This is a genomic window from Agarivorans sp. MS3-6, from assembly GCF_054112545.1.
In genome coordinates, this window is record NZ_CM134202.1 from 2,545,343 (window position 1) to 2,603,013 (window position 57,671).

Here is a 57,671-nt window from a genome sequence, read left to right on the forward strand (position 1 = left end):
GTTGGTAACGCTTTGTTCTGACTGCAAATTAACCAGCTTTTTACTGACGCTAAGGTGATAATTAAAAATTCGATTTAGTCGCAATATATCGGTTTTTTGCAGGGTAATAGCGGCTAACAATTGATCGTCGCCATGGCGGCTAATTTTTTCTTCTAATTCGCTTAAATGGTCTTCAAACTCTAACAGCTGGTTTAAATATAAGTTTGAAGCGCTATGCATTATTCGACAGGCTAAACTCAAGGGAGCCTGTAAGTATTTATTAAAACCTTGGTTGATTAAGTTTTCTATGCCTTGTGATTGGCCTTGATGAACAGTGATAAGGTAGTTGTTACCAGCAAACATGGCCAGTTGCATATGGTCGAATTTTAGTTCGCCTAAGCACTGTTGAATGCCCCGATACATGATGAATACTTGCTCATCAAATAGCTCAATTTTAGGCGGGTGACGGCTGCGAAATACGTCGGTTATTGCTAAGGAGTGGCAATTGAAGCGTTTTAACAGTTGTTCGGCATCGAGCTGTGTCATCGTTTGTAAATCAATATCGATCCAAATGCTGTGACTAGCTTGTGATGACCAACTGTCTATCTGGCTTGCATCGCCCAAGCTAGGCGAACCGTCGTCGCGGCTTAACCAAGTTCTAATCATCTATGTGTCCTTATATTTACGCGTGGCTTAGCGAATTAAAAAAAGCGAAGCTAGCCCTAAAAATGCGACGAAACCCACTATGTCGGTGACGGTAGTTAAAATTACAGAGCCTGCTACTGCAGGATCTATTTTCATTTTTTTCAATATAAACGGTATTAAGGTCGCTGAGGCTGCTGCCGCTAAGCTATTTAATACAATTGCTATGAAGATCACTACACCTAATGGCACTGAATCAAACCAAAAACTCACCACTGCTGCAATCACCAAACCGAGCATTAAACCGTTAAAGGCAGCAATCTTAAGTTCTTTATTTAACAGAAGCTTAAGGTTGCTTTGCTGTAAGTGATTAAGGGCAATACCACGCAGTGCTACCGCCAAGGTTTGGCTACCAGCGATGCCACCCATACTGGCGACTACTGGCATTAAAATCGCCAACGCCACCAGTTGCTGTAAGGCACCTTCAAATAAGCCAATGACCCATGAAGCCAAAAAGGCAGTGGCTAAGTTGGTCGTGAGCCAAATAGCACGCATTTTGGCTGCTGTAGGCACCGGTGTGAACAAGTCTTCCTCATCAGAAGGGCCGTCGTTAATCACCACATCTAAACTTTTTTCTTGTAGCCATTGCACCAGATTAGAAAGGGCAATAGCGCCAACAATTTTGCCGTCTTTTTGCACCGGATGCCAAGCATGACCGGGCACAATATTCACCGACATAGCTACGTCACTGAGCATTTGCTGGTGGTCGAACACCTCAATGCTTTGGCAGATTTCCGCTAAACGTGTCGCATCGGCCGCGTTGCTTATGTCAGTCATACTGCAGGCACCGTGAAACTGTCCATTAGCGTCTACCAAATAAATGGCGACGTGTTTGTCGGCTTTGTCAGCTAAGCGCTGTTTAATCCGTTGCACGCTAGAATTGGGGCGGGCACGTAGTATATGGGTATCGACATAACGGCCAATTTGTTCGTCTTCATAGCTTAGTGCATCTTGCAGCTGTGAAGTGGTCAGCTCATCTTGTTGTTCCAGATAAATATCGACCATTTTCTCTGGAAGAAAATCAGCAAATTCAACAATTTCTGCATCACTGATATAGTGTTGCAGATCGTTTAATTGTTGCTCGCCAAGTTGACTAAATAGGTGCTTTACCGTTTCGTATTGCAGTAGGTGCAATATTTCCCAGTTACGCTTTGTTTCAATGTAAGGCCAAACCTGCTGACGATAAGCCTCTGGGAGTGATTCAACCAGGTTAGCCAAGACCGCATTATCGTATTGGCCGACAAAGCTTAAATCTTGCTCATCGGTACTTGAGTTAAGTGTTTCAAGGACTCGACTTAGGGCTTCATCATGGTGACCATCAAATATTTGTTGGTTGGAGCTTGGCGTAACTTCGTTAGTCATGTTGTTGCTCCCTGTCGGTATTTGTTAGTGCGTATACGGTCCTTTCTGCGGCCATTTTAGCCGGCAGAATCAACTAGAAAACTTTGCGAAGGGTCTACTAGTACTTTATCACCCATGCCTTGGCGCCCTAATAACATTAAGTAACTCATATCTTGGCGATTGGTTAAGGTTATCTCAATAGGCCAAGTTTGCTCACCTAACTGGAACGCGGTTTGAATCACATAACGCTGCTCTACTTCGCCATTAGATGATTTTACGCGGCGCGTATCAAAGATAGGCGCCGAACATCGGCAAACTTGCTCCAAGTTATAAATATCTGGGTGCAAATCAAAGCTAATATGTGGCTTACCCTTGATTTTTTTACGTTCAATATTATCCACATGCAACGATGAGGTTTTAGCTCCAGTGTCAATGCGAACGGGTAGTTCGCTAATGCCGAGTTCGGGTAAATGGCAGGTTTCTAGGTTGCCAATGATTAACTTAGCCATTGGCTTTTTCCTCCGTGCTTGTTGGCGTTTCAATCGGTTGGTCTGCATCAAGCTGCGTTTTCTGTTCGGCGCTAATCACCACCGCTTTTTGAAATACCATCGAATTAGGGAAGGTGAGTTTAGCACCGTTCTCGTCGACCAAAATAACGTGAAACAAGGTAATTTCTTCTAGGCGCCCCTCAATGGAGTTGTCACCATCTAAGATTTTAACTTGGTGACCCACCCGATAAGGGAAGAAGAAAAACACAATGATACTGGCAGTTACATTACTCAAAATTGACCATTGGGCAAATAAAGCAACGCCGATAACTGCAAATACCGAGGAGAAAAATACCCCGAAGTCATTAAAGCCAACATCACTAATGATGCTGAGAATCATCAGTAATACTAAGGCCATAATACTACGCAATACCCAAGTTACGTAGTGAATCCGCGCTTTGGCAATACTACGTTCCTGCCCAATTTTTAGCACCAATTGGTTGAGTTTAGTTTGGCCAGCCATGAAGCCGATTAGGGCTAAAGCGCTTAATAACATCTCGTTAATGCTCATTACTTTACCTTATTGTACTAAGCCGTTATCTAGGGGCTTAATTGACTCTTGCAGGGTTTCTATTTGCTCTGCCACTTCGTCTTGGTCGGCGCCAAAATAGGCGAGGTGATACATGGCATCGCCTTCTTGCACCAAGGGGATGTTTTGTTTGCCAATCACAATACCCGAGCGCTTAACCGTTACTTGGTTGATCAGCTTGCCAAAAGGGCTATAAATGTCAGCCAATATATCCCCCTCTTCCACCAGATCCCCTAATTGGGCATATTCACTGACAATGCCACTAGCAGACGCGCGTAACCACGAACTACTGTAGGCAATGTAAGGCGGCGCTTTTTTGCTACTGCGCCGCTTCTTAATCATACCTAAATGCGACAGTACTTTTAAAATGCCTTTTACTCCACTTTGAATCGATAATTCATCAAAGCGTAAGGCTTCTCCGGCTTCATAAAGCAAGATTTTGGTTCCGTTATTTACCGCGGATTCACGTAACGAACCATCACGTAAATCGGCGTTTAATAAAACCGGTACACCAAAGGCCTCGGCTAAGAGCTTAGTCTCAGGATCTTTCAAATTAGCCCTGATTTGTGGCAAATTTGAGCGATGAATCGCGCCGGTGTGTAAATCAATGCCGTAGTCACATTGCGCCACTATTTCGCTTAAAAAAATGTGTGCCAAACGGCCCGCTAACGATCCTTTTTCAGAGCCTGGAAAGCAGCGGTTTAAGTCACGCCGATCAGGCATATAGCGGCTTTGGTTAAGTACCCCATAAATATTTACCATGGGCACAGCAATTAAGCAGCCCTTGGTCAGCTTAAAACTAGGGGAGCGCGTTAAGCGACGAATAATTTCGATGCCATTTAGCTCATCACCATGCACTGCCGCGCTGATAAATACCGTTGGGCCCGCCCGTTTTGCGCGGGTGATATGCACTGGAATAGAAATATTGGTATCGGTATATAGTTTCGCTACCGGAATTTCTATTTGTTTATGTTCACCCGGTTTTACTTCTATTCCAGCAATGATCATCGTTAGCCTCTTAACGCTTTAGTCCTAATGCTATTAGCCTTTACCACGAGTTTTAGTGGCGAAGGGTTTGGCATTTTTTTCAATAAACTCAAATACCATGCCTGCTACATCTTTTTTGGTGGATGTTTCTATGCCTTCTAAACCTGGCGAAGAGTTCACTTCCATCACCACTGGACCATTATTAGATTGCAAAATATCTACACCACATAAGTTTAAACCCATGGCTTTTGCCGCATTAACAGCAGTGGCTCGCTCTTCTTTGCTCAAGCGGACCAACTGTGCTGCGCCGCCGCGGTGTAAGTTAGAACGAAACTCACCCTCTGCCGCTTGGCGCTTCATAGCGGCGACGACTTTGCCTCCGACTACTAAGCAGCGAATATCGGCCCCCCCGGCTTCTTTAATAAACTCTTGTACCAAAATGTTGGCTTTTAAGCCCATAAAGGCTTCAATCACACTTTCGGCGGCTTTATTGGTTTCGGCCAGTACAACACCAATGCCTTGCGTGCCTTCAAGCAACTTAATCACTAGCGGCGCTCCACCTACATTTTTAATTAGATCTTGAATCTTGTCAGGCTTGCTGGCAAAGCCGGTGCGTGGCAAACCAATGCCTTTACGTGACAATAATTGTAGTGATCGCAACTTATCGCGTGAACGGCTAATGGCAACCGATTCATTGACACAAAAGGTACCCATCATTTCAAACTGACGAACCACCGCTGTACCATAAAAAGTAATTGATGAACCAATCCGTGGGATGACCGCATCGTAGTTAGGCAGTACCTCACCGTTGTAGCGAACCGTGGGTTTACTGCTAGTTATGTCCATATAGCAGTGTAAGGTATCTATGATATCTACTTGATGGCCACGGGCTTCACCAGCCTCTTTTAAGCGACGAGTGGAGTAGAGGTTTTCTCCGCGAGATAAAATGGCTATACGCATGGTAATTCCTTAATGGTATGAGCTGATGCCGTGTTTAGTTTAGTCGTCATCATCAATAAATATTTCTTCAGCGATGTGATGTTTACCGCCGGGCGATTTTGCGTTGCTATTTAAGGTATGAAAGCGACGCCTTGAATAAGCCAATGTCTTATATTTCATCCATAGTTTTTCTAGTTTGCTACTCGGCTCTAGCTGTAAGCTGGTGACCAGCAAGAACCGTTGTTCTTGGTTGCCTTCAGGCAGCAGTTCACCGGTTTCAAGGGCCTTCATGGTTTCACCAAATAAGCTTAGTAACTCAGACTCTAGCAGGGTGAAATCACCGGATTTACTAAAACCGCGTTTAAATTTCAGATCATCGTAGAAACGTTTTTTTCCAAAGCGAAAATCAGTCGTCATTACCGTTACTCCAACTTATTCAGGAAAAAGGCTGGCTAAGCAGCGCAGCTAAGTTGGCTGCAAGGTAGAGACTATTGGGCAAATATGAAAACGAATAGTTTTTGTCGTAAGAACAATTTTTGTTTGTTAATCTCGCAAGCACTAGAGCAAAGAGATAACCCTATGGATGTAAAAGTATTTCGCACCTTTCTAGAAGTGGCTAAAGAAAAACACTTTGGGCGAGCGGCAGAAAATTTATATATCACTCAGGCTGCGGTAAGCGCCCGAATTAAGCAGCTTGAAATTTTTTTTGATGCGCCTTTATTTATCCGTGATCGTAATGCCATTAAATTAACCAGCTCTGGGGAGCGCTTGATTGCCTATGCGGAAAACATGGTGCGAACTCTTGAGCAATCTAAAGCGGAACTATTACTCACTCAAGCCCACGCTATTCAGCTTACTCTTGCCGGTACACCTAATGTATGGGATGCCTATTTGCAAAACGGCCTAAGTGTGGTTACCGAGCATTTTGAGGGCTATGCATTTACCGCAGAAACTCTAGGTAGGGAGCATATGAATCGCGCCTTAATAGAACGAACCTTAGATATAGGGGTCGGGGTTGATCCTTTAAAATCAGATGAATTAGCCTGTAAGAAAGTCGCCGATTTGGAGTTGATGTTGGTATCGACCCAGCCCAAAAATCAGCAGCAGGCTTTAGAGCAGGGCTATGTATATGTTGATTGGGGGACCCGCTTTGCCTCTGAACATGCGACTCGCCATAGTAAAATGCCACCCCCCTTTTTACGTACCTCAACCGGACGAATAGCCTTAGATTTTATATTGGAAAAAGGCGGAGCTTGTTATTTACCCGCATCCATTGTGGAGCCTTTTCTCGAGTCCCAGCAGTTGTTCACGGTAGCGCACTCAGAGGCTTGGTTGCGGCCAGTGTATTTAAGCTACCGTAAAGATTCTGCCGCTTTGGAACAAATTAAAAAAGTAGAGAAGTTGTTAGATAAAACAGAGCCAGCTACTGCCTTTAGTTTGCAACAGGCAGGAGAGTTACCTCCCGCCGAGTAGCTTAGTTTAGCCAACTAGAGGGGCTGCTAGGGTAAACTCAATAAGACTATCTTTTGGCAGTTCTATATCGTTACCTTGAGTAATAAGCGATGCGCCCACCCCTACTTTTGCCCCGTTTTTGGCTCCACTGCTGCCATTTATTAACCCACCAATAGCGGCTGCCCGAGCCGTTTTACCGACGGTGTCTCCGGCGGTGTTTGAGCCATCAGAGCTTAATGAATCGGTTTGAATATCATGCATTTGGTCGTTTATTAACACACTAGTTAGAGTGATGCTCATACTGGCTGAGCCTGCTACTCGGCCCGCTTTTTTTACTTCACTTAGCTCACCATAAACGGTGCTACCACGCTTGGCTACCACCGTATCACCCGACATTAAGTTGGCTTCTAAGGTGCCTGTGAAGCGCTGGCCTGTTTCGTGCTGGCGAGTATTTACACCTTCACTCATGCGCACCGTTATCACGGTGCCAGCGGGGACTTCTGCGGGCTCAATTGGACTCGCGTCTGTGTTAGCGGCTTCTGTTTGGTTGCTGTCGGTAAAGCTGCTGATGGTGTTGTTATCATTTAAGTTGTCACTGAAACTAATATTGGCAATTTGGGCGGTAGGGAGCTTTACCTCAATACCGTTTAAATCTAAGACCAGCGTTTCTGCATTTTGCGACACGATGGCGCCTTGCAAAGAACGGCCATCTTTTAGCTGAACGGTTGCGGCGTGAGCCGAGCTTGAAATAAGACCAGCGAAGATAAGTGCGTACAATGATGATTTGATGTTCATGGTAAGTTCCTGCAGTAAGTCATGTTGATGGAGGCATCATATGAACTTTGCTATTGCAGAATAAGCCTGTTAGCTGGGAATGATTGTTCCACCAATTGGCTTAATCACGGCGTAAAGAGATGGGGTTTAGTCAATACGGGAGATAGCCTCGTAGGTGAGCGCTACGCTCACCGAGTGGAAGTACGGCTATTTGTGTTCCATAAAAGCTTGTAGTTTTTCTATAAATATAGCCACTTTGGCTGGTAAATACTTACGAGAGTGGTAAATAGCATAGAGGTAGCCGCTAAGTTGCTGCGGATGTGCATAAGCTTTAACTAATTTGCCTTGTTGTACTAAACCCTTAGACAGCATATCAGGAACTAGAGCAACTCCCTTGTCTTGTAAACACAAATCTAAGCCTAATTCAGGGTTTTGCACACTAAAAAATGGTGATATGGATTGCAGCACAAGCTCGCCCTGATGCTCAAAGCGCCAAAAGTGAGTGGGTGATTGAGAGACAGAGTTAAAAATAATTCGGTGCTTGTTCACGTCACTAGGATGCTGAAGTAAACCGTGTTGCGCAATATATTTGGGGCTGGCGTAGTAATCGTACTTAATGGTGGTAATACGTCGGGCGATTAAGGATGAATCCTTTGGTTCGTCTACATGAAACATGATGTCGTAACGGGTCGATGTTTGCTCTTCTTGGCGACCTTCGCTGCTAAACGCTTCAAATTTTAATTCTGGGTAGTCATTAATCATGTCTATCACTACCGGCCAGAATATGCGTAGCAGCGTATTGGGGATGAAAATACTTAAGGTGCCACTTGGCTGGTCGTTTTGCTGCTGAGTATCGTGCTCTAACTGTTTAGCTTGTTGAATAAGTTGCTCGCAGCCCTGTAAGTAGTTGTTACCTACTTCGGTTAAGCTCAGGCTGCGAGTCGTTCTTGCTAGCAGTTGCACCCCAAGGTGTTTTTCTAGATTGGTGATTCGGCGACTAATCGTGGATTTAGGGATCCCCGTCGCGTCGGCTGCCTTAGTAAAGCTACCTTGCTCGGCTAGATTAACAAATAGTTCCATATCTTCTAAATTCATATCGCGATCCTTGCGGGCTGTCGTTGTTCCATTATATGCAACAATAAGTTGTATTGTCGTCGGTTTTTCCGCTACTTCCTTCACATTAAGCTAGCTGCAATTGAATGAATGATAGAGCAGAGGTGTTTATGTTTACGAGTTTATTAATCGGAGCGGGCTTAGCGGCGTCCTTATATTTCGCGTTTATTATTTTTATGGAGCTGGGGGATTTTGGCCAGTGGGTGGTTAAGTCTACACGCAGTAAAACCATGCGAGCTTGGCATCAACGAAAACGTTTGAGCCGAAACACCTTGCTAAGCTTGGTGCTTGCTTGGGGATTGTGGCTGGTTTTAGCGAGTCATATCCCGTTAATGATGATGCTGGTAATCAGTGTGGTCATTTTGCTGATGTTTTTCTCTGGCGCAATAAACCCAGATTTTATGATGCGTGCCCGCCAAGACAATGCGGTATTTGTTAATACCGAGCAAGCGCAGCAGTACTATCACGATGATGAAAGTGTGATTGTTTATGAATACGCTGGCCAAGCACGTGCGCATTCTGATAAACAATTGGTTCGTCCCCATGTGGTTGGTGATCGTTCCGACGGCCCGGCAAATGTCGTGATGACCTATTGCGGTTTAACCAATTTAGGTATGGCTGTTGTACCTGAAATTAATGGTCAAGCTTTGTCACTTCGCCCAGTGTTACAGCTAGAAAATAATTTGGTGATGGCTGACGCGAATACCGACCAACCAATCCAGCAGCTGTGGGGCCGTAAAGAATGTGATGTAACGGCCGGTAATGCTGGCGAAATGCAGCAGGTGGCTACCTTTAGAATGCCGTTTGCCAAGTTTAAACAGGCTTACCCTAATGGCTTAGTGTTTGTAAATGATTACCTTGAAAAAGGTTTACGGCCACCATTTTGGCGAAACCCAGTGGTTTATGTTTACGACCGTATGATTGAACTGATTTTTGGCCTGGCCATCAATGCGCAACATAAAATGGAAAAACCCATATTTCCCACGATTAAACATGTAGACGAACGCTTACCCAGTAAGCAATTAGTGTGGGCGTTTAATATAGGGGAGAGTTATTTTGCCTATACCGAAGCGTTTTTACGCAGCCAAGGTGGCTTAGTGAGTATTGAAGCTGAAGGGCAAACCATAGTGGTTAATTACGATCAAGAGATGCAAAGCTTAGGGGTGTTTTATAATCCAAATCAGCAGCCAGTAATAGGTTTAGATTTTGCGGGTAACTTAGAAAATGGCGAACAGCTAAAGCGAGTGGAAACACTTAAAGCGGGTATTTTTTGGATAGTGTGGGCTAACTTTTTCCCACAAACCGAGCTTAATATAAGCCAGTAAACCTCTTTACCCCCGCACTTTGATGGCAAAGGCTGGAACGTCTGTTTCAGCCTTTTTTATGGTTTTTATTCTGATGTTCATCGAGAATTAGTTAATTGTCGTTTTATGCTCAGCAATACTGCGTCTCACTGATAAAGTGCGTTAAAGTAGTAAGCAGTATTTGTAATTTATATCTCCGCGATTTATCGCAAGGATTGCTTGATGTTTAGTTTTTTTGAGCGGCTCACGGTAGCGTTTCCGAAACAAGAGCCTAACCAACCCCCAAAAGGTTTATACCAATTTTGTCGGCACTATTGTCAGGGTATGGTTGCGCCCTTATTACTGATGGCTGTGTTGGCTGCGCTAATTGCAGTATGTGAAGTTGCATTGTTTGGCTTTATGGGCAAGCTGGTTGATTGGTTAAGTACTAAAGACCCCAACACTTTATTAAGTGACGAAGCATCCACCTTGTGGGGCATGGGGTTAATGTTGTTAGTTATCATGCCTCTGCTGACTCTAGCTTACTCTTTATTGATTCACCAAGCGTTGCTTGGCAATTTTCCGATGGCGATTCGCTGGTCAGCTCACCGCTATTTATTGCGCCAAAGTGTCACTTTTTTTGCGAATGATTTCGCGGGAAGAGTCGCCACTAAAGTGATGCAAACGGCTCTGTCAGTGCGTGAAACCGTCATGAAGCTCTTAGACCTCTCGGTCTATGTGATTGTGTATTTCACCTCGATGGTAGTGCTGGTGGCGCAGGCTGATTTAAGGCTGATTTGGCCAATGCTGATTTGGTTGCTGGTTTACATCAGTATTCAGTTAGTGTTTGTGCCTAAATTAAAAAAAATATCTACTGAGCAAGCCAATGCTCGTTCATTGATGAGTGGTCGCATCGTTGATAGTTACACCAACATTGCTACGGTAAAGTTGTTCTCTCATAGCCAGCGTGAAGCCGACTATGCGCAAGAGGGCATGGAAGAATTTTTGCTTACCGTCCATAAACAAATGCGTTTGGTGACCTACTTAAATGTGTCAGTGCAAATGGCTAATTACCTACTCACCTTTAGTATTGCTTTCCTCTCCATATATTTGTGGATGGTGGGTGATATTTCCGTTGGGGCAATCGCTATAGCCATTGCCTTGGTATTGCGTTTAAACGGTATGGCGCAGTGGATCATGTGGGAAATTGGCTCGTTGTTTGAAAATATTGGCACGGTGGCCGATGGCATGGCAACACTAACGGTGGCCCAAACCATTACCGATCAAGTAGATGCTAAGCCATTACGCGTAACTGAAAGCCGGATCCATTATCGCGATATTCGTTTTCACTATGGCGAAAAAACGGGGGTGATTGAGCAGCTTAATCTCAGCATTAAAGCGGGGGAGAAAATTGGTTTGGTAGGGCGTTCGGGCGCAGGCAAAACCACCTTAGTCAACCTGTTGCTCCGTTTTCATGATGTAGAAGGCGGGGCAATCTTAATCGATGACCAAGATATTAGCCAAGTGACCCAAGACAGCTTGCGCGCGCAAATAGGCATGGTCACACAAGACACCTCATTGTTGCATCGGTCGGTGCGCGATAACATCTTGTATGGTCGTCCTGATGCTAGCGAGGCGCAAATGCTCGCCGCAGCAAAACAAGCCAAAGCTCACGATTTTATTTTGGGTTTAACAGACCAAAGTGGCCGCACTGGCTATGATGCCCATGTTGGTGAGCGCGGAGTAAAACTCTCCGGAGGGCAACGCCAGCGGATCGCGATTACTCGGGTATTGCTTAAAGATGCTCCTATTTTGGTGTTGGATGAAGCGACATCGGCCTTAGATTCAGAAGTAGAAGCGGCTATTCAAACCAGTCTAAATCAATTAATGGAAGGTAAAACAGTGATAGCAATAGCTCACCGTTTATCAACTATTGCGGCTATGGACCGCTTAATTGTATTGGACAAGGGTGAGATTATTGAACAAGGCACGCATGCTGAACTGATTCAAGGCAAGGGGATCTATAGCCAGTTATGGGCGCATCAAACCGGTGGTTTTTTGGGTGAGTAGTCCTTAATGCTAAATAAAAACGCTAGCTATTTGGCTAGCGTTTTTATTCATGGCGTTTAATTTTTTGGGCAAAGCTCTGAGGCTTGGTTTTATCTAAGCGCATCAGTAATACTTGATTCTGTGCAGTGGTTTGCTCCACTAATTGCGCGGTAGTTTTTAAGCTGGACGCCAGCTGATTAAGCTGGCTGGTGGCGGTGATAACCGCTCTACTTGTGGGAGCGAGCACACTAAAGTAGATGGCCAGTAGCGCCACGATGATAAGCACGACCAACGCTGCCAATATAATGAGTACCCACAGCTGAATTTTATTGGATAAATCGTCTGCTAATTCTACGATGGGCTGGGTGCTTTGAGAGACGGTATTTGGCAATTGTTGAAGGCTACTGTTTAATTGAGTGCTGAGTTGTGTAACCGCCAACAGCGTGTCTTCAAATTGCTGTTGTTGCTGAGGTGTTAGTTCCGGATTTGTCGCGAGATGGTTGATACTTTCAGCGATACTGTCTAGCGCTTGCGCCGATTGTAAGGCCGCTTGCTCAATCCCTATCACTTCAACATTAAGTTGCATGTTTAACCGAGGGCTGGCGTTTGCTTCGCGAGTGGCATTAATCTCCTGAGCATATACGGAAAAGGCGATTAGTTGGCTAGCGAGGGTTGCTAGCAATATCGGGTAGATGATTTTCAACACATTGATACTCTTGGTTGCCGTCCATAGCTTAACTTTACTTTAACAGTCGTATTGATAAAGTGATAGTCAGTGTGAATATTTGAGTTAGTCAGCCAGCCTGACTACGCTTTAACTTAAATAGATAGGCTAAGGCATTAATGGCAAAAGTACGCGGTCTTCGCAGTTATTATGGTGTCGCAATTCATCGAGACTTTGTTCCCTTATATGTCGATGAAAGTTACGCGCACCTTTTTGGCTATGATAACGCCGAGCAAGTTCTGGCTCTTCCCTCATTGCTATCTTTAATTAGTACTGAAGATCACCAAGAGGCCATCGCCGCGAACCAAGCGATTATGTGTGGTAGCGCAAGACCTAAAGCCAAAGTGTATGAAAATAGAAACCGCCAAGGCAAACGTTTTTCGGTAATGATTATTGATCAGTTGACCGACTGGCAAGGAGAGCCTGCCATACAGGTCACCATTATTGATGTTTCCGAGCAAGTGGCGGCAGAAAAAAGGCTAGAAGAAAGTGAGCAGCGCTATCGTTCATTGTTAGAAACGTCGATCCAAGGAATATTGGTACATCGCGATTTTGAGCCCTTATATGCTAATCAAGCGTTGGTGGATTTAATTGGTTACGACAGCCCTGAAGACATTCTTAACATGCCTTCTTTGTTGTCACTGATCCCCGAGGCAAACCAACAGCAAGCCATGCAATCGCATGAGCAGTTGATTGAAAGGCAAGCGGCCACCAATAGCTTTGTGGTCGAATATGTGCGCCGAGACGGCACATCGGTTTGGTTACAGATAACCGCAGCGCCGGTTAGATGGGGGGATAAACCCGCTGTGCAAGCGGTGATGATGGATGTTTCCCAACAGCATCAACATCAGCGGCGCTTAGAGTTTCAAGCGAATCATGATGCACTAACGGGCTTGATTAATCGTCGCTCAATGAATGCTACTTTAATTGAAGCGTACGCAAGCAGTAAACGCTCACTACGCCCTTTATGTTGCCTGCTTTTAGACATAGATAACTTTAAGTTAATTAATGACCGTTATGGCCACCCTGCTGGAGATGAAGCGCTTAGGGTATTTGCGATTGAAAGCTTAAAAGTATTGCGGGACGGAGACTATTTAGCCCGTTGGGGGGGCGAAGAATTCTTGCTTTTACTTCCAAATTCTACGCAACAACAAGCGATGCAGGTAGCCGAGCGGGTACGCAAACATTTGGCGGATTACCGCATCGTGCATGGAGAGCATCGGTTTAGCACCACTGTAAGTATCGGACTAGCGATGCTATCGGAGTATGACAGTAGTGCAGAAGCCTTAGTTGCGCGCGCTGATGGTGCTTTGTATATCGCCAAAGAACGGGGTAAAAATAGGGTTGAATTAGCCCCGCAAGTGTATCAGTTATAAAAACATATGCTTAGGTCTCATTAAGCCGTATCAAAGATATGGTCTGCCCATAGTGTTAAGCCGCTGGTGACACTGCCAAAATTATCACCACAAATTAATGGCGCTGCGTAGCGATCCGCTAAGAATTGTTTAATCATTGGTGAGTTAGCACTACCACCGGTTAAGAAAATGGCTTCTGGCTGGCAGCCTGCCTGGGCGACAACATCATCACTTAATTTGGCGATGTTACTTAATAAACGCTCGGCTGCTTGGCGGTAGGCGTCTAGGCTCACGCTCACCGATAACTGTTGATTGAGATAACTAAGGTCGACAAGGGTCTCAGTATGTTCGCTTAGGGCTATTTTAGCTTGCTCGGCTGAAGCGCTCATTTGATAAGTTAAGCGCTCCTGGCTTAGCTGTAATAAACCTTTTAACGGTGCTAGCTGCGGTTCTTTAATTAAGCGTTGTAGCAGTAAAGTCGTATCTTTTTCATAGAAACGGGCTTGTGCTGGGAAGTCGTTAATGGCAGCCGCGTCCCAAAAGGGCTTTATCGGCATCGGTTGACCGCTGCTCAGTGTAAGCTTCGCGCCTAAACTGGGCATTAAGGTCTCAAAATTTAGCGCAATGTCAAAGTCGTTACCGCCGATACGCTCACCGTTGTAGCCGAGCACTAGGCTTTGATGGTCTTTAGTGGCCAAGTAATTTGGCCCCATGGTGAGCATCGAGATATCACTGGTTCCACCCCCTATATCAATCACCAACACGCGCTGTTCGTGGCTTAATTGTTGTTGGTAACTGAGGCCGGCAGCCATCGGTTCATATAAAAACTCAAGCTGTTTGAACCCCACAAAAGAGGCTGCGTTGCTCAAAATGTTGATGGCTTGTTGATTACTCAGTTCACTATTTAAGCCTTGGAAATTAACCGGTCGACCAATGACCACTTTTTCTAGTTCAGCCTGGCCGGTTTGTTTCACTTGCTCGGCAATATGCCACATCATGGCAGCAGCGATATCTTCAAATTGTTGTTGTTGACGTTCACGGATGCCGCTAGCACCCAAAAAAGACTTGGGCGAGCGGACGTAATAACAATCGGCGGGGTCGATGAGATATTCTTTAAGCGCTTGTTGACCAAAACTTAAATGCTCATCGTAACCATCTAGTTTGAGTTCTTTTAACGAGCGTAAACTGGCACTTAATTGCTGACCACGCGCTTGCTTGTATGGCTGTGCTTTACCTTGTTGCTCAAGCTGCTGATAGAGCCAGCCGCAGATCATCTCTGATTGAGGCGCAAACAAGGTAGAGGGCATATAACTACCGTGTTCGGGTAAATTGACTAATGTGGCTTGTTGGCATTGCATAATGCCTACGGCACAGTTAGATGTTCCGAAATCGAAACCAGCAATAGATTGGCTCACAGTAGGCGCCTCATACTTATAAAAGGCCGCGCAGGGTAGCAAATTTAACGAAGTGGGTACAGCGGGCAAAGCCCCTTTAATTTTCAGTCTTAGAGAGCAAGATCGGCATCAGCAAGACGCAACAGATAATTCTCTTTGCTGTTTGCTGACAGTGTATATTGCCAGTCTTGGTCGTCAATTTGCTGGTACACGGTACGCATACCTTCGCCAAGGTTGGCTTTAACATTCAGTTGCTTAAAGCTCGTTGAAGGTGGGTTGCTGGCCTGGCTCATGTCCACTAATTCCAATATGTTGCGGCGCTCCCCCGGCGCGATAGTACCTTGAAACTGTTCGATACTCAGCGGTGCTAATTGCGGGTTTAAGCTGCTGTTTAGGCTTAATGGGTAGTTAGTGAGATTTTCAATGCTGTAGCTAGTATACAGCGGGTAATCTTGGTCAGTGAGCTGCTTATTGGTATTACAAGCAGAGATAGCGAATAGCAAGCTTAAGCAAACCGTCGATTTATTTATGCTAGTCATATAGCAGTATTCAGGGTTAATTGATAGTTAACGCAATATAGTTCAATTGTTTCTATTGTCAATTAAATTTGAGTGCTTCAATTAAAGTACCAAGTCAGAAAACTCTTATTTGACCCCATACCGCCAATGCATGTAACGTGTCAGCAGAAGTGGAGTAGTATCATTTTTGCTAAGCAAGTGGTTGATTAAAATGGAATTGAGTTATTGATGTTGTTGCAAGAAATCGTCGAAATAATCAGCTTTACGGACTCTGACCTTTTGTCAGAGACACTTGAAAGCTTTAACCAGCATGGAATAGTCACCGGCGATGAGCTGCCTTTTTTAACCATTGTTTATGAGCAAGCGCCGCAATACGTGATCAAGAAGCTGACAGATGTGGGTTTTAAGGGAGCGCTGCAAATAGTCAAGTTAGAGACTAGCGCTAGCCACATTAGCTATCTGGTATTCGACACTGCACGGTATACGCTGGCCGAGGCCATGCAATGGTTCGAAGCTAAACGGGCTTGATGCTAGCAGTCCTGTTGATAAAAGGCTGCATTATTAGGGCGGTTCGCCAAGACTAGGGGCGTTGAGTGCATTGTTTTGGCTTGTTTGAGCATGGTGTTGCAGGCAAAACTCAAAAAAGTCGGCCGTGATTTTTTGTTCAATGTCCGTGGTTTGGTCGGTGGGGCAAAAAATAGTGACCTCAATTTTAATATGGCCTAAGTCAGTGGTGCCGACCTCTATCTGTGGCTTAGGACCGGTGATGCTGATCCCCATTTTGTGCTCAATAATCTGATTGTAGCGTAAGGCGACATCTTCGAAATCTGCACAATATTGGCTGGCATTTTCTTTTAGCTGAGCGATAAAGCTAAAGGGGTTGATATGGCTATCTCGCACTAATACAAAGTTGTGTATCGCATAGCGCTTCATAAAGTTTAAATTTTGAATGGCACTGGTAATTAGCTTGTTATTGGGAATAGAGAGGGTTTTGCCAGTGTATTGATAAGTATCAATGTTGACTTCTAATACCGTGGTTTTAATCCAGTCAATTTGCGACACTTCTCCAGCATGATTGTCTACTTCAATCCAATCGCCCACGCGAAATGGTCTGGTAGACATAAGATAGAAAAAGCCAATAATGCATTGGATAAACTCTTTGGTGGCTAAGACTATTGCTACTGCAAATGCGGCTAAGGAGAAGGCAAATTTTTGAATCTCTCCTGCCCATAGATTAAATAGCAACAATACCAATATAAACAGCAAAAAGTTTTTGAAATTACTAATCAAATCACGATGATCTTTACCGTTAGTTCGTTGCTTTTTTCCAATGAGTTTTAGGGCTAAATAGCGGACTAAGAAGGTGAAGAATATTAAACAAATTGTGATGGCCAATTTGCTGTTTAGCCAAGTCTCTAGGTAATCCATACGCTCAAAAATTCTTATGCCTTAAACAATGCCTGTAAGTTAACCTGCATTTTGTTGGAAAGGCAAACTACACTGGCTAATATTCTGAGTTTCACTAGAAAATCAGCAGATACTCTGGTGGCGTAAGCCTTGGTTAGGGACTGATTGAATGGTTGGTATTTGGCTTTAGCTAAAGCGCTTCGATGGCCTGCGTCACTAACAACAATCATTTATAAGCAGCTTGTTATAGCCTGTTATGCCGCATACACTGCCGACTTTAGTTTCCAATATTTAGCTGCACTGATGAAAACACAAACCAAAGCCTATTGTTTTGGCTTAACTGCCGTACTGATGTGGTCTACCGTGGCAACAGCCTTCAAATTAGCGCTGCAGTGGTTAACGCCAATCCAGTTGGTATTGTTAGCCTCTATTAGCTCGATCTTATTGCTTAGTAGTGTATTGCTGTGGCAAAACAAGCTTCACTTAGCCTGGCGGTATGCGCTTGCTAGGCCGGCCTATTTTTTATTGGTAGGCGCGATTAATCCATTTCTTTATTATTTGGTGTTATTTAAAGCCTACGATTTACTGCCTGCCCAACAGGCGCAGTCTCTCAATTACACGTGGGCAATTACCTTAGCGTTGTTAGCGGTCCCCTTTTTAAAGCAACAACTACGCAAGCAAGATTTAGTGGCGATGGCTTTGGGCTACCTGGGAGTACTAGTGATAGCCACTCGTGGCGATATTCTGGCGATGCAGTTTGATAGTGTAGCGGGGGTATTACTCGCGCTATTTAGCACCTTACTGTGGGCCGGTTATTGGATTATTAATACTCGACATCAAGGTGATGCAGTTGCCAGTTTATTAGTGGCTTTTTGTTTTAGTCTGCCGATGGTTTTTTGCTATTGTTGGTTCACCGATGGTTTGCCGCCGTGGCATGCTAAAGCTTGGTTAGGGGCTGCTTATGTTGGTTTGTTTGAAATGGGTATCGCTTTTGTCTGTTGGGTATTAGCGCTTAAATATACAAACAACACGGCGCGCATCAGTAACCTAATTTTTGTTTCGCCATTTTTATCGTTGTTTTTTATTGGCTATTTTTTAGGTGAGCAAATTGAGTCTGCCACCTATATCGGTTTATTGTTAATTATTAGTGGCTTAGTTATCCAGCAATGGCATGGCAAAAAAAAACAGCTTGAAGCCGAGCAATAAATGCGCGTTTTGTAATTTATTGAAGCTGAGGAAAATGCCACAAGTTTTGATTTAATAACTATTGCCTTGCGTGGCAAATGTGTATGCTAAAGCTTCTCTTTTAGTCACGAAAAATAGTGTATGAGCAAACAAACTATAACTAGAGAAGCCTTGATTGATATTGCTAATCAACTGCTGCGCGATCATGAAGATTACATCCCAGGCATTGAAGTTAGAGAGGTCACTCAACACCGAGATGTATTAACCTTTAAGGGCGAATCATTTTTGGATGACGAGCTATTACCCACGGTAAATAGCCCAACCGCGTTCAATTTGTATAAGTGGTTATGCCATCGCTTATCTGAGCAATATAGTCTTAGTGAATAGACGCTAACTGGAACTTAGTGCATATATTAATGCTTGATATGGTGCTAAGTTCAGTTGCTCTAGCTGCATAACTTGCAGGCTATTTTGCTGCAGGTTATTCAAGATTACTTCGTCGACCTCATAGTCAAAACTAATCGTAGTCGCTTGCTCACTTAGGTTACATACCACTAATAAACTCTGGGCGTTATGCTGGCGCAAGTAGGCAAATACTTGCTTATGCTCAGCGAGTAACAGTGAAAATTTCCCATAAATCATGGTGTCGCTATATTTTGAAGATTTCCGTAGCTGGATCAGTTGCTGGTAGTGATAGAACACAGAGTGTTGGTCATTCAGCGCTTTTTCTACATTGATCTCAGGGTAATTAGGATTGAGTGCCAGCCATGGTTGGCCTTGGCTAAAGCCGGAATTGTTACTACTGTCCCATTGCATTGGGGTGCGGGCATTATCGCGGGCACTAGTATAGACTCCGCGCATAAACTGTTGGTGGCTAAGGCTTTGTTGTTCAACCACCTTTTCTTGATAACTGCTTTTTATCTCGATGTCGTCGTAATCATCGAGCTGTTCAAAACGCACATTGGTCATGCCTATTTCTTCACCTTGATAGATATAGGGAGTGCCCTGCATTCCATGTAACAAGGTGGCAAATAGTTTAGCGCTACGGCGGCGATATTGTTGGTCATTGCCCCAACGGCTGACAATGCGCGGAAGATCGTGGTTATTCCAAAATAAGGCGTTCCAGCCATCACCATTAAAGGCAGTTTGCCATTTGCTCAGTACTCTTTTTAATGCCACTAAATCAAAGTTTTGTACCTGCCATTTACCGTACTGGGGATGCCAATCTATGGAGGCGTGCTCAAACTGGAATACCATGGATAACTCTTGGCGTGCTGGGTCTGAGTATAGCTTGGCAATCTCAGGTGTCGCCCCCCATGTTTCGCCTACAGTAACCAATTGCTTGTTGGCAAAACATGCTTGATGCAAATTCTGCAGTAGCGGGTGTAAGTGGGGGCCGTTTTCGGTAATCCCTTGGTCAATTTGTTTACCAATTAGGTCAATCACGTCTAAGCGGAAGCCAGCGACACCTTGCTCTATCCACCACGAAATCATTTGTTGGATTTCTTTGGCAACGTTGGGGTTTTCCCAGTTTAGGTCGGGCTGTGCGTCAGCAAATAAGTGGAAATAGTATTGCTGGGTATTCGCGTCAAATTGCCAGGCAGACCCACCAAAAATGGATGCTATCTCATTGGGTTGGTCACGCCAAATGTAATACTCTCGGTAAGGATTTTGACGACTTTGTTGCGCCTGCTTAAACCAAGCATGCTGATCAGAGGTGTGGTTCAGCACTAAATCCATCATGATGCCAATATTCCGTTGGCGAGCTGAGTTAATCAGTTCACGCATATCGTCTAAGTTGCCAAAGCGTGGGTCGATGGCCTGGTAGTCAGCTATGTCATAGCCATTGTCTTTCATTGGCGAAAGGTAGACGGGTGATAACCAGATTACATCGATAGCCAACTTTTCTAGATAATCTAATTTGCTAATAATGCCGCGTATATCACCATTGCCATCACCGCTGCTATCACAAAAACTACGCGGATAAACTTGGTATACCACGGCTGAATGCCACCATTGCTTTATCATGTCACTGCCTTAATTCTCAGCTTATTATGGTGATTGTAATGGCTAAGCTAGTGATGAGTAACATTTTTCTCTGGTCTGGTTAAAATTTGATCGCTGCCCGCTGTTTTTGTTGGCTTTGTTAATTATTTGTGATCGCTTGCTCATTAACGGGTCTAACTTTCCTATTGTACGAAATTTGCGCGTAACGTAGAACACTAGGTAAATTAACTAGGGATAGTTAAGTTTAAGCCGTACTTGTGGTTCTTTTCCCGATGTCTTCTACCTACTCACCATATAAAACACCAAAGAGTGATGGTGACTAAAAAAACATAAGAGACGCTCAACGATTACATGGGAAAGTATCAATGAGAAAATTTAGCAAACTCGCCACTAGCGCCCTGCTAGTTGGTGCGGTGCTGGGCTATGCGTCCAGTGCCATGGCGGCTCCTAGAACCGCCTTTGTACACCTCTTCGAATGGAAATGGGAAGATATCGCGCAAGAATGTGAAACCTTGCTTGGGCCTAAAGGCTTTGCCGCTGTGCAAGTTTCTCCCCCCACTAAGTCCCACGACGCGGGTGCGTGGTGGAGTCGTTACCAACCGGTTAGTTATTCGTTTGAAGGTCGCAGCGGTAGCCGTGATCAATTTCAAAACATGGTTCAACGTTGTAAGAATGTTGGGGTAGATATTTATGTAGACGCAGTGATTAATCACATGGCGGCTTACGATAGAAACTTCCCTGAAGTGCCTTATGGACCCAATGACTTTAACTCCTGTACAGGTGATATTGATTACGGCAATCGCTGGCAAGTACAAAACTGTGATTTAGTGGGTCTTAACGATCTTAAAACGGGATCAGATTATGTACGCCAGAAAATTGCTGATTACATGAATGATGCTATAGGCATGGGGGTAGCCGGTTTCCGTATTGACGCTGCCAAGCATATTCCTGCTGGCGATATAGCGGCAATTAAGGGCAAGTTAAACGGTAACCCTTACATTTTCCAAGAAGTGATTGGTGCACCTGGCGAGCCTGTTCGCCCAACCGAATACACGTTTATTGGCGATGTGACAGAGTTTGAATTTGCCCGTAAGTTAGGTCCAGCCTTCCGAGATAGCAATATTGCTTGGTTGAAAGACTTAGGCGGCCAAATGGAGCTTTCTAGCTCTGATGCGGTCACCTTTGTGACGAACCACGATGAAGAGCGTCATAACCCCGGCGGACCAATTTGGCATGGGGTGCAAGGAGACGGCTACTTCTTAGCGAATATTTTTGCTCTTGCTTACCCTTATGGTTATCCGAAAATCATGTCGGGTTACTACTTTAACGGCGACTTTGATGCAGGGCCACCAAGCAGCGGTGTGCATACCGGTAATGCTTGTGGCTTTAATGGTGGCAGCTGGGTGTGTGAGCACAAATGGCGCGGTATCGCTAATATGGTGGGGTTCCGTAACCATACAGCAGGCGAGTGGCGTATTAGCAACTGGTGGCAAGGTGGCAATGACCAAATAGCCTTTGGCCGCGGTGGTTTAGGCTTTGTAGTTATTAACAAACGTTATGGTAGCAACATCAACCAAAGCTTTGACACCGGCATGCCTGATGGTCAGTACTGTAACGTTATTGAAGCAGACTTTAATGAAAGTACTGGTCAATGTAATGCGGCTGCAGATGCTAGTGGCCAAGCGGTGATCACGGTAAGTGGTGGTCAAGCTAACTTCAGTGTCGGCGGTGACAAAGCTGCTGCGATTCACGTAGGAGCAAAAATTGGTGAGGTATGTACTGGTGCTGATTGCCCATGTACTACCAACTGTGGCACCGATCCTAAACCGGCTACTCCGGTAGTCGCGACGTCAATTTGTACTTCTGAAAACTTGTCTAGCCTCTATTACTGGGGCGCACAACCTGCAGGTAGCTTAGCTGATGCAGCTTGGCCTGGTGTAGCCATGCAAACAAATGGTGACTTTAAGTGCCATGATGTAGGGGTAGAACTAAGCAGCGTTAATGCTATCTTTAGCAATGGCGGGGCCAATAAAACTGCCGACCTAACGGTGGCGGGCGGTGCCGGTTGTTACAAAGACAGCACTTGGCGTTCACTACAAGATTGTGGCTTTGAAGTAGTGGTTGTTGATCCTGAACCTGTTGGTGGTACTGAAGTGTGTTACGACAACCAAGCGGGCTTTAGTAAGCCAACACTTTATTACTGGTCTGTAAGCGGAGAAACTGCAGTTGCCAATGCGCAATGGCCTGGTGTGGCTATGGTGCAAAAAGAAGGTTATTACTGTTATGACTTTGCTACTAAACTAAGCAGCCTGAACCTTATCTTCAATGATAATGGTGCTAACCAGTCGGCTGACTTAAGCACTACGGGTGATAACTTATGTTACGCACTAGGTAGTTGGGTTGCCTCTACGAACTGTGTTGGAGGCACCAATCCTGATAACGGTGGCGATGAAGTATGGTACTTCCGTGGTACTGCAAATGGATGGGGTAAAGCTCAGCTAGATTATGACAGTACTAGTGGTTTGTATTACACCGTTCAAAGCTTTAACGGTGAAGAAGCGCCAGCGCGTTTCAAAATTGATGATGGCAATTGGACCGAGTCGTACCCAACTGCCGATTATCAAGTGTCTGACAACAGTGCTTACCGGATCAACTTTAATAGTGTGACTAAAGCTATTACGGTGAGCGCTCAATAAAATATTTTTATGCGTCTCAGCTTTTGCCCGGTTTACACCGGGCTTTTTTATGAGTCAAGCTTAAGCCATTTCGCTTGGGTAATGTTTACGCATTAAAGCGAAATATAAAACCGGAATCACTACCAAGGTGAGCAAGGTCGACACCAATATTCCAAATATTAAACTAATCGCTAGCCCGTTAAAAATCGGGTCGTCTAAGATAAACAAAGCGCCAATCATAGCGGCTAATCCAGTTAAAATAATCGGTTTGGCTCTTACCGCACCCGAGCTAATCACCGCTTTAGAAAATGGCATGCCAGCGGCGGCTTGCTGATTAATAAAATCGACTAACAAAATCGAATTTCGCACAATGATCCCCGCTAAAGCAATCATGCCAATCATAGAGGTGGCAGTAAACTGTGCACCTAATAAGGCATGTCCAGGCATCACCCCAATAATGGTTAATGGAATAGGCGCCATAATAATCAGCGGTACTAAATAAGAGCGAAACTGTGCCACTACCAATAGATAGATCATGATCATACCCACCGCATAAGCCAGGCCCATATCGCGGAATGTTTCATAGGTGATTTTCCACTCGCCATCCCACAAAATTGCAATGTCACTTAGCCCGTCGGGTTGCTCTATATAATGCTGGGCAAAGGGTAAACCAGCCTCTTCAGCACTCAAGGCCATGTCAAACATGCCATATAAGGGACTATCTAATTCGCCTGCCATATCGGCAATGACCATGACCATGGGAATGGTATTTTTATGCATGATTGGTGTATCGATGATGCCTTGCTGAATGCTCACTAACTCACTTAAAGGTATCGCTTGGCCTTGCTGATTGGTTAAGCGTAAATTAAGCACTTGCTCTAAATCTAGTTTGTCGCCTTCTTTTAGCTGCAAGCGGATCGGCACTGGGTATTGCTGTTGCTCACTGTGTAAGTAGCTCACATCGTTACCGCCAACGGCGGTGCTAATTACCTCGACAATATCACCATAGTTAATCCCTAGTAGCGAACTTTTAGAGCGGTCAATGGTTACCCGCCATTGGCTTTGTGGGCCTGGCAGCATGATGTCGATATCAACAATGTCTTCGGTGTTATGAAAGTGCTGCATCAAGGCATTGGCGGCTTGCTGACGAATCTCGTCACTGGGCCCATACACTTCAGCTACGATGGGCGACCACACTGGCGGGCCGGGGGGGACTTCGACCACCTTAATATTGGCTTGATAAGGTAAGCCAATGGCTTGTAACTGTTTACGTACTGAGCCTGCGATGCTGTGGCTATCGCGTTCACGTTCCGATTTATCAACCAAGTTAACTTGTATATCACCGAGCTCTTGGCTGTTGCGCATGAAGTAGTGTCGCACTAAACCGTTAAAATTAATGGGGGCGGTGGTGCCAGCATACAGTTGTAAATCGGCGACTTCAGGTACCGTCATTAGGTAATCACTAAGCTCGAGCAATAAGCGTTGGTTTTGCTCTAAGCTGCGGCCTTCGGGCAGATCTACCATCACCTGAAATTCAGATTTGTTATCAAAGGGCAGCATCTTCATGACGACCAGCTTATTAAGCGGTAAGGCGATCGCTGCGACGATCATGAGTATTACTGCTAACCACAGTAAGCCACGGGCTTTTTTGCCATTTTTTTTATCCAAAAACGGACCGATTAAGCCTTCAAAGAAACGCTGTAACTTCGACTCTTCTGATGACTCAGCTACGCCATGGGAGCTACTGTTCAGTAGCTTGGCGCTGAGCCAAGGTGACAATACAAAGGCAACTGATAACGAAATAAGCATGCCGAGGCTGGCATTAATTGGAATAGGGCTCATGTAAGGCCCCATTAAGCCAGACACAAAGGCCATGGGGAGCAGGGCGGCTATAACCGTAAAGGTGGCCAAAATAGTGGGTCCACCAACTTCATCTACCGCCTGTGGAATAATACTTAGTAAATCGGGTTTGTTTGGGTCAGTGGCCGCTAGCCCCATATGGCGGTGGATATTTTCGACCACCACAATGGCATCATCAACGAGTATTCCGATGGAGAAAATAAGCGCAAATAGCGAAACTCTATTCAGGGTAAAACCCCAAGCCCAAGAAGCAAACAGAGTAATGGCCAGAGTAATCACAATGGCAATGCCCACCACCACAGCTTCGCGCCAGCCCATGGTAATCAATACTAAAAGTACTACGGCGGCAGTCGCAAAAATCAGTTTGCCAATCAGCGTATTGGCTTTGTCAGCTGCGGTGGCACCATAGTTTCGGCTAAGCTGGTGGCTCACTTGATGAGGGATTAACACATTGTCTAATTGATTGATTCGTTGTTCAATTCGCTCCGCCAGTTGCACCGCATTTTCGCCCGCTTGTTTAGCAATGGCAATGGTCACCGAAGGGAAGCTACCTTGCTGATTCACCAGCCAAACGCTTTGGCTGGGTAGCTCGGCACTGAGGCTAATCTCGGCGACATCTGTGAGGTATACGGCTTGTTGTTGGTGGACCGCTATCACTAGGTTTTCGAGTTCGCTGGCGGTCCGCAAAAATTGCCCGGTTTGAACTTTGATGACTTGGTTATCTTGAATCAGGTCTACCAAGCCAGATTGCTGGTTATTTGCCTGTAGTTGCTGAGCGATTTGCTTAAACTCAACACCATAAGCATTCAGCTTGACGGGATCGATGCGCACTGACGCGACCAAAGGTTGCTCGCCTAAGGTGTATACATCTTTGGTGCCGGGGATCCGTTTCAGTTCGGTTTCTAGGGTGTGGGCTACCTTTGTTAATTCGAAAGGCGTTAGTTGTTGGCTCTCGTCCCAAAGGGAGACACTTACGATGGGTACATCGTCAATCGCCCGTGGTTTAATTAAGGGTTGGCCAACGCCTGCTCCGGTGGGTAATTTGTCTAAATTGGCGTAGATTTGATTGTATAAACTGACGATGGCATCGTTTCGCTTAACGCCTACCTCAAACACCACAATGAGCATTGCACCATTAGGTTGAGAGAAGGAATACAAGGTGTCGATACCATTTAACTCTGAAATTATTTTTTCAGCAGGTAGGGTGACTAAATGCTCAACCTCTTTGGGGCTTGCACCCGGAAATGGGATGTAAACATCGGCAAAAGTCACATCAATTTGCGGTTCTTCTTCCTTGGGGGTAATCATTACCGAAAATATCCCCATTAATAAGCCCACTAAGGCTAACAATGGGGTTATTGGCGAGTGCAGAAAACGCTCTCCAATGCGTCCAGCTATTCCCATGACTATTGCTCCTTATCTAGCATTGCTTGATAGGCTGATAACGCAATGACATCACCATTTTCTAGCCCCGAAAGCACTTGAACTTGGTCTGCGTTAGTATCGCCTAAGCGCACTTGATTAAGACGATAACCTTGACTGGTTTTTAAGTAGACTGCACTCAGTTCGTTAAGCTCTAGCACTGTGGAGCGGGGTATCCACATTTGCTGACGTTGGCCATAACTAAAGCCCAGTTTGGCCCAGCTGCCGGGGTACATGACAGTATTGTCGGTAGGAAGGTTGAGGCGTATTTTAAATGAGTGGGACTGCGGGTCGGCGTGCCTGAAAATAGTGAAGTCATTTGACAGCAGCGCTGTTTGCCCGGCAAGCGTAAGAGAAAACTGCGTATCGCTATTGATCACATCAAGGTAGCGTTGTGGAATGTAAGCAATCGCCCGCATGTTCTCTAATGAGTAGCCAGAATATAGCGGCTGACCTTGAGAAATGGTTTCGCCTAGTTGCACATGACGCTGAGTCACAATGCCGGAAAAAGGTGCTTTAATTACCGTGTATTCTAGGGTTTCTTTTGCTTGAACTAAAGCCGCATTCGCGGCGTGAACCGCGCTTTTTGCTGCCTTGGCTTCAGTTTCTGCTTGGTCGAGCTGACCCTTTGACACCGCCCCTTGGGGGTAAAGTTTTTGCAGTCGTTGCCATTGACGTTGGGCTTCGTTGTTTTGTGCAATAGCGCGACTAAGCTGGGCATTAGCAGAGGCATAAGAGGCGGATTGCTGAGTGCTAGTGATTTCTAGAATGACCGAACCTTTTTCAACAAAATCATTCACGTCGTAATAGAGCTTAAGCACTCTGCCTGATGTTTGTGCGGCCAGCGTTGCGGCGTCTACCGCTTCAATAACGGCATCTAACTCAACAGTAATCGGTATCGCTTGTGAGCTTACAGTGAAGCTACTAGTAGCGGGTGATATTGCCTGAGCGGCATTGGCTGCAAACAATAGCAGACCAAGGAAAACAGTGACTAGAGTTTGCATTATGAATTACCCTCCTGGTAAAAAATGGCGCTATCTAATAGCGCCATTTTAGGTCTATTGAGTTGCTTGATCCGCTAACCACGTTTTATAGCCACCGCTTAAGTTTTTAGCCTCAAAGCCATGATTAGCCAGTTGGCGATAGGCAACATTGCCACGTAAGCCCACCATGCAATAAATTAAAATTTCTTTATCTTTAGGTAGTTCAGCAATGCGGTCACGTAATTGGTCTACTGGAATGTTGATGGCTCCTGGGATTGCTCCCAATTTCTCTAGCTCACCAGGATTACGCACATCCAAAATTAGCTGCTGTTCAGTGGGCTGATTGATGTCATCGCTGTGGCACAAGCGAGTCGTGCCATCAATACTATTGGCCGCAACAAAACCTGCTTGGTTTACCACATCTTTGGCGCTGCCAAAAGGCGGAGCATAAGTCAGTTCTAGATGTTGTAAATCAAATACTGTCATTCCGGCGCGTTGGGCTACTGCAAGTACGTCGATACGTTTGTCTATACCGTCTTTACCCACTGCCTGAGCACCATAAATCAAACCACTTTGCGGATGAAATAATAGCTTGAGATTAATCGGATGTGCACCGGGATAGTAACCAGCGTGGCTGGCCGCGTGCACGTATACTTTTTGATAATCAAGTCCCTTTCTCTTAAGCGTTTTTTCATTTAAACCGGTAGAGGCCACAGCGATATCGAATATCTTACAAATTGCGGTGCCTTGGCTACGCTGATAATGCTCGTTCGCACCAAAGATGTTATTGGCGACCATTCGGCCTTGACGATTTGCCGGCCCTGCCAGTGGGATTAGTGCTGCGTCCCCGGTGACAAAATCAGGATCTTCAATCGCATCACCCACAGCGTAAATCGCTGGGTCAGAGGTTTGTAATTGACTATTTACTTTAATACCACCTAGCTCGCCCAGCTCAATTCCGGCGAGTTTGGCTAATGTGGTTTCAGGTTTAACCCCTATCGCCATAATCAGTAGTTCAGTCTCTAGTATATCCCCGTTACTTAGGCGTAACGCTAAGGCTTGAGGATCAAGGTTGGCTAATTCATCCTCTTTCTCATGATGAGATGGAAATACTGCTTCTAACGCGACGCCTACATGTAGATCGACACCATGGTGGCGAAGCTCTTGATGTAAAGGGCTGGCCATTTCGGGGTCTACAGGGGCCATAACCTGTGATGATAATTCAATCAGGCTGGTACTTATACCGCGTTGAATTAAGGCTTCGGCCATCTCGATACCAATAAAACCGCCACCCACAACGGTGGCATGTTTAGGTTTGTTGGTGTCGATGCTGGCAATAATTTTATCCATGTCAGGAATATTGCGTAATGAGAACGTGCGATTGTTTTGAATGCCGGGAAGTGGCGGAACAATCGGAGCAGCGCCGGGACTCAACACTAAAGCATCGTAGCTTTCTAGGTAGTCTTGTTGGTTTAGCAGATCGCGAATAGTGACAGTTTTGTTTTCTCTATCAATGCTAATGACTTCATTCATCACCCTCACATCAACGTTGAATCGGGCTTTAAAGCTTTCAGGAGTTTGCAGTAATAAAGCATCGCGCTGTTCGATGTCACCACCAATATGGTAGGGCAGGCCGCAGTTTGCAAAAGAAATAAACGGGCCTCGCTCTAACATAACAATCTCGGCAGTTTCACTTAAACGGCGAGCTCGGGCTGCCGCGGACGCGCCACCAGCAACACCACCTACGATAACAATCTTACGCATAACAAACTCCAAAAATTTAACTATAGCTTCGCTGCTCAAAGGCAGAACGAAAACTAATCATAAAGATGATTTATATCAATGATTTACTATTTAAAACCTAAACGCTTAAATACCATCGCGGCTGGGCAAAAACCGGTGATTGCACTTTGAATCAAATTAAAGCCGACAAAAACCGTAAACCAAATAAAATTAGGGTGAACCCACTGGGTTAATGCCAGTGAAAGTAGCACCATCGCTCCTGCAAAAATACGAACAACATTTTCTAATGACATGATCGTTCTCCTTGTTAAGTCTGTCATCACTATATATTAGTAAAATCTAATTCGCAATAATCTAATATAAATTAATCTAAATTATTTAGGGCTAAATTAGGTTTGACTAATTTAGTGTGCTTTGTATAATAGCGGCAAGTAAAAAGGGGGCTGTATGCAAGATGTGTTGGTTATGCGAGAAAATGCAGAGTTGGTGAGTGAACTACTAAAGACCATCGCCCACCCAGATCGCCTAGTAGTATTGTGTTTGCTAAGTGATAGTGAAATGGGCGTCACTGAATTACGCCAGTTCAGCCAGAACAGTCAATCAGCGTTTTCTCAGCATCTAAAGGTGCTAAGAGAAAGTGGTTTAGTGGAAGTGCGCAAAGAAGCACAAAACGTCTATTATTGTCTTGCTGACCCGCGTATCAAGCAACTGCTGAATAGCTTACAACAACAATTTTGTCGTTAAGCTGCGACCGCCTTAAGTTATTTTTTGATTTAAACGTTTGGAGTTATCTATGAGTAATTTTACCCCATGGAGCGCCCTGTTGGGGGGTATGCTTTTGGGCTTGTCTGCGTCTCTATTATTACTGTTAAGTGGCAGAACCGCAGGCATAAGTGGTGTACTGGGTGGTATTTTTGGTGCAGCCAAAAGTGAATGGCCTTGGCGGGTAGCATTTGTTGGTGCCATGGCTGCCAGCGTATTGGTGACTCAGCCTCTTGGTGTTAGCGTGCCTGTACTGCCAGATTACTCTCTATCGTGGATTGTGTTTGCCGGGCTTGCCGTTGGCGTAGGTACTCAGTTGGCTAATGGCTGTACCAGTGGGCACGGCATATGCGGTATTGGTCGCTTTTCACCTCGTTCGATATTTGCCACAGGGGTATTTATGATAACTGCAGCTCTCGTGGTAGGAGTGAGCGCTTATTTAGGAGCAGGTTATGTATAAAATAGTAGTTGGTTTAATTACAGGCCTGCTATTTGGTTTGGGAATGAATATCTCGCAAATGGTCGACCCCAATAAAGTACTTAACTTTTTAGACGTATTTGGTGCTTGGGATGCAAGTTTGGCCTTTGTTATCGGTGGGGCTTTATTGGTATTTATCCCGTTTCATCACCTGCTCATAAAGCCAAGGGAGCGTGCCATAAATGGCGATGAGTATCACTGTGTGCCGACCAATCAGGCTATTACTAAGCGTTTAATGGGTGGTTCGATATTGTTTGGTATCGGTTGGGGTATGGTAGGTATTTGTCCTGGCCCTGCAGTGGCAAGCTTGTTACGTGGTGATTCCGCCATTTATTGGTTTATCGCTAGCATGCTTATCGGCCACTATGCGAGTCAGTTCGTGGTGAAACAGCGGCAAGTTTAGGCCTGCTTAAAAAGGAGCCTAAGCTCCTTTTTTATTAGTCGGTTTGCTGCTGAATAATCGCAATCATACCGAGGCCTGTCATGTCTTCATCCCAAGAGAACTTCTCGACCACTCCATCGGTTTGATGGTAGGGCAAGAGGTTTTCTTTTAAGGTTTTGCTCATCGCTTCATGAATAAACGCATAATCACGTACGCCAGGCCCTGAAATAACGATTTTTTGCGGATTGAATAGCGCCATAATGTTGGCCAATCCCAAACCTAATACTGTGCCGGCTTGGTTGAAAATGTTAGCCATCACTTGGTCGCCGCTTTGGGCACGCTCGCAGAGGGCTTGCATTTGCTTTTCTGAAGGATGTAGAAACTCAGATTGTGGCAAATTATAGATGGCACTGGCATCTCGATAAATAGCATAGTCACCTAGGTAGGCTTCTATACAGCCGCGCCCTCCGCAGCGACACTGAGATCCATTTAAGGTGAATTTAGTATGGCCAAACTCAGTGGTTGCGGCGCCGGCGTCTTGGTAAATTTCACCGTTCACAATTAAGCCCATCCCCACGCCGTAGCCAAGCTGAATAGCCACAAAATTACTAATATTTTGGTATTGAGGCTGGCTATGCAGTGCAACCGCGAGGCAGTTTGCATCGTTGGCAATAAATACCGGAAGTTGGGCTCGCTGACTGAGTAGATCCACTAAATGTAGGTGTTCACCATCTACCGCCGGGCTCCATAATATCCCCTTACCTTGCGTCTCGATAACGCCTTGTACGGCGAGGCCTAATCCGCGTAACTTGGCTCGGTCAACTTGGTGCTGGGTAATGAAATTTTCTACTACCGAATGTATGGTATCAGCCAGTTGTGTTTCATTTAAGCTGACCGTTACCATCGACAGCGTGCGGTGTGCAACTATTTCGCCGTTTATGTTGCCAAGCATTAAGCCAATTTCATTGAGGGATAACTTAATACTCAAGTAAAAAGCGGAGTTTTTGTTGAGTTGTAATTTTACTTTAGGCCGCCCGCGAACGCCGCCAGGTTCAAGCACTACATTTTGTTCAAAAATAATGCCTTGCTGGACTAACTCTGAGGTGATTGAGGTAACGGTTGCTGGGCTTAACTGGGTATAGCCACCCAGCTCAACTCTGGCTAACTCACCATGAATGCGCAGACTTTGAATGATATCTCTGCGGTTGGCGGTACGGATTAGCTCGGTATCGGTAATTTTCTTCATTAACTACTTATTCAGCTTGTAGGCTTATTCAGACAAAGTAACCCTTTTAAAAGGAATAAAAATCACTTTTTCAAAGTTTTGTTATTTCTGTCACGCTTATCCAATTTAAGCGTGGGTTCAGAGTAGTTAGCTAGCGCGATGTAGCGAGCATGACATGCAATAAAAATAACCCGCCAACGAGGGCGGGCTCTGGGAATGAGTCCACAAAGGAAAAGAAAATGCTATAAACAGTAAATCTAACTGCTGTCCTTCATCGAATAACGATGTTTACCACTCTCTCGTCAAATCAGCGCTACCAAAGGCTTGCTGAAAATAGACTTGAGATGGTTAAATATTAGTCGCTTTATGTGCATTAAGAAATTATGAAAGTTAGTTGCTTGGTTAATAAATTTTTTGGTTGTTAGCGAAACCAAGGGTGCAACAAAGCTAAGCGGCAGCAAATAACAATGATTGATAAGCGCTGTGCGACTATAATTAAAAGGTGTTTCTAGTATGAGGATGGATCCTATTGAATAATTTACGCCGTTGTTGTTTGGCGATAACGATGTTCAGCGCGGCAGCGTATTGCCAGGCAGAGCCTTTACGTATGGTGACCCATCATTTACCTCCCTATCAGGTATTAGAGGGAGAAAGACTGAGTGGCAGTGCGATTGATTTAATTCAGTGCATATTGACCGAGATGGGCCAAGCTTATCAAGTGGATGTTCGTCCGCTAGCTCGGGCTAAAAAAGAATTTACAGACGGCAAGTTCGACGGCGTTTTTGTATTAGACCAAGTGAACCAAACTGATAACTTTGGTGTAGCGAGTGAACCGTTATTGTTAACGCAGCGCAACCTGTACACCTTAAATAGCTTAACGTTGTCGATAGATAGTCCGGAAATGAAAGCGCTGCAGATTGGCGTTTTACATGGCTCTACTTTGCAAAAATGGTTGCTGAAAAATGGTTACAGTAATATTCAGACTCGCTATGATTACCATGTGTTGTTCGAGTTACTGCAGCGAGGCCGTTTGGGGGCAGTATTCGCACCGACAGAAGTCTATCTAAACGAAATGGATCACGGGCATATAAATAAAGAATTAAAGGTTAAGACTATCAGTGAAGTTAAGATTGTTAGTTTCTTTAGTTTTAATTGGCTTAAAAAACATCCGCAGTTTTTACCTAAATTTAATGCTGCACTCGCTAGATGCAAATAAAGTTTAGCGAGCAGACAAAAAAAGCCCAAGCAATTTGCTTGGGCTTTTTAGTTGACTTAGCTTACTGAGCTTGGGTAAACAAGGTCACGGCTGAGCCTTCAACGAAGGCGTTTCCAGAGACTGTAGCCGATTGTACCGCTCCGCTTGCGTCAGCAACTTTGCTCCAGCTACCGGCTGGTAGGCTAACGGTTTGATTGTTACCACTGTTATAAACGATAAACAGGTTGTGACTATCACTGGGATCGGTGATATGGCCAGTTATGACTTGGCCGCCAAACTGGTCTGGGCGACTCACAGTCAAATACTGGTCAATTTCTTGAGTCGTATTCATTCGTAAGCCCGCATGGTTGCGGCGTAGCGCTATTAACTGCTTAAAGTAGTTAAAGGTGGCGGCGTTATCCGCTTTGTTGCCCCAACGAATCGCATTGAAGCTGTCTGGTGCGTTATAGGTATTGTGAGTACCGCCATGAGCACCATAGTTCCACGCTGAAGGGCTGTTAATTTGCTGGTTATTTGTCTTAGTCCGTAAGAACTCGTCACCGGCATGGATAAATGGAATACCTTGGCTGGTAAGTACCATGCCCATACCAAAGTTAACCACCCGTTTCGCGTAACCTAGATCACTGGGTGGATTAAAACTAATCACTTGGTGTGAGCTGTCTTGTTGCACGTTGCTGGCAGTGCTTAAGTACACTTTGTCCCACAAACCAAAATTATCGTGAGCCGAAATGTAGTTAATGCTTTGCTCTGGGTCTGCCGCATAGTTGCGGAACCACGTGCTGTTACGTCCGTCATTAGGGTTGTACGGTGAACCTTTAAAGCCATCATAGATTGCCCAACCAGATTCAGCTGCGGCTACATTGTTAAACATGTAACCTGTGCGAGTATCATCGTTAGAACCTTTTAGAGACTCTCGAAAGGCACCATTAAACACGCCGACATGCTCATCTACCATGTTATGAGTGGTGCCGTAACGTACCCGTTGACCTTCTAGCGGATCGGTCGCATAACCATTCCATGGTTCGCCATAAATCAGTAGCTTGCGATCAGCAAACTTGTTATTTAGGTGACGTCCCCACTTTTCTACTTCTTGGTAAGAAAAGATGCCGATTAAGTCGAAGCGGAAGCCATCGATGCCATATTCTTCAACCCAAAATTCTAAAGAATCTTGAATCATACGGCTTACCATGGGTACGTCGGCATTGATGGAGTTACCGGTGCCAGATAAGTCGGTGGCCGTGTAGTATTGGCCAGAAATATTTTCGAACATTTCATCATCGAAGGTATGGTTGTACACCACATCCATGACCACGCGAATACCCGCTTTGTGGAATTCGTTAACCATAGTTTTGAATTCGCGAGCGCGCGCTTCGTAATCAGTAGGTACGCTAGAGTAACGCTCTTCTGGTACGTTGAAGTTGCGTGGATCGTAACCCCAGTTATAACAAGGATTACTATCTGGCAAACCGTCACAGGTAGCGAAATCGTATACTGGCAGCAATTGCACATGAGTAACACCCAACTCTTTCAGGTGGTCGATCCCGGTTTTCACTCCATTAAAAGTGGTTCCAGCTTCTACCATGCCCAAGAATTTACCGTTGTTACCCGCACTGACACCTGAGCTTGCATCGATAGTAAAATCACGTACATGTACTTCATAGATAATGGCATCTTCTCGCTCAACCAAGTTTGGTCTGGTTGCCCAGCCGCCAACAGGATCTGTGCGGGTCATGTCCATAACAATGTTAATGGCTTCGTAATCGCCAGTACCAGGTTGAACCATTTTTCCGTATGGGTCGCGAACTTGCACGCCGTTAATTGAGAAAGTATAGGGTTTTAGGTGTAAATCGCCGGCTACGCTAGTTTGGTAAACTTGGCTATAACCTGCAAAATCGCCCACTGGCTGTAGATTATGTTCTATTCCATCAACCTTCACTTTTACATTGCTATGCTCTGGAGACCAAATAGAGAAAGTAGTTTCAGTCGCCGAATACACTGCCCCTAAGGTTTCGGTTGATGTGCCACAGTCTGTTACACAGGCTTCTTTCTCTGTAGTTACGGCTTTAGATGCTGCGTTGAAACATATTTTGTAGGTGGAGTTTGCCTCTACGCTGACATCGGCAGTTGGATAGTTTTCGGTCCAATCACCAAAGTGGTCAATTTTAAAGCGAGGGTTATTGCTACCAAAGCTTTGAGTAGTACAATAATTGTCGCCGCCAGTGCTGGCCATTAGCGTAGTTTGCCAATCGTTTGAGGTACCACGGAAGTACCAAGTATCACCGGTTGCTTGGGCGATGGTGTAGTCAAAACTGCTGACCGAAGAATTGCCTGAAGCATCGATGGCAAACACTTTTAAGCTTAAGTCTACGCCTTCGGTGACCACATCGGTGGCGCTAAAACTCACTTCGTTACAGGGTGCAGACGCAGCAGTAGGTATTGACCCATCGGTCGTGCAGTAAATAGCAGGTGCACTGTCTTGGTTATCACTTACGCTTACACTAATTTGCTGTGCTTCAGTGTAAGTGCCGGCCGCTGGATTAGCGCTTACGGTAGGTGCTTGAGTATCTTCTGCATCTACTGGCGTAGCAGTAATCGCTTTAGAGCTTGAGTTAAAGCAAATGTCGTAACTGGCGTTACCGCTTACAGTGAAGTCACCCGTTGGGTAAGCCTCATTCCAATCGCCGAAATGGTCAATTTTGAAACGTGGGTCGTTGTTAGCAAAAGTCTGGGTAGTACAGAAGTTTACATTGTCGGTACTGGTCATGGCGGTAGTCGCCCAACCGTTAGACGTACCGCGATAGAACCAGCTGTCTGCCGGTGGCTCTACATCGCCACAGCTAGTGACTTCGGTAGTGGTAATATTTTTACTGTCGCTAAAGAAGCGAATGTCGTAACTCTTGTTCGCTGTTACCCGCACATCGGCCGTTGGGTAGGCTTCGTTCCAGTCGCCAAAACGATCAATTTTAAAGCGTGGGTCATTGTCGCCAAAGGTTTGGCAGGTTTTAAATTCAGTGGCTGATACCACCTCTAATGCTTTGGTTTCCCAGCCATTGCTGGTGCCTCGGTAAAACCAATCGGCTTGTGCACTGCTAGTCGCAAGCATTAAGCCAATGAATATTGTTGTTTTGTTCATAGTATTAACTCATCCATAGTTAATGGTTCTGACCATTAGCGCATACTATGGGCTAATGGTCAGATGAAGCTCTTTAGGGCTTATTGCTTGTCTAAAATTACGAAGCTATTGGCAGCAACGCTAACCGAGTGACTGCCACCCGATACGCTAACAATTTGCTCGTTATAGCTTGCGCTGTTTGTGTTAGGCGTAATTAGGCGATAATTACCATCACTTAGATTGTTAAAGGTATAACTAAAGGCCGAGCCCTTAGTTAGCGCAACATAAGCAACGCTGGCGCCGTTATCGCGTTTAATTGCAGCGTGATCACCGTCTAGCAACAAGTTGGTTTGTTGACCTTTCTGAATTGCCTTAGAGGAGCTACGCAGGTTATTAAGCATTTTTAGATGCTTATACAGGGTTGGTTGATTGGTTTTGGCGTAGTTAATCCCTTCTGACCCTAACATCCAGCGCGCTACTACGTCGTCTTTTTCAGTGGTGGTGATGTAGTGTGGCCAGTTTGAGTAAAGTACCTCGGTACCGTAAAACACTACGGGTAATCCGCGGAACAAGTACACAAAGTTTAGGTTGTTCATGTATTGGGTTTCGCTAAGGATACCGTTGGCGCGGGTCACGTCATGATTATCGACAAAAGTGGCAAGATAGGTGGGGTCATAAATGCCTGAGGCATCACCGTCTGCGCCAGCAATACGCGCATAACCGTTATCGTCTTCAAACCCAGCTTCGCCTTTAAAGGCTTTGCCCATCCAACCTGGAAAATCCATAGATGAACCATGTAGATCCAACATGTGGAATTTTTTACCCTGACCGTTGTAAATTAAATCCACCGCAGACTTGCGATCACCTGTCCATGCTTCACCCGCCATGTAAAAATTATCGTTGCCTAGGCTACGTGCGTGATCGTCCATGGCCAGTGTGAAGCGCTCCCAAAAATCAGCCGTCATGTAAGACACGGTATCGATTCGGAAGGCATCTACACCATGGTCGATAAAGCGTTTATAAACGTTGATTAAGTGCTGGGTGGCATTTTGATCCTCATCGCCATGCTCATTAAAGTCGAGTAGGTCAATTAGCCAAGTATTGCCGGTGCTGGCATAGCTAAAAAAGCCATTTTTAGCGCCGTCCATGTAGGGGTCATTGGTTTCCCAGTTCCAGGTTTGTCCATCCATTTTGATTTCTAACGCGCGGTCGGCCCATTTACTTTTTGAGCCCACAACCGACGAACCTGGTTGACCATGATTGACCACAATATCGAGCATGATTTTCATGTCGCGTTCATGTAGTGCATTCACCAAGGCATCAAAACCAGCCCAACCATCGTTGTCTTTTCCTAGGGAATGAAGGTGTGGATCAATTTTGTCGAAGTCGTACCCCCAGTAACCATGGAAGGCCGAAGCTTCATAGTCATCATTGGCGTTAAATCGACGACCTTCAGGTTGTTTCACTACTGGGGTAATCCAAATGGCGGTGAACCCCATATCTTGGATGTAGTCTAGGTTGTCAATAATGCCTTGGAAGTCACCCCCATGATAGTAAGACAACGGGCCGGTTTTACTGGTATTGGTGTTGTACTTGTCGGCAGCACCGTTAGGTAAATACTCGTCCCCCCAGATGTTGTTATTGCTAGTATCACCATCAGCAAAACGGTCGGTCATAATGAAGTAAATATTTTCTTCACGGAAGTCACTACCAATAGTCATGGTTGGGTCGATGGTGTAATTAAAAGTGGTGATAACCTCGTTACCTGAAGCATCTACCGCCAGTACTTTTAATACTAAGTCGATACCATCATTTACCACATCATTGGCGGCAAAGCTTTGTTGGTTACATACCGCTAACGCCGCCGTTGGCACGCTGTTGTCGGTAGTACAGTACAACTTCGGCGCTTGGTCTTGGTTATCGGTAACACTTAAGCTAATTTGCTGCGCTGTGGTATAGCGACCGCCAGAAGGGCTGGCACTAACGACTGGCGCTTTAGTGTCTTCACCTTCAATTTCGGTGGTGGTCACTTGCTTAGTCGTAGCGTTAAAGCAGATATCATAGGTGGTGTCTGGGTTTACGGTTACATCAGCAGTTGGATAGTTTTCGGTCCAATCACCAAAGTGATCAATTTTAAAACGCGGGTTATTGCTACCAAAGCTTTGGGTGGTGCAATAGTTTTGCCCGTCTTCTGTAGTCATTGCTGTTGCTAGCCAATCGTTTGAGGTACCACGGAAGTACCACGTATCGACTGGCGCGTCGGTAATGGTGTAGTCAAAACTGCTGACCGAAGAATTACCTGAAGCATCGATGGCAAACACTTTTAAGCTTAAATCTACGCCTTGGGTGACTACATCGGTGGCGCTAAAGTTTGCGTCGTTACAGGGTGCAGACGCTGCAGTAGGTATTGACCCATCGGTCGTGCAGTAAATAGCCGGTGCACTGTCTTGGTTATCACTGACGCTTACACTAATTTGCTGTGCTTCAGTGTAAGTGCCGGCCGCTGGATTAGCGCTTACGGTAGGTGCTTGAGTATCTTCTGCATTTACTGGCGTAGCCGTAATCGCTTTAGAGCTTGAGTTAAAACAAATGTCGTAACTGGCATTACCGCTTACAGTGAAGTCGCCCGTTGGGTAAGCCTCATTCCAATCGCCGAAATGGTCAATTTTGAAACGTGGGTCGTTGTTAGCAAAAGTCTGGGTAGTACAGAAGTTTACATTGTCGGTACTGGTCATGGCGGTAGTCGCCCAACCGTTAGAGGTTCCTCGATAAAACCAGCTATCTTCGGGGGGCTCTACATCGCCACAACTGGTGACTTCGGTAGTGGTAATGTTTTTAGTGTCGCTAAAGAAGCGAATCTCGTAACTCTTGTTCGCTGTTACCCGCACATCGGCCGTTGGGTAGGCTTCGTTCCAGTCGCCAAAACGATCAATTTTAAAGCGTGGGTCATTGTCGCCAAAGCTTTGGCAGGTTTGGTATTCGGTTCCTGAAACTACTGCTAGGGGGGTGGCAAGCCATTGGTTTGCTGTTCCCCTAAAGTTCCACTCGGCTGTCGCAGGCGCAGACAGCAACGTCGCTCCCACAAGAGCGATCGATAACTTGTTCATGGATCCTTTCCTTATACTGTTTTTGCTGTTTTTGCTGTTTTTTTATGCACCCTGCTATGGCGAATATTTTGGAAATTCGCTCAACTAGGGTGAATTTTATATATTTCTTATAGTTGTAAGCACTAACAGCAGATCAATATGCTGCTTAATGCTGATAGCTATGTTAGAGAAAAAACATTAGAGGAGGGTAAAAATTGTACAGAAGTGTGATGCTTTAATCACAAAGGCGTCAGTTATATTTGAGGCCTTTGTAAACAAAGCTTAACAGTTTGAATATGAGCGACTATTTTTGCAGGTAGTTAGCGGCAAGGCTTCGGTATTCCTGATATTTTTTAATCAGTTCCACTTGGCCCAATTTGGCGTTATCAAATAACAACGCACCATTGTTCTCTAATTGTAGATAAACGGTGGCTAGCATCGTTATTACCTTGTCTATGCGCCTTAAGGTCATTGCGGTACAACTTTTTCCGCTAATGTCATCAGCAATATCGAGGCAATGGGAACGGAAGCTCTCAGCAATGAAAAGGTTTTTTAATGACCGTTCGTTATCGAGGGCGTATTCCCAGCGCTCTATAATGGCCGTTTGCCATTGAATGATGGCGGGTTTAGCGTAATTTTGTTTTAGCCAAATCAGTTTTTCTGTATAGATATCTAACGCTACCTCTTTGAGCTCTCGATACAAAGCTAATTGGTCGTTTTGGGTCATCACATCTTGGTAGCGTAAAAGATAACCAAATACGTTTCTTGTTTCTAAGCGTTCAACAGCGTGAAATGCCGGCGCTTCTAAACCATCACTGTTGTAATGCTCTAGCGGATCGTAAGGGTACATATAGCCAAAGTCGAATAAGTGAATTTGCCTACCATCGTAAATGATGTTGCCTGGCGACATATCCCATTCCATTAATCCCGCTTGTTCAAGTGCAAATTGGCTAGCAAAAATCTGGCGAAATATCTCTCGGCTAAAGCTGCATATAGGTTTACCGTCGATCCACGGGGACAGGATAAAACCCCGGCGATAGTCAGCGTATAAGGTGGCGACAATATGCTTAAAGGCTAGGGCAGTTTGTGGGGAATCTTTTAAGCGTTGAATATCACGGCGGCGCTGAACTTCGTTTAGAAAAGAGGTTTCACCATCTACGTTATGTACTAATGCTTGAGGGCGCTTGCGTTTAAGATTGTAATGGCGTCCCTTAATGCATAAGTGGAATACCGTGGCAGTTAAACCGCCATCAAATACTTCAACTACGTGAGGAGAGCTCGCATTAAGTGCCACTAATTCGTCAACGGTTAAAGGACAGGCATCAATATCACCAACGATGATATTGTCTTTGCCTTGTTGAAAGCGCAATTGTGATTGTTGGCGTTGTTCAACGAGAGCATTCATTTCGTGGTCCTTACGTTTTTATCCCTATTTTGTGAGTCTATTCTCAATTTTTTAGCAAGTAAGGTTAAATTGTGGGATGAAAACCGTTTCGGTCACAAATCTCCAATGCTCATGGTGAGTTATTAGCGCAGGATCACATTTGCTAGTGATTCGGTGACAGAGGTTTTTGCTGCTGGTTTTTGTGCGCAGGAGAGGTCTGTTGCTTGGTTGGTCAAGCAACGACTTAGGCTTATCCAGAACACCAGCACCGTGCTATGGCTGAGCGTGCGGGTTCATTAACGTCTATTTATCTTGGTTTAAAGCTGCACGTAAGGCGGCGATACCAATGGAGCCTTTTTCTTGACGCTGTTCTGCGGTTTCTTTTTTACGGCGTTGTTCCCACTGTAAATCGTCTTGAGGTAGCTCGTATAAAAAACGGCTTGGTTCAGGCTTGATTAGCTCACCAAATTGGCGACGTTCTTTAGTGAGAGTAAAGGTGAGCTCTCGTTGGGCGCGAGTGATACCCACATAAGCTAAACGGCGCTCTTCTTCTACATTGTCTTCGTCAATACTGCTTTGGTGAGGCAATAAGCCTTCTTCCATGCCTATTAGATAAACAAACGGAAACTCTAAACCTTTAGAAGCATGCAAGGTCATCAGTTGCACCTGATCGCTATCTTCATCATCTTCACCGCGTTCCATCATATCGCGCAAAATCAAACGATTAACGACTTGCGGCAGGGTCATTGGCTCGTTGTCGCTATCACCTTCTAACATACCGCTGACCCAGCGAAATAGCTCTGAGACGTTCTTCATTCGCATCTCGGCTGCTTTGGGGCTAGGGCTGGTTTCATAGAGAAAGTCTTCGTAGTGAATATCACGAATTAAATCCCTAACGGCTTGTTGGGCGTCACCTCGTTCAACCCGTTCTGCTAGAGCCAGCAGCCATTGCGAAAATTGGCTTACGGCATTAAGGGCACGCGCAGGCAAAATCGTGGTCATGGCGAAGTGAGTGGTCGCAGCAAATAAACTAATGTTCTGTTCGTTAGCGTAGGTACCTACTTTTTCTAAGGTGGTGGGGCCAATTTCACGACGAGGTGTATTGATTACTCGCAGTAGTGCGTTGTCGTCATCTTGGTTAACCAGCACCCGTAGGTAGGCCATGATGTCTTTAATTTCGGCGCGCGAGAAAAATGAAGTTCCGCCACTAATTTTATAGGGGATACGGTTATTCATTAAGGTTTTCTCGAGTAAGCGAGACTGATGATTACCCCGGTACAAAATGGCGTAATCTTTATAGCTAGCGCTATTCATAAAGCGATGGCCAATCAATTCGGCCACTACCCGTTCAGATTCTTGCTCTTCATTTTTAGCAAATAAAATCTTAACGATTTCACCATAGTTAAGTTCTGAAAACAGCGTTTTATCGAAGATGTGCTCGTTGTTTTCGATCAAAATATTAGCGCATTTTAGGATCCGCTGGGTAGAGCGATAGTTCTGCTCCAGTTTGATGACCTGCAGTGCAGGAAAGTCTTGTTGCAGTTGCATCAAGTTTTTCGGCTGGGCTCCGCGCCAAGAATAGATACTTTGGTCGTCATCGCCTACCACCGTGAAACAAGCGCGTTCTTGAGTAATCAGCTTTACCAGCTGATATTGGCTGGTATTGGTATCTTGATATTCGTCTACCAATAGGTAACGAATGGTATCTTGCCAGCGCTTACGCACCGCAGCATCATGCATCAGCAATAAGGTTGGCATGAGAATCAGATCGTCAAAATCTAGCGCGTTATAAGCAGTTAGTTGGCGCTGATAAGCTTGGTATAAGCTGGCAAATAACTGCTCTTGCTCACCTTGCCCGGTAGCTCTCGCTATTGCTTGCGCAGGCAATATAAGATCATTTTTCCAATTAGAAATGGTAGTGATTAGCTGTTTAAGTAGGTCTTTATCGCCGTCTAATTGTTGTTCGGTGAGTTCCTTGAGTAGCGCCATTTGGTCTTGATCGTCAAATAGCGAGAAGTTAGGTTTTAGCTTTAAGGTTTTATACTCTTTGCGAATAATATCTAAGCCGAGTGTGTGAAAGGTACATACCCGTAGGCCGCGGCTTTCTTTGCGGCCCAAAGTTTGGCCTACACGCTCTTTCATTTCGCGCGCAGCCTTGTTAGTAAAGGTGACCGCTGCAATATGTTTGGCGTTGTAAGCACAATTTTGAATCAGATGAGCAATTTTATTGGTAATGACACGTGTTTTACCACTGCCAGCACCAGCTAATACAAGACATGGGCCTGATACAAAGCTTACGGCTTTCGATTGAGCGGGATTTAACTTCACTAAGCTTTCCTTCTAATTTGGCCGAGTATTTTAGCTGATCACTGCGTGTCGATCTACGCTAGACTTAAGTCATCAAAAACTAAAAAGTAAAAAATGAACGATTATTCATTGATTGTTTTTTGATGATCTCTATAATCCCCATTTCTTACTGAATAAACGTTCATTTTATGATTCCTGATAAACGCCTCCGCATTCTTGCCGCTGCTGAAACCCTGATTAGTCGTTCGGGCTTAGAAGCGTTGACGATGCAACGTGTTGCTAAGCAAGCGAAAGTGGCTGCTGGCACTATCTATCTGTACTTTAAAGATAAAGAACAGTTAATGGCTGAGTTACACGAACGTAATTTGCGCCTTTTTGCAGAAGCGTTTCTGGATGGCATACAACAAGAACAAGGCCTAAGAAATCAGCACCGCCGCTTATGGCTTAACGCATTGGGTTATCATCAAATGAACCCCACAGTACAACGCTTATGGGTTCATTTAGAGACCTTGCCACGTAATACTCGCCATCGAGAGTTAATTCAGGAGTTGTTTGAACCGGTAAAACTCTTTTTCAGCGCAGGCGTTGATCAAGGCTGTTTTAAGCCCTTGCCGGGGGAAATGCTCTATGCTTTAGCCTTTGGTTCGGTGCATGAAATTTGTCGGTTTGCCTATTTAAGAGACGTAAATTTTACAGAGCAAGACATGGATGCCGCTCTATTATCCAGCTGGGATGCTATTACGATTCACCCTTAGTGATTGGAGTTGGGAAATGAAAAAATGGATGGCAATCATGCTAGTCCTCTCAGTGATACTGTTTGGTAGCGTGTTTGGTTTTTACTCGTTTAAGCAGAAAAAAATTGCCGAGTTTATGGCTAAGCGACCGGTGCCAGAGATGCCAGTAGAAGTTGCTTTAGCTAAGTCTCAAGATTGGCAAGCTGCAATTGAGTCGATTGGGTTTATCGAACCTTACCAAGGGGTGAACATCACCAGTTCGGTAGCCGGTCTGGTAACAAAAATTCATTTCTCATCGGGCGATACAGTGCGAGCGGGTGATTTGCTCGTGAGCCTAGAAGCCGAAGTTGAAAAAGCTAATCTTGCCAGTGCTAAGGCTAAGTTGCCGGCGATTAAGCGACAGATGGAGCGCAATAAATCGCTATTAGAGCGTGGCTCAGTATCACAGACTCAGTTTGATGACTCTGAATCTAATTATTTAGCCTTAGTGAATGATATCGAAGCACTGAAAGCCACCATTGAGCGTCGTGAGATCAGAGCGCCATTTAATGGGGTGATCGGTATTCGCCAAATCAATTTAGGTCAATATCTTCAAGCGGGCGAGGATATGGCGCGCTTAGAAAACCTTGACCACATGTTGCTACGTTTTATTGTACCGCAAAAAGATATCTCTCTAATTAAGCGTGGTACTGAGATTGAGCTAAATTCAGATGCTTATCCAGAGCAATGGTTTAAAGGCCAAGTTACCACCGTTGAACCTACTGTAGACCCACAAAGTGGGGTGATTCAGGTTCAGGCTACTATACCTAATGCTGACGGTTTATTACGTTCAGGCATGTATGCCAGTGTACGTATTTGGCAACCGGTTAAACCCCACCAGGTGGTGGTTCCCCAGCAAGCTATTTCTTTCTCTTTATACGGAGAGTCTCTCTATGTATTAGATAAAGTGACTGCTGAAGACGGTAGTGAAAGCTTGGTGGCAAGACAGCGCACTATTCAGGTTGGCGAACGCCGCGGCGATGTAGCCGTGATTACTCAAGGTGTGGCTGCTGACGAGCAAGTTGTCATCTCTGGCCAGGTTCGTTTGCGCAATGGTGCAATGGTGCGGATTGTTGAAGATAGTTTCTTACAACGCGACCAAAACTTGCCAAAAGACTAGGAGCTTAGGTCATGAAATTTACCGATATTTTTATTCGGCGGCCGGTGTTAGCTCTGTCTTTGAGTTTGCTGTTATTGATTGTGGGTATTCAGTCCATTTTCAAACTGCAAATTCGAGAGTACCCAGAGTTAACCAACACAGTAATTACGGTGAGCACCGCCTATTACGGCGCGCCTGCTGAAGTTATTCAAGGCTTTATTACCCAACCTTTGCAGCAGTCAATTGCTGAGGCTGACAATTTGGATTTCTTGGAATCTAAATCTGCCATGGGTAGCAGTACCATTACTGCTTATATGAAGACAGGCTCAGATCCCGATGCCGCGCTATCAGAAGTGATGGCTAAGGTTAATGCTGTACGGGCCCGTTTACCCAGTGAAGCTTTAGACCCGAACATTTCGCGCTCTACCGGTTCTAGTACCTCGATTATGTACATTGCGTTTAGTAGTGATGAGCTTAAATCGGCGCAAATTGTTGATTATGTTAACCGCAATGTTCAACCGCAAATGGTGACCATCACCGGGGTGGCAAAAGCCAACGTATATGGTCCTCAGTTGTCGATGCGAGTGTGGCTTGACCCTATTAAGCTAGCTAACCATAAGCTTACCGCCGCCGAGGTGGTGAGTGCACTACAAAATAACAACTTTAGATCGGCGCCGGGCCAGGCAAAAAGTCGTTTTTTCTTGTACAACGTTGAAGCGGATACTGATTTAAAATCTCGCGCAGAGTTCGAGCAGTTAATCGTTTCTCGCAGCAACAATGGTATTGTGCGTTTAAGTGATGTGGCCGACATTGAATTAGGCGCTGCGCGTGAAACTGTGCGCGCTAAAGCGGATGCGCAAACCGCAGTGGTGGTGGCCATTGACCCTACACCAACAGCAAACCCGCTTACTGTAGCTAAGTCTGTGATCGACATGTTGCCGGAGATTGAGGCTAACCTGCCGGACAGTATGGGGATGAAAGTACTCTACGACTCAACCGAGTACATAGAATCATCAATTAATGAAGTACTGACTACGATTGTGGAAGCCACCATTATTGTGGTGGTGGTCATTTTCTTATTCATGGGGAATTTGCGCGCGGTACTCATTCCGGTGATTGCGATTCCTTTATCGCTGATTGGTGTTTGTTTAGCTATGCAAGCGCTCGGCTTCTCACTTAACTTGCTCACGCTATTAGCCATGGTACTTGCTATTGGTTTGGTGGTAGATGATGCGATTGTGGTGGTGGAGAACGTTGACCGGCATATTCGACAAGGTATGAAGCCTTTTGATGCCGCCATTGTCGGAACGCGTGAAATTGCCTTACCGGTAATTTCAATGACCATCACCTTGGCCGCGGTGTATTCGCCGATTGCCTTGGTAGAAGGCTTAACTGGGGTGCTGTTTGCTGAGTTTGCTTTAACCTTGGCGGGCGCAGTAGTGGTATCGGGTTTTGTGGCCTTAACGCTCTCGCCAGTTATGTGTTCGGTATTACTTAAACACAACCCTAACCCGGGTCGATTTGAGGTTGGCGTACATAACTTCTTAGACCGTCTAGATAGCGGTTATGACAAGATGATTGGCGCTTTGCTTAAGCGTCGACCGGTGATTGTGGTATTCGCGATACTGGTGATGGCCTCGCTCTATCCCTTGCTGAAAATCATCCCCACCGAGTTAGCACCGGCGGAAGATAAGGGGGCGGCAATGATTATGGCAAATGGCCCAGCCGGCGCCAACCTTGACTATATGGATCAGTACACCACTGAAGTGGGGCGTATTGGCTTAGAGTTAGATGATATCGCCGGTTCATTTACCTTGGCGGGTATTCCTAGCGCAACGCAAGGTCTTGGCTTCCTAAATACCACGGTATGGGAAGATCGCACCATGGACCAAGATACTTTGGTTAAAACCATTCAGGAAAAAACTGCCGATCTTGCGGGTGTGTCGGTGGCATCATTCCCACTGCCAGTGTTACCCGGCGGGAGTGGCGGTTTCCCTGTGCAATTTGTATTGCAAGGTACTGGGGATTACCGCACTTTGGTGAGTTTGGCGCAAGAGCTGCAACAAGCTGCGATGCACAGTGGTTTCTTTGTATTTACCGACTTGGATACCAAATTTCAAACCGCCACCTTAGATATCAAAGTGAACCGCGATAAAGCGGGTGCTTATGGCGTAAAAATGGCCGACATTGCCAGTACGCTGGGCACCTTAATGGGGGATGGTTACATTAACCACATTAACTATGACGGTCGCTCTTATGAAGTTATTCCGCAGGTTAAGCGGGTAGACCGCTTAAGCCCTGAGGCGATCGGTCAATTTTACGTGAAAACCGTAGATGGTAGCCCTGTGCCTTTGGCTAACTTGATTGAGTGGGACTTAACGGGTCAGCCAGATGCCCTGTTGCAAATGAACCAAACTAACTCTGTTACCTTGAATGGTGCGCTGATGCCCGGCCAAACCATGGGGGATGCATTGGCATTCTTAGAGCAAAAATCGGCTGAGATTTTGCCAAAGGGTTATGGTTTTGAATACAAAGGCGAATCGCGTCAGTATGTGCAAGAGGGGTCGGCGCTGTTCGCAACCTTTGGTTTAGCCTTGGCGATTATCTTCTTGGTATTAGCGGCGCAGTTTGAAAGCATCCGTGACCCGATTGTGATTATGGTGTCGGTGCCTTTGGCGATATGTGGCGCCTTGTTGATGATGGGTTGGGGCTTGGCAACGCTTAATATCTATACCCAAATTGGTATGATCACCCTGGTGGGCTTGATTACTAAACACGGTATTTTGATGTGCGAAGTGGCCAAAGAGCGTCAAATTTTGCGTGGTGAAGATAAGATTACTGCCATTCGTCATGCGGCGCGTATTCGTTTACGTGCGATTTTGATGACCACTATTTCGATGGTCGCGGGTCTAATTCCTCTGCTATTGGCTGTTGGACCTGGTGCTGCGGCTCGTTTCGATATTGGTATGGTGATTTGTGCCGGCTTATCGATTGGTACGGTATTTACCTTGTTTGTATTACCGGTGATCTATTCATACTTAGGTGCTAACCATAAACCGGTGCCAAGTGTTGATCACCTAGAAGGTGAAACGGTTGCCGATTAGGTCAATGAGCTTATCTTAGAGACAAAAAACCCAGCATAATGCTGGGTTTTTTATTGCAGTAAAGCATTAATAAACGAAGCGTTTGAGTTGTGTATTAAAGTCATCGGCGAGGGCATTTAGTTGCTCGCTAATTTGATTTGATTCATCCACTTGCTGAGAATTTTGGGCAGCCACATCGGCAATCCGCTCAATCAGGGTGGCTATCTCTCCTGCGACGGTGGTTTGCTCTTTAGCGGCAGACGCAATGTGTAAATTCATCTCGTTGATACTACCAATAGAGGTGACAATCTCCGAGATTAGATTTTCAGCGGTTTCCACCTGTTGCACCACCTCGTCAGTACGGTTTTGGCTTTGCTCCATAGCGGTCACTGCGTTATTAGCGCCCCCTTGTATTTTCTCCAAAATATTTTGAATTTCACTGGTGCTTTGTTGAGTTTTTTGCGCCAGTGTTCTGACCTCATCGGCCACCACCGCAAAGCCTCTGCCTTGCTCTCCTGCGCGGGCCGCTTCAATAGCGGCATTGAGTGCCAGTAGATTGGTTTGTTCGGCAATCCCCTTAATCACATCTAAGACAGCACCCACATTATTGGTATCAGTGGCCAAATCTTTTACCACTTCACCGGCGTGGCTGATATCTGATACTTGGGTATTTATAGTGTTGATTACCTGTTTCATTGCTTCTGCGCCATTATGGGCGGTGAGATCGGTATTGTGAGTGGTATCGGCGGTATTGGCAGCCGTTTGGGACACTTCATTGGCAGAGTGTGACATTTCTTGAATGGCAGTTGCCACCAGATCTGAGCTTTCACGTTGTTGATGAGTACCTTTAGCTAAGTCTTCAGACATGCTGTTTAACATGCCAGAAGAGCTGTGTAGCTGCTCTCCTGATTGGCTTAAATCGGCAACCGTGGTAAGCAAAAATTGCTGCAGTTTACGGGTTGCGTCTGCCAGTCTTCCTAGCTCATCGCCGCGCTTTAGGTTTACCGTGATGTTTAGCTTGCCATTGGCTAATACGTCGATGTCTTCTACCAGAGAGTTAATCGGTTTAATACATTGACGTTCCATGAAAATAAAACTGACAAAAATAACCAATACACCGCTAATACCAATGATGATAAAGCTAATATTACTGACCGCTGTGGCCTGCGTATTGTTTTCAGCAAAACGCTTGGCAGTGATTGCAGCTAGTTGCTCACTTAAGGCTTGCATTGATTTCGATGGCGCTCGGTCAATGCCTGCCACCGCTTTATCACCCACTCTATAATCGAAACCTGCAGCTTCGTATGCGGCTTTGCCTTTTGCATACGCTGTGCCCATGGTTTTGTGAGATGCCAGAAAACTGCTAGCGATATTGGCTAACTCTGGATAGTCTGACGCTTGTAGTTCGCTCACCAAGGTCGTGACCATCTGTTGTACTTGTTGCTGTTGCTCTTGAAAGCGTCCCCAGTATTTTTTATTTTGATTAGCATCATGGCCGCGCAGTAATACGTTCTTCCACTCTTGAATCTGTGTTTTAAAGGCAATGTGAGAAAGCAGGGTGACTTCTTCTAGATGCACTTCGGTATGAGTGAGTTTATCAAATTTATGCGCGGTTTCTCGTAATTGAACGGCAGTGTAAATGGCGACAGCCATTAATAATATTAGCGATGCGATCAGTACCGACAGAATTTTAAAGCGTAGGCTGGATTTATCCCAAGACATTTTGGCTCTCCTTTGCTGGTTAATTAAGCATAGAACAGCGCTTAGTAATTAGTCTTAAATCCGATATTTTTTTAGGTTTAGCGTTCATTTAGCGACAAAAAAATCGACACATTAATCAAAAATGATGATTTTAATCATAGGCTATCAAGGCCTTGTCTCTAAATATGGGCATACATACGGTGTTATAAACAGGCCAATTTTTTCAACACTCGAGATACCGCGGCAAATGCAAAACTAGCGGTAAGGTGAGTCACGGCGCCAAAACCGCTACTGCAATCCATACGCATGCTGCCTCCAGCATCGGGTTTTGCCATGCAAGTGGTGCCGTCACTGCTGGGATATATCAGTTGCTCGGTAGAATAAACGCAATCCACGCCAAATTTACGTTTAGGGTTTTTGCTAAAGTTATAAAAACGCCGCAGCTCATTACGCACTTTGGCGGCTAATGGGTCTTGAATGGTTTTGGCTAAATCAGTGATTTTTATCTGAGTAGGGTCAATTTGTCCACCAGCGCCGCCTACCGTCACCAACTTAATTTTGTTGCGTTTACAGTAGGCAATTAACGCAGACTTGGCTTTGACGCTATCAATGGCATCAATCACGTAGTCAAAATCCTTAGTGATGTATTCACTCAGATTATCTTTGGTGACGAAGTCTTCAATCTCGATGCAATCACATTCTGGATTGATTTGTAGAATGCGCTCGCGCATTACTTCAGTTTTAGATTGGCCGATAGTATTGCGTGTAGCATGGATCTGACGATTAGTGTTGGTGGTACAAATGTCATCTAAATCAATCAAAGTGATTCGGCCAATACCGCTTCTGGCCAAAGCTTCTGCTGCCCACGAACCCACTCCGCCGATGCCAATGACACAAACGTGAGATTGTTGGAATGTTGTCAGTGCGGCTGTACCGTATAAGCGGGCGATGCCACCAAAGCGCTGTTCAAATTGAGACATGATAAACCACGATAAAAATAACGGCGGCGATTATAACAGAGCGCCGCGCTGTGGTTAAGTATTAACAAACTACGGTAAAAGCGCCGACTTATGTTAGATTTAGATTATCGTCGTTAAAGTTTATTGGCAGTTGGAGTAGCAAATGTATCGTTTTTTTATTATCGCCTGTGTGGCGAGTTTAACGGTGGCTTGTACGGTTAAACCCGCCACTGATTACAATGTTGATCAAGATTTCTCCCAGTATCAAGATTTTGCCTTCTCACCCATGCCCGAAGGGGCGGTGGTTAGCATTGACGCTCAACGAATTGAGCGAGAGCTAACTAGCCAGTTGAAGATGAAAAATTTGCAGGCTGTGACTATCGAACAAGCAGATTTATTGGTTGATTACCGCGTTGATACAGCAACCGAGTTAGAATCTTACGGTGGTTCTTTTTCGGTAGGTGTAGGGCGTAAGCATGGGGCGATAGGGATGAGTTCACCCGATCGTTACAAAGAACGTAAATACGGTAAATTAGTGGTCGAGTTTCTAGACCCAAAGACCACATCAATAGTTTGGCGGTCTATCTCGCAAAGCCAACTACGTGAAACCATGGGGCCAGAGAGTCGTGCTAAATTCATTAGTGAGCAAATCGCTTTGATGTTAGCTAACTACCCACCTAGCGCGCAATAGCGTTAGCGCCCACCTTTTCTTGGTGGGCGAAGTTTCTGTTATTGAGTTAATCTGCAACCACGCTGCGGTTGCGACCATTTTGCTTGGCTTGATACATGGCTTGATCTGCGCGGTTAATCATTAAACTGGCGATGACTTCATGGGTTTTGATTTGCGCAATACCACAGCTGATGCTCAAATTGACTTGATGACCATCGATAGTTTGTTGATCATTGTTAATGGCTATACGGATTTTTTCAGCGACCTCTAAGGCTGCTAAGGCATCACAGTTAGGCAAGAGTATAACGAACTCTTCCCCTCCCCAGCGACATACAATATCCGATTGGCGGATATTTTTTTCGGCAATCTCAGTCACTTTTATTAACGCCTTATCTCCAACTAAGTGGCCAAATTTGTCGTTGATATGCTTAAAGTGGTCGACATCAAAAATTATCAGCGAACAGGGGCTACTGGCTCGGTGTTGTATGTCTATCACCTGCTCAAGTTGTCCTTCAAAACTCTGCCGATTAAAGGCGCCAGTTAGTTTGTCGGTAGAGGCTAATGTCTCTAGGCGACGCTGGTAGCGCCCCAAAGTAAAGTTGGCCACAAGTAGCATGCCTAAGGTCACTGCAATGCTGATCACTAAATTGAATATTAAGGTTTGCTGAAGTTGTTGGGTAGCGGGAGCATCTTCCTGTTCAACCATCAAATACCAGTCAAACTCTGGAATATAACGAGCGTTCAAAAAGTGCATTTTTCCCTGTTCCATAAAGTGATAACGGCCATTGTGGCTACTCAGCAATAAATCAACTTGCTCGGCCAAGCCTTCGCGTTGATGAATATTTCGGGGCCCTTGGAAACTGTTATCACTGAGGGCTAAATTGCCTGTGGCATCAATGAAGTAAACGCTACGCTGATAGCGCTGTTGATAAAGGCTAATCATTTCTTTAACGGATTCTACGTTTAGACCAACACCCGTTACGCCAATCAGCTTTCCATCAAAATCGTACACTTTGTAGTTTACAAATACCGTAATACGGTTTGCATCGGCAGTGTCATAGTCAATGTTGATTTCATAGTCTTGGGCGGGAGGCAGCTGACTGACGCGGAAAAACCAAGCGTCATCTAAGTTATTTTTTGATAGTGTTTTTATGATGCCGTCAGGGTGATAGTAGCGAGATGATTTACTTGAAACAAAAAAGGCAGTAACGGTTTGATAACGTTGTTGAATAGCAGTGAGGTAACGAACAATGGGTTCGGCTGTCTCGTTGTCTTGAATGGCCCAGTCACGAACAAAGGTATCTTGCGCCATTAGCGAAGAAATAAAAATGGGCCGTGATAAGTCGCGTTGAATTTCTGAATAAATTGTATCACTGGTCAATGGCAAATGATTGGTTTCAATCTGTTCGCTCAAAGAGTTATGGGCGACTTGATAACTTAACCATGAGGTTAGCCAAAAAGCACATAACAACAATAGCGACAGCACCACCACAAACTTACGTTTATCGTGCCATAGACTGTAAATGGGCACTTGCACTCCTTGCAATTTGGCTTTTATTCAATGCGTTAGTGTAAGGTTAAAGGCTTTCATAGGCAAATGACTGTGCTACAGTTGGAGTTAAATATTTACCTTAAGTAAGCAAATTTTCATGAGTGCTAAGCAAACCACCAGACCCTCCTTATTTTATATTGAATGTTTGCGCTTTATTGCTGCCATTGCGGTGGTGAGTATTCACGTGCTAGGGCCTTATCGCGATTTAGTGCCTGATTTGGCTTGGCACGAATGGCTGCCAGCAGTCTCTCTTAATGCGATTAGTCGTTGGGCTGTACCGGTGTTCATTATGATTAGTGGTGCATTGCTGATGTCGGACCAACGGCCATTTAATGTAAGCCATTATTTGCCGAGAAGGTTAGCAAAAGTATTACTCCCATTTTTAGCTTGGACCGTTATCTATGCGTTTATCGGCGGTTACCAACAAGGCATTTGGTCCTGGGATGTTACTGCCAATCTATTGGAAAATGCGCCTAACGAACACACGTGGTACCACTTGTGGTTTTTCTATGATTTCATTCCGCTGTATTTTGTCATTCCATTGCTCGCGCCTTTGCTCTATAAAATGGAAAAACAGCGCATATTGTTGTTGTTAGCGGCCTGGTTAGTTCTCACCTTAATGCATTGGCTAAAGGTAGAAACCCCCTTACGTCAGAATATTATCTTGTATAGCGGTTATCTGGTTATGGGGTGGTATTTGTTTAACCATGATCAAACACCTTATTTGAAGTTTTGGTTAGCGACGGGTGTCGCTACACTGGCTTTTAATGTGTTTGGCAGCGCTTTTTACATTTGGCAGCAAGGTGAATACAGCAGCGTATTTATGGGTTACAAAAGTCTTAATACGGCGGTAATTGCCATGAGCCTATTTGTATTGGCTAAGGCTTATGCTGAACGTATACCTGATGGCTTGAGGCCGCTAATTAAAACCATATCAAAATACAGCTTTGGTATTTATTTAGTTCATCCGTTATTCCTCATTCCGGTGCGAAATCCAGATTACGGTATCTACCAATGGTTTGGCCATTCGAGCATTGCTTTGCTGGTAATAACAGCAGTGGCCTTAGCCTTGGCTTTTGCCGTTAGTTGGCTGTTAACTCGTTGGTCGGCCACTCGCTGGTTGGTGCCTTAACTTCCAAATATTAAGCATAAAGCCTGTGAATCAATCATCAGGCTTTATGCGCTTCAAATTAGCGCTCTAGCAAGAATGGTTCTGAGTTGGTATCTATTAATTGGCTGCTCGAACGGGATAAAGCAGTAGGGCTTATGGCGATCCACTGATCAATTAATTCGTGGTATTCACTTTCAAAATCGGCATAAGTCAGTGCGCTACCGTCTGGGCGTTTAGCATAGGCATTAAATGCGGCTCTAAAATCGGGGTTTGGTTGATTGAACTTATCGTATTCGTATTCTGAGTAGTCGCCGTATTCTACGACATGGTATATACCGTGGTCAGCAATATGCTTTAGTACGTTCATCGTAAAGCCTGGTGATGTGCCTTCTAAGTAAGTAACCGCTATACCATAGTGAGAATAAGAATTACTGCCTAATACGCTCTGATATTTGTCATCAAGAGGGTAGCCTTTAGTGTGATTGTTAGGGTCAGGTTTATGACCCATTGCATACTCGGCACTTCCTTCTAAAAACCAGCGATCTACCTGACTTAAGTAGGTGACATATTGATGCTGCAGAGTGTGGGTAAGTTCATGGGTCACAATGTACGCCGAGCTAGGTCTTGCGTCATTAGTGCGGGCTGTATAGCCGACTAAATTGCCAGTCGCCCACAAATCACTGCTATTATAAGCAGGGTTTAAGCACACTATAGGTTTACCCGGTAAAGCCTGAGCAAAACTCGCTGAAAGTTTACTGTAAGCAGAATCCTCTTGAATGATTTTTATAAGAGTATTTAGCTGAACTAGGCTCAATTGGCGGACTTTTTTATATAAGAACTTTTGCTGTTCGGGAAAGCTAGTTATGTCTTCGTAACTAAGGGGGAGTTCTTCACCGGTAATTTGTTGATACAACATATTGCCTTCGAAATGGCCTAATTGTTCTTGTAGGTATTTTGCTGCTGTTAAATAGGTTTCTAAGCTAAAGGGATATTTTTGTTGTAGCGCAACGAGATCAACGCCCATTTTTTGCTTTAACTCGGTAAGGCCAAATTCGGTCCAGGTGGCAAATCGCTCAAATAGTTCCGCTGTAGGAACGGCGCTGCCAAATACTAAAACATTTTCTGTTTCATAATATCTGTCATAACGCTGACATTTATTGCTCGCATACATGCTAATTAGGTTGGTAGGAAAGACAAATCCGCTATCTTTTTTCGATTTGAACTCCCCCTGAACGCTAGGTAATTCAGGTACTGATTCTTCATTATTCGTAGTTTGAGAACTATTTGAACTTCCGCCCCCACATCCTATGAGAAACGATAAGGCAATGACTGGGAGTGAAACGAGCTTTACTAAATCCATTTATAGCCTTCAGTTAAGTTTTTAATCGGTGATTAATTCATTGTCAATTTATTGATTTAAAAGTCATTAGTATAGTGTTGTTCAATCAAATTGTGATTTGTATCAGTATCGCTATAAACTTATTTTTGATTTTCAAAATGGTGGCCTAAATTTTAACTAGCAGCCTTGGTTGGGGCTTGGTTATAGTGGTTTCAAGTATCTTGATGGAAAGTGTAGATGGAACCCATGTTAATAAAGAATGGTTTGGCTGAGCCGGCATTAAAACGCATCGCTGATGGTTTGTTAGCAGTCTATCCACAGTTTAATGCCGAGCAGTTTATGGCGCTGGCGCTAAAGGGCATTGATGAGCTAGAGCTTAAGCAGCGTGTTACCCACATTATTGAGGTGCTGCAGCAAACGCTACCTAATGACTTTGCGCAAACTGCTGCGCTATTACGTAAGTTGCCTGCTCATTGGGATCGTGGCGACCCCAAAGATAGTCTACGTGGCTTTGCCATTTGGCCTGTGACCGATTATGTGGCGATCGCCGGGATAGAAGATCCTCAAATAGCCTTGCCGGTGTTGGCAGGTCTTACCCCTTTGTTTAGTGCCGAATTCGCCATTCGACCGTTTATTGAAAAACATCCAGACCTCACTTGGGCGCAATTACATGCTTGGTTAAGCCATGAAGATGAGCACGTGCGGCGCTTAGTTAGCGAAGGATGCCGCCCTCGCTTGCCCTGGGGCGCACAGTTAAAGGGTCTTATCGCCGATCCGGCGCTGATTATTCCTTTATTAGATCAGCTAAAAGACGACGATAGCCTTTATGTAAGGCGTTCGGTGGCGAATAACCTCAATGATATTAGTAAAGATCATCCAGAGTTGGTATTAAGCCTTTGCCAAGCTTGGCAGCACAATGGCAGCGTCGAACGAAGCTGGGTGATTAAACATGCTACGCGTAGTTTAGTTAAACAAGGTCACCCCTTAACTTTTCCGCTGCTCGGCTATACGGCCAAGCCGCAATTAGAACTTGAAGAGTTTGCCTTGCTTAATCATCAAGTGACAATGGGGGAGTCACTCAGCTTCGCCTTGGCGATTCGGGCTAAGCAGCCCAATCAAAAATTTGTATTAGATTATGCCGTACATTTTATGAAGGCGAATGGCAAAACCTCCGCTAAAGTATTTAAGCTGAAGAACTTAAGTTTAGATAAAGATGAAATGTTTGCGATGGAGAAAAGCCACTCATTTAAAGTCATTTCTACTCGCAAATATTATCCTGGTAAACACTTTGTCGCCTTGCATGTTAATGGCCAAGAAATCGCCCGCTTAGCGTTTAATTTAAGCCTTTAATCACACGCCTTTGAGGCACAAAAAACCAAGCATAGCTTGGTTTTTTGTATATTGGGCTAGCGGTGTTTCACGCCAAGTGTTTGGCGTGAAACTGCAGGTGAGACTCAATAAAGCTGGCGATAAAAAAGTAGCTATGGTCATAACCGGTATGCATATTTAGGCTTAAAGGGTAAGCGCTTTGCTTGGCCGCTGTCGTTAATGCTTCGGGTTTTAGCTGTTCAGCTAAAAACTGATCAGCCTCTCCTTGGTCAACCAATGCAGGGACAAACTGGGTTGCTTCGCGCATTAGCAAACTGGCGTCGTATTGTGCCCAGTGTTGCTGGTCACTTCCTAAGTAAGCGGTAAAGGCTTTTTGGCCCCACGGCACGGCACTAGGGTTACAGATAGGGCTAAACGCTGATACTGAACTAAAACGCTCGGGGTTACGCAACGCAATGGTTAAGGCTCCGTGACCGCCCATCGAGTGTCCAGCAATAGCGCGTTTACTGCTTACTGGAAAGCGTGACTCAATTAATGCTGGCAGTTCACTCACCATGTAGTCGTACATGTGGTAATGCTGGTTCCATGGGGCTTGGCTGGCGTTTAGGTAAAATCCCGCACCTTGGCCTAAGTCGTAAGCCTCATCATTGGCTACATCGTCACCGCGAGGGCTTGTATCGGGCGCTACAATGGCAATGCCTAGCTCGGCAGCCATACGTTGTGCGCCAGCTTTCTGCATAAAGTTTTCGTCGTTACAGGTTAGCCCCGATAACCAGTACAGCACCGGTACTGGTTGCTTAGCACTAGCCTGTGGTGGCAAAAAAATCGCAAATTGAGCTAGCCCATTTAAACTGCTCGCACGGTGGCTGTAGCGCTTATGCCAGCCACCAAAGCTTTTGTTGGCGCTGATAAGTTCAATGTCGTGCATTTAGCTTATCCTTATTAGTAAAAGTGGATAGAAGAACAGTGCTAATACGCTTGCTGATGCATTAAAGCACTGTATTTAGGTTGCTTATTAGCTATTTGTCGAAATGAATAACACTGCGAATACTCTTACCTTGATGCATTAATTCAAAGGCTTCATTGACTTTATCTAAAGCCATGGTGTGGGTAATGAAGTCGTCTAGCTTAAAT

General features: G+C 45.0%; 46 protein-coding genes and 1 pseudogene (2 of these 47 running past the window's edge). 18 read left to right on the top strand and 29 right to left on the bottom strand.

Annotation, left to right across the window (positions count from 1 at the left end; translation table 11 throughout):
• The 7 genes in view from ACVFI8_RS11710 to maoP are tightly spaced (at most 56 nt apart) and all read right to left on the bottom strand, a layout consistent with a single transcriptional unit that may run on beyond the window.
• A protein-coding gene (locus ACVFI8_RS11710) for a magnesium transporter CorA family protein (protein WP_457871421.1) crosses the window boundary here: on the bottom strand, nt 1–645 show its 5' portion. It extends 327 nt beyond the left edge of the window; 645 of the gene's 972 nt are visible here — the first part of the coding sequence; its start codon is at nt 643–645; the stop codon falls past the left edge of the window.
• 27 nt (nt 646–672) lie between these two features.
• Nucleotides 673–2,043, bottom strand: a complete 1,371-nt coding sequence (locus tag ACVFI8_RS11715) for a magnesium transporter (protein WP_457871422.1) — start codon at nt 2,041–2,043, stop codon at nt 673–675.
• Nucleotides 2,044–2,099: 56 nt separating this feature from the next.
• A complete protein-coding gene (locus ACVFI8_RS11720; RefSeq protein ID WP_248713305.1) occupies nt 2,100–2,531 on the bottom strand; it encodes an ATP-dependent zinc protease family protein in 432 nt (143 codons plus the stop codon).
• Nucleotides 2,524–3,081, bottom strand: coding sequence for a mechanosensitive ion channel domain-containing protein (locus ACVFI8_RS11725; RefSeq protein ID WP_457871423.1), 558 nt, complete (start codon nt 3,079–3,081; stop codon nt 2,524–2,526). The genes ACVFI8_RS11720 and ACVFI8_RS11725 overlap by 8 nt, the downstream gene beginning before the upstream one ends.
• 9 nt (nt 3,082–3,090) lie before the next feature.
• Nucleotides 3,091–4,107 (bottom strand): succinylglutamate desuccinylase/aspartoacylase family protein, encoded by a 1,017-nt coding sequence (locus ACVFI8_RS11730; RefSeq protein WP_248713303.1) that lies wholly within the window; start codon nt 4,105–4,107, stop codon nt 3,091–3,093.
• A gap of 33 nt (nt 4,108–4,140) precedes the next feature.
• Nucleotides 4,141–5,046 carry a 30S ribosomal protein S6--L-glutamate ligase gene (gene rimK, locus ACVFI8_RS11735; protein ID WP_248713302.1) on the bottom strand — a complete coding sequence of 302 codons (906 nt, stop codon included), beginning with the start codon at nt 5,044–5,046 and terminating at the stop codon, nt 4,141–4,143.
• A 39-nt stretch (nt 5,047–5,085) separates the two neighbouring features.
• Nucleotides 5,086–5,442 carry a MaoP family protein gene (gene maoP / locus ACVFI8_RS11740; RefSeq protein ID WP_248713301.1) on the bottom strand — a complete coding sequence of 119 codons (357 nt, stop codon included), beginning with the start codon at nt 5,440–5,442 and terminating at the stop codon, nt 5,086–5,088.
• Nucleotides 5,443–5,526: 84 nt separating this feature from the next.
• Between maoP and ACVFI8_RS11745 the strand changes: the two genes are divergently transcribed.
• A complete protein-coding gene (locus tag ACVFI8_RS11745; RefSeq protein WP_248713300.1) occupies nt 5,527–6,498 on the top strand; it encodes a LysR family transcriptional regulator in 972 nt (323 codons plus the stop codon).
• A 6-nt stretch (nt 6,499–6,504) separates the two neighbouring features.
• Here the strand turns inward: ACVFI8_RS11745 and ACVFI8_RS11750 are convergent, their stop codons facing one another.
• Together ACVFI8_RS11750 and ACVFI8_RS11755 are read right to left on the bottom strand one after the other, a co-directional pair.
• Nucleotides 6,505–7,272 (bottom strand): hypothetical protein, encoded by a 768-nt coding sequence (locus tag ACVFI8_RS11750; protein WP_457871424.1) that lies wholly within the window; start codon nt 7,270–7,272, stop codon nt 6,505–6,507.
• Nucleotides 7,273–7,458: 186 nt separating this feature from the next.
• Complete coding sequence (locus ACVFI8_RS11755) at nt 7,459–8,346, bottom strand: LysR family transcriptional regulator (RefSeq protein ID WP_248713298.1); 888 nt, start codon at nt 8,344–8,346, stop codon at nt 7,459–7,461.
• 104 nt (nt 8,347–8,450) lie between these two features.
• Here ACVFI8_RS11755 and ACVFI8_RS11760 point away from each other — a divergent pair, with 104 nt between their 5' ends.
• The gene (locus ACVFI8_RS11760) at nt 8,451–9,689 is read left to right on the top strand and encodes a DUF3179 domain-containing (seleno)protein (RefSeq protein ID WP_248713297.1); all 1,239 of its coding nucleotides are present in this window, start codon (nt 8,451–8,453) and stop codon (nt 9,687–9,689) included.
• Between the two features lie 201 nt (nt 9,690–9,890).
• A complete protein-coding gene (locus ACVFI8_RS11765; RefSeq protein WP_248713296.1) occupies nt 9,891–11,717 on the top strand; it encodes an ABC transporter ATP-binding protein in 1,827 nt (608 codons plus the stop codon).
• Nucleotides 11,718–11,760: 43 nt separating this feature from the next.
• Here ACVFI8_RS11765 and ACVFI8_RS11770 read toward each other — a convergent pair whose 3' ends face one another.
• A complete protein-coding gene (locus tag ACVFI8_RS11770) occupies nt 11,761–12,402 on the bottom strand; it encodes a hypothetical protein (protein WP_457871425.1) in 642 nt (213 codons plus the stop codon).
• Between the two features lie 137 nt (nt 12,403–12,539).
• On the opposite strand from ACVFI8_RS11770, the gene ACVFI8_RS11775 reads away from it, so the two are divergent.
• Nucleotides 12,540–13,796, top strand: a complete 1,257-nt coding sequence (locus tag ACVFI8_RS11775; RefSeq protein ID WP_457871426.1) for a sensor domain-containing diguanylate cyclase — start codon at nt 12,540–12,542, stop codon at nt 13,794–13,796.
• 20 nt (nt 13,797–13,816) lie between these two features.
• Here the strand turns inward: ACVFI8_RS11775 and yegD are convergent, their stop codons facing one another.
• Both yegD and ACVFI8_RS11785 read right to left on the bottom strand, forming a co-directional pair.
• A complete protein-coding gene (yegD, locus tag ACVFI8_RS11780) occupies nt 13,817–15,190 on the bottom strand; it encodes a molecular chaperone (protein WP_457871427.1) in 1,374 nt (457 codons plus the stop codon).
• Between the two features lie 89 nt (nt 15,191–15,279).
• Nucleotides 15,280–15,708 (bottom strand): hypothetical protein, encoded by a 429-nt coding sequence (locus ACVFI8_RS11785; RefSeq protein ID WP_457871428.1) that lies wholly within the window; start codon nt 15,706–15,708, stop codon nt 15,280–15,282.
• Between the two features lie 207 nt (nt 15,709–15,915).
• Here ACVFI8_RS11785 and ACVFI8_RS11790 point away from each other — a divergent pair, with 207 nt between their 5' ends.
• A complete protein-coding gene (locus ACVFI8_RS11790; RefSeq protein ID WP_457871429.1) occupies nt 15,916–16,215 on the top strand; it encodes a hypothetical protein in 300 nt (99 codons plus the stop codon).
• A gap of 33 nt (nt 16,216–16,248) precedes the next feature.
• Here the strand turns inward: ACVFI8_RS11790 and ACVFI8_RS11795 are convergent, their stop codons facing one another.
• Complete coding sequence (locus ACVFI8_RS11795) at nt 16,249–17,115, bottom strand: mechanosensitive ion channel family protein (RefSeq protein WP_457871430.1); 867 nt, start codon at nt 17,113–17,115, stop codon at nt 16,249–16,251.
• 282 nt (nt 17,116–17,397) lie between these two features.
• On the opposite strand from ACVFI8_RS11795, the gene ACVFI8_RS11800 reads away from it, so the two are divergent.
• Both ACVFI8_RS11800 and ACVFI8_RS11805 read left to right on the top strand, forming a co-directional pair.
• Entirely contained in the window at nt 17,398–18,300 is a 903-nt protein-coding gene (locus ACVFI8_RS11800) for a DMT family transporter (protein WP_457871431.1), read from the top strand.
• A gap of 120 nt (nt 18,301–18,420) precedes the next feature.
• Entirely contained in the window at nt 18,421–18,666 is a 246-nt protein-coding gene (locus tag ACVFI8_RS11805; RefSeq protein WP_248713288.1) for a DUF2498 family protein, read from the top strand.
• 3 nt (nt 18,667–18,669) lie between these two features.
• Here ACVFI8_RS11805 and ACVFI8_RS11810 read toward each other — a convergent pair whose 3' ends face one another.
• A complete protein-coding gene (locus tag ACVFI8_RS11810) occupies nt 18,670–20,307 on the bottom strand; it encodes a glycoside hydrolase family 13 protein (RefSeq protein WP_457871432.1) in 1,638 nt (545 codons plus the stop codon).
• Between the two features lie 344 nt (nt 20,308–20,651).
• Here ACVFI8_RS11810 and ACVFI8_RS11815 point away from each other — a divergent pair, with 344 nt between their 5' ends.
• Nucleotides 20,652–22,982 carry a starch-binding protein gene (locus ACVFI8_RS11815; protein ID WP_457871433.1) on the top strand — a complete coding sequence of 777 codons (2,331 nt, stop codon included), beginning with the start codon at nt 20,652–20,654 and terminating at the stop codon, nt 22,980–22,982.
• 60 nt (nt 22,983–23,042) lie between these two features.
• Here the strand turns inward: ACVFI8_RS11815 and ACVFI8_RS11820 are convergent, their stop codons facing one another.
• The 4 genes from ACVFI8_RS11820 to ACVFI8_RS11835 all read right to left on the bottom strand — a co-directional run bounded on the left by ACVFI8_RS11820 (nt 23,043) and on the right by ACVFI8_RS11835 (nt 29,262).
• A complete protein-coding gene (locus ACVFI8_RS11820; RefSeq protein ID WP_457871434.1) occupies nt 23,043–26,225 on the bottom strand; it encodes an efflux RND transporter permease subunit in 3,183 nt (1,060 codons plus the stop codon).
• Between the two features lie 2 nt (nt 26,226–26,227).
• Complete coding sequence (locus ACVFI8_RS11825; protein ID WP_457871435.1) at nt 26,228–27,247, bottom strand: efflux RND transporter periplasmic adaptor subunit; 1,020 nt, start codon at nt 27,245–27,247, stop codon at nt 26,228–26,230.
• Between the two features lie 54 nt (nt 27,248–27,301).
• Entirely contained in the window at nt 27,302–28,990 is a 1,689-nt protein-coding gene (locus tag ACVFI8_RS11830) for an FAD-dependent oxidoreductase (RefSeq protein ID WP_248713283.1), read from the bottom strand.
• Nucleotides 28,991–29,076: 86 nt separating this feature from the next.
• Complete coding sequence (locus ACVFI8_RS11835) at nt 29,077–29,262, bottom strand: YgaP family membrane protein (protein ID WP_220720015.1); 186 nt, start codon at nt 29,260–29,262, stop codon at nt 29,077–29,079.
• Nucleotides 29,263–29,416: 154 nt separating this feature from the next.
• Between ACVFI8_RS11835 and ACVFI8_RS11840 the strand changes: the two genes are divergently transcribed.
• Genes ACVFI8_RS11840 through ACVFI8_RS11850 form a run of 3 tightly spaced genes read left to right on the top strand, consistent with a single transcriptional unit; the run spans nt 29,417 to nt 30,612 of the window.
• Nucleotides 29,417–29,713 carry an ArsR/SmtB family transcription factor gene (locus ACVFI8_RS11840; RefSeq protein WP_248713282.1) on the top strand — a complete coding sequence of 99 codons (297 nt, stop codon included), beginning with the start codon at nt 29,417–29,419 and terminating at the stop codon, nt 29,711–29,713.
• Between the two features lie 49 nt (nt 29,714–29,762).
• Nucleotides 29,763–30,191: a YeeE/YedE family protein gene (locus ACVFI8_RS11845; RefSeq protein ID WP_248713281.1), complete on the top strand. Its 429-nt coding sequence runs from the start codon at nt 29,763–29,765 to the stop codon at nt 30,189–30,191.
• On the top strand, nt 30,184–30,612 hold the full coding sequence (locus tag ACVFI8_RS11850; protein ID WP_457871436.1) for a DUF6691 family protein: 429 nt from the start codon (nt 30,184–30,186) through the stop codon (nt 30,610–30,612). The genes ACVFI8_RS11845 and ACVFI8_RS11850 overlap by 8 nt, the downstream gene beginning before the upstream one ends.
• Before the next feature lie 34 nt (nt 30,613–30,646).
• On the opposite strand, the gene ACVFI8_RS11855 is transcribed toward ACVFI8_RS11850, so the two are convergent.
• Nucleotides 30,647–31,837, bottom strand: coding sequence for an ROK family protein (locus tag ACVFI8_RS11855; protein ID WP_457871437.1), 1,191 nt, complete (start codon nt 31,835–31,837; stop codon nt 30,647–30,649).
• A 508-nt stretch (nt 31,838–32,345) separates the two neighbouring features.
• Between ACVFI8_RS11855 and ACVFI8_RS11860 the strand changes: the two genes are divergently transcribed.
• On the top strand, nt 32,346–33,032 hold the full coding sequence (locus ACVFI8_RS11860; protein ID WP_457871438.1) for a substrate-binding periplasmic protein: 687 nt from the start codon (nt 32,346–32,348) through the stop codon (nt 33,030–33,032).
• A 61-nt stretch (nt 33,033–33,093) separates the two neighbouring features.
• On the opposite strand, the gene ACVFI8_RS11865 is transcribed toward ACVFI8_RS11860, so the two are convergent.
• The 4 genes from ACVFI8_RS11865 to rep form a co-directional block, all read right to left on the bottom strand.
• Entirely contained in the window at nt 33,094–36,165 is a 3,072-nt protein-coding gene (locus ACVFI8_RS11865; protein ID WP_457871439.1) for an alpha-amylase family glycosyl hydrolase, read from the bottom strand.
• An 80-nt stretch (nt 36,166–36,245) separates the two neighbouring features.
• Nucleotides 36,246–39,251 (bottom strand): alpha-amylase family glycosyl hydrolase, encoded by a 3,006-nt coding sequence (locus ACVFI8_RS11870; protein WP_457871440.1) that lies wholly within the window; start codon nt 39,249–39,251, stop codon nt 36,246–36,248.
• Between the two features lie 283 nt (nt 39,252–39,534).
• Nucleotides 39,535–40,635 (bottom strand): phosphotransferase, encoded by a 1,101-nt coding sequence (locus ACVFI8_RS11875; RefSeq protein WP_457871441.1) that lies wholly within the window; start codon nt 40,633–40,635, stop codon nt 39,535–39,537.
• Nucleotides 40,636–40,917: 282 nt separating this feature from the next.
• Nucleotides 40,918–42,942: a DNA helicase Rep gene (gene rep, locus ACVFI8_RS11880; RefSeq protein ID WP_457871442.1), complete on the bottom strand. Its 2,025-nt coding sequence runs from the start codon at nt 42,940–42,942 to the stop codon at nt 40,918–40,920.
• Between the two features lie 167 nt (nt 42,943–43,109).
• On the opposite strand from rep, the gene ACVFI8_RS11885 reads away from it, so the two are divergent.
• The 3 genes from ACVFI8_RS11885 to ACVFI8_RS11895 are packed head-to-tail and all read left to right on the top strand — an operon-like array spanning nt 43,110 to nt 47,897.
• Complete coding sequence (locus ACVFI8_RS11885) at nt 43,110–43,676, top strand: TetR/AcrR family transcriptional regulator (RefSeq protein ID WP_248713273.1); 567 nt, start codon at nt 43,110–43,112, stop codon at nt 43,674–43,676.
• Nucleotides 43,677–43,692: 16 nt separating this feature from the next.
• Nucleotides 43,693–44,814 (top strand): efflux RND transporter periplasmic adaptor subunit, encoded by a 1,122-nt coding sequence (locus tag ACVFI8_RS11890; protein WP_248713272.1) that lies wholly within the window; start codon nt 43,693–43,695, stop codon nt 44,812–44,814.
• 11 nt (nt 44,815–44,825) lie between these two features.
• Nucleotides 44,826–47,897: an efflux RND transporter permease subunit gene (locus tag ACVFI8_RS11895; protein WP_457871443.1), complete on the top strand. Its 3,072-nt coding sequence runs from the start codon at nt 44,826–44,828 to the stop codon at nt 47,895–47,897.
• Between the two features lie 66 nt (nt 47,898–47,963).
• Here ACVFI8_RS11895 and ACVFI8_RS11900 read toward each other — a convergent pair.
• Nucleotides 47,964–48,533: pseudogene (locus tag ACVFI8_RS11900) on the bottom strand (methyl-accepting chemotaxis protein); the annotation flags it as partial.
• 1,247 nt (nt 48,534–49,780) lie between these two features.
• Nucleotides 49,781–50,557 carry a tRNA cyclic N6-threonylcarbamoyladenosine(37) synthase TcdA gene (gene tcdA / locus ACVFI8_RS11905; protein WP_457871444.1) on the bottom strand — a complete coding sequence of 259 codons (777 nt, stop codon included), beginning with the start codon at nt 50,555–50,557 and terminating at the stop codon, nt 49,781–49,783.
• 142 nt (nt 50,558–50,699) lie between these two features.
• Between tcdA and ACVFI8_RS11910 the strand changes: the two genes are divergently transcribed.
• Entirely contained in the window at nt 50,700–51,227 is a 528-nt protein-coding gene (locus tag ACVFI8_RS11910) for a DUF4136 domain-containing protein (RefSeq protein WP_457871445.1), read from the top strand.
• 46 nt (nt 51,228–51,273) lie between these two features.
• Here the strand turns inward: ACVFI8_RS11910 and ACVFI8_RS11915 are convergent, their stop codons facing one another.
• Complete coding sequence (locus ACVFI8_RS11915) at nt 51,274–52,737, bottom strand: sensor domain-containing diguanylate cyclase (RefSeq protein WP_457871446.1); 1,464 nt, start codon at nt 52,735–52,737, stop codon at nt 51,274–51,276.
• A 118-nt stretch (nt 52,738–52,855) separates the two neighbouring features.
• Between ACVFI8_RS11915 and ACVFI8_RS11920 the strand changes: the two genes are divergently transcribed.
• A complete protein-coding gene (locus tag ACVFI8_RS11920) occupies nt 52,856–53,890 on the top strand; it encodes an acyltransferase (protein ID WP_248713266.1) in 1,035 nt (344 codons plus the stop codon).
• A 58-nt stretch (nt 53,891–53,948) separates the two neighbouring features.
• Here ACVFI8_RS11920 and ACVFI8_RS11925 read toward each other — a convergent pair whose 3' ends face one another.
• A complete protein-coding gene (locus tag ACVFI8_RS11925) occupies nt 53,949–55,229 on the bottom strand; it encodes a hypothetical protein (protein ID WP_457871447.1) in 1,281 nt (426 codons plus the stop codon).
• A gap of 216 nt (nt 55,230–55,445) precedes the next feature.
• On the opposite strand from ACVFI8_RS11925, the gene ACVFI8_RS11930 reads away from it, so the two are divergent.
• Nucleotides 55,446–56,558 carry a DNA alkylation repair protein gene (locus ACVFI8_RS11930; RefSeq protein ID WP_457871448.1) on the top strand — a complete coding sequence of 371 codons (1,113 nt, stop codon included), beginning with the start codon at nt 55,446–55,448 and terminating at the stop codon, nt 56,556–56,558.
• 67 nt (nt 56,559–56,625) lie between these two features.
• Here ACVFI8_RS11930 and fghA read toward each other — a convergent pair whose 3' ends face one another.
• Nucleotides 56,626–57,465, bottom strand: coding sequence for an S-formylglutathione hydrolase (gene fghA, locus ACVFI8_RS11935; protein WP_457871449.1), 840 nt, complete (start codon nt 57,463–57,465; stop codon nt 56,626–56,628).
• 91 nt (nt 57,466–57,556) lie between these two features.
• Nucleotides 57,557–57,671: the end of an S-(hydroxymethyl)glutathione dehydrogenase/class III alcohol dehydrogenase gene (locus ACVFI8_RS11940; protein ID WP_248713263.1), read on the bottom strand. The gene runs 1,016 nt beyond the window's last position; only the last 115 of its 1,131 coding nucleotides appear in the window; its start codon lies beyond the right edge, outside the window — the gene reads right to left on this strand; its stop codon occupies nt 57,557–57,559.

Excerpts from the sequence above, each read along its gene's own strand:
- ACVFI8_RS11835 (WP_220720015.1), bottom strand. The coding sequence starts at position 29,262 with ATGTCATTAGAAAATGTTGTTCGTATTTTTGCAGGAGCGATGGTGCTA.
- ACVFI8_RS11870 (WP_457871440.1), bottom strand. The coding sequence starts at position 39,251 with ATGAACAAGTTATCGATCGCTCTTGTGGGAGCGACGTTGCTGTCTGCG.
- ACVFI8_RS11930 (WP_457871448.1), top strand. The coding sequence starts at position 55,446 with ATGGAACCCATGTTAATAAAGAATGGTTTGGCTGAGCCGGCATTAAAA.
- ACVFI8_RS11730 (WP_248713303.1), bottom strand. The coding sequence starts at position 4,107 with ATGATCATTGCTGGAATAGAAGTAAAACCGGGTGAACATAAACAAATA.
- ACVFI8_RS11890 (WP_248713272.1), top strand. The coding sequence starts at position 43,693 with ATGAAAAAATGGATGGCAATCATGCTAGTCCTCTCAGTGATACTGTTT.
- ACVFI8_RS11840 (WP_248713282.1), top strand. The coding sequence starts at position 29,417 with ATGCAAGATGTGTTGGTTATGCGAGAAAATGCAGAGTTGGTGAGTGAA.
- ACVFI8_RS11895 (WP_457871443.1), top strand. The coding sequence starts at position 44,826 with ATGAAATTTACCGATATTTTTATTCGGCGGCCGGTGTTAGCTCTGTCT.
- ACVFI8_RS11715 (WP_457871422.1), bottom strand. The coding sequence starts at position 2,043 with ATGACTAACGAAGTTACGCCAAGCTCCAACCAACAAATATTTGATGGT.
- ACVFI8_RS11790 (WP_457871429.1), top strand. The coding sequence starts at position 15,916 with ATGTTGTTGCAAGAAATCGTCGAAATAATCAGCTTTACGGACTCTGAC.
- ACVFI8_RS11845 (WP_248713281.1), top strand. The coding sequence starts at position 29,763 with ATGAGTAATTTTACCCCATGGAGCGCCCTGTTGGGGGGTATGCTTTTG.
- ACVFI8_RS11805 (WP_248713288.1), top strand. The coding sequence starts at position 18,421 with ATGAGCAAACAAACTATAACTAGAGAAGCCTTGATTGATATTGCTAAT.
- ACVFI8_RS11820 (WP_457871434.1), bottom strand. The coding sequence starts at position 26,225 with ATGGGAATAGCTGGACGCATTGGAGAGCGTTTTCTGCACTCGCCAATA.
- ACVFI8_RS11855 (WP_457871437.1), bottom strand. The coding sequence starts at position 31,837 with ATGAAGAAAATTACCGATACCGAGCTAATCCGTACCGCCAACCGCAGA.
- ACVFI8_RS11800 (WP_457871431.1), top strand. The coding sequence starts at position 17,398 with ATGAAAACACAAACCAAAGCCTATTGTTTTGGCTTAACTGCCGTACTG.
- ACVFI8_RS11925 (WP_457871447.1), bottom strand. The coding sequence starts at position 55,229 with ATGGATTTAGTAAAGCTCGTTTCACTCCCAGTCATTGCCTTATCGTTT.
- ACVFI8_RS11825 (WP_457871435.1), bottom strand. The coding sequence starts at position 27,247 with ATGCAAACTCTAGTCACTGTTTTCCTTGGTCTGCTATTGTTTGCAGCC.
- ACVFI8_RS11885 (WP_248713273.1), top strand. The coding sequence starts at position 43,110 with ATGATTCCTGATAAACGCCTCCGCATTCTTGCCGCTGCTGAAACCCTG.
- ACVFI8_RS11910 (WP_457871445.1), top strand. The coding sequence starts at position 50,700 with ATGTATCGTTTTTTTATTATCGCCTGTGTGGCGAGTTTAACGGTGGCT.
- ACVFI8_RS11775 (WP_457871426.1), top strand. The coding sequence starts at position 12,540 with ATGGCAAAAGTACGCGGTCTTCGCAGTTATTATGGTGTCGCAATTCAT.
- ACVFI8_RS11865 (WP_457871439.1), bottom strand. The coding sequence starts at position 36,165 with ATGAACAAAACAACAATATTCATTGGCTTAATGCTTGCGACTAGCAGT.
- ACVFI8_RS11725 (WP_457871423.1), bottom strand. The coding sequence starts at position 3,081 with ATGAGCATTAACGAGATGTTATTAAGCGCTTTAGCCCTAATCGGCTTC.
- ACVFI8_RS11765 (WP_248713296.1), top strand. The coding sequence starts at position 9,891 with ATGTTTAGTTTTTTTGAGCGGCTCACGGTAGCGTTTCCGAAACAAGAG.
- ACVFI8_RS11760 (WP_248713297.1), top strand. The coding sequence starts at position 8,451 with ATGAATGATAGAGCAGAGGTGTTTATGTTTACGAGTTTATTAATCGGA.
- rimK (WP_248713302.1), bottom strand. The coding sequence starts at position 5,046 with ATGCGTATAGCCATTTTATCTCGCGGAGAAAACCTCTACTCCACTCGT.
- tcdA (WP_457871444.1), bottom strand. The coding sequence starts at position 50,557 with ATGTCTCAATTTGAACAGCGCTTTGGTGGCATCGCCCGCTTATACGGT.
- ACVFI8_RS11750 (WP_457871424.1), bottom strand. The coding sequence starts at position 7,272 with ATGAACATCAAATCATCATTGTACGCACTTATCTTCGCTGGTCTTATT.
- ACVFI8_RS11745 (WP_248713300.1), top strand. The coding sequence starts at position 5,527 with ATGAAAACGAATAGTTTTTGTCGTAAGAACAATTTTTGTTTGTTAATC.
- maoP (WP_248713301.1), bottom strand. The coding sequence starts at position 5,442 with ATGACGACTGATTTTCGCTTTGGAAAAAAACGTTTCTACGATGATCTG.
- fghA (WP_457871449.1), bottom strand. The coding sequence starts at position 57,465 with ATGCACGACATTGAACTTATCAGCGCCAACAAAAGCTTTGGTGGCTGG.
- ACVFI8_RS11795 (WP_457871430.1), bottom strand. The coding sequence starts at position 17,115 with ATGGATTACCTAGAGACTTGGCTAAACAGCAAATTGGCCATCACAATT.
- ACVFI8_RS11720 (WP_248713305.1), bottom strand. The coding sequence starts at position 2,531 with ATGGCTAAGTTAATCATTGGCAACCTAGAAACCTGCCATTTACCCGAA.
- ACVFI8_RS11850 (WP_457871436.1), top strand. The coding sequence starts at position 30,184 with ATGTATAAAATAGTAGTTGGTTTAATTACAGGCCTGCTATTTGGTTTG.
- ACVFI8_RS11815 (WP_457871433.1), top strand. The coding sequence starts at position 20,652 with ATGAGAAAATTTAGCAAACTCGCCACTAGCGCCCTGCTAGTTGGTGCG.
- ACVFI8_RS11830 (WP_248713283.1), bottom strand. The coding sequence starts at position 28,990 with ATGCGTAAGATTGTTATCGTAGGTGGTGTTGCTGGTGGCGCGTCCGCG.
- ACVFI8_RS11920 (WP_248713266.1), top strand. The coding sequence starts at position 52,856 with ATGAGTGCTAAGCAAACCACCAGACCCTCCTTATTTTATATTGAATGT.
- ACVFI8_RS11810 (WP_457871432.1), bottom strand. The coding sequence starts at position 20,307 with ATGATAAAGCAATGGTGGCATTCAGCCGTGGTATACCAAGTTTATCCG.
- ACVFI8_RS11755 (WP_248713298.1), bottom strand. The coding sequence starts at position 8,346 with ATGAATTTAGAAGATATGGAACTATTTGTTAATCTAGCCGAGCAAGGT.
- ACVFI8_RS11875 (WP_457871441.1), bottom strand. The coding sequence starts at position 40,635 with ATGAATGCTCTCGTTGAACAACGCCAACAATCACAATTGCGCTTTCAA.
- ACVFI8_RS11785 (WP_457871428.1), bottom strand. The coding sequence starts at position 15,708 with ATGACTAGCATAAATAAATCGACGGTTTGCTTAAGCTTGCTATTCGCT.